We start from the raw sequence: 40,971 nt of genomic DNA, 5'->3' as shown, positions 1-40,971 counted from the left end.
CAACGGGAGGGGACGGGCCGGAGGGGCCGGTGTTTGGGACGTAAAGCGACAGCAGTCCCAAACACCGGCCCCGGAGGCCCGTCACCGCACCCACCACAACCCAGCCCGCCGCAGGCGCAACGGCGAACAACAACCGCGGCGGGACGGCCAAGTACGTGGGAGGCGCCGCAAAGCGCGCAACGGCGAGACGACCCGCGGCGAGACAGACAGCTACGTACGCGGCGCCGCAAAGCGCAACGGCGACCAAGCCCCGCGGCGGGACGGCGAGCTACGTGCGGCGCGCCGCAAAGCGCAACGGCGAGCAACAACCGCGGCGGGACAGCCAGCTACGTACGAGGCACCGCAAAGCGCACCGGCGAGCAACGACCACGGCGCTGCAGCCGAGTACGTGGGGGAAAGAGCTACCGCTACCGCTACCGCGTACCCGTGTACTCGTAGCGCCACCCGCGGGGCAGGCCCAGGCGGCCCACGCGGTCCGGGACCCGTCGGTAGACATGGAGGGTCGGGGGCCGCCCGTCGTCGTTCGGCACCGGGATCTCGTAGGTCTTCGGCGGCTGGCCGGTCATCCCGACCAGCACGGGCAGCACCCGGCCGTCGAGGGGCCCGCCGACGAAGGGCGTGTTCTCGCTTCGCACGTCCCCAGTCTCACATCACGGGGATCGCCGCGCAGGTCACAGCAGGTGCCCGGCGTCACTCACGACCGGCAGGATGCGGCGGGCCAGATCGCCGACCGGGCCTTCGGAGGCCTCCATCCGCAGTGCTCCCCGGGTCACCCGCGCGGTCTGCGGATCGCGCGCCGCGGTGGCGGTGAGCAGGGCGACGAAGTGGTCGACCAGCCAGTCGCGCAGCTCGTCGAGCGGTGGCCGCTTGCCCTCGTCGAGCCAGATCAGCGAGGCGCCCTCGACGGCGGTGATCCACATCCGGACCGTCATCCGCAGCCGCAGACCCGGTTCCGGCTCGCCCAGGTGGCGCAGGATCTGGTCGGCCGCGGCGCGCCGCACCTCGTCCACGATCGCGCTCGTACGGGACGTCTCCACGACGCTGCCGCCCTGGAGCAGCGCGCTGAAACCGGCGTCGTGCTCGTCGACGAACGCCAGGTAGCGGTCCAGCGCACGGGACAGCCGCTGGGTGAGCGGCCCGGTCTCCGGCTCGGCGAAGCAGCGCTCCAGGATGTCCGCGGCACTGCGCAGCGCGGCCTCGTACAACTGCTGCTTGCCGCCGGGGAAGTAGCGGTAGACGAGCGGCCGTGAGACCTGGGCGGCGGTGGCCACGTCGTCCAGCGAGACGTCCTCCGGCGCGTGCTGGGCGAACAGCCCGAGGGCCGCCGCGAGCAGTTGGCTGCGGCGCTGCTCGACGCTCAGCCTGCGGTAGGCGGGTCGGGGTACTGCTGGGGCGGTGCCGCTGCCGTTCATGGGCAGCAGCGTATCCGTCCCGGATTTCGGCTCGTACAGGTGCTCGCCCCCAACGGTCGCCGCGGGCGGCCGCTTCAGGCCAGCAGGCCCGAGGCGCGCCACAGCCGGCGGCCCACGCCGCGCAGTACGCCGATCTCGTCGAGGAAGTCGGTCAGCCGTTGGGCGCCGGACTGCATCACCTCGCGGCGGTGGCCGCTGGCCTTCACCTGGGCCACCGCCTCCCGCTTGTCCAGCCCGACATTGCGGTACACGTCCGGATTGACGAAGGCCACGGAGAACACCCGGGCCGCCTCGCCGCAGCTGAGGCGGGTCAACTCGCGCTCCCAGCGCGGCGCGGTGACCATCTGGCGGCGCAGCTCCTCGCGGGCGTAGCGGACGTGCCGGGCCTCCTCGACGACGTGGATCCGGGTCACCCCGCGCACCAGGCTCTGCACCCGCTCGTCCGGGAAGGTCAGCCGCTGCATCCAGTCCAGGATCTCCTCGCCGAGCAGGGTGCAGGCGAAGGAACCCGGGGTGGTGGAGACCGTCTTGAGGATCCGGGCGAGGTTGTGGTTGAGCCGCGAGACCGGGTACGTGGGCGCCCCGCCGTGCTGGATCATCCGCGCGAACATCTTGGAGTGCCGGCACTCGTCGGCGATCTCGGTGAGGGCGTACCGGACGTGGGCGCTGGTCACCGGCTTGTCGTAGATGTGCCGGACCAGCAGCTGCATCAGGATGATCTCGAACCAGATGCCCAGCGAGGCGAGCGAGGCGGCCTCGTGGCGGGCGAGGTCCTGCTGCTGCTCCAGCGACATCTTCTTCCACAGCGGGGTGTCGTAGAGCGAGACCAGCTCCGGCGGCCAGAACCACTTGCCCTCTTCGAGGGGCGCGTCCCAGTCGAGTTCGGTGTCGGGGTCGAAGGAGTGCTTGGCGGAGGAGTCGAGCAGTCGCTCGGCGACCTGTTCCCGGTCCTTGAGCAGACCGAGGGCGTCCCGGAGGACTTCGGTGTCCGTCACGGTCAGTGCGGTGGGCGCGCTCGTCATGGCTGTGGCTACCTCGCTAGTGGCGTGTTACCCGCGGTCAGCTCTTATGAGACTGCTTGTCAGTAAGCTCGTCAATCCCTCCCGCACGAGTTATTGACCCGCCGGTAAGAAACGTGTGAGCCTGCCAACCACCGCCCATGACTTGGCGGTTGGCGAGCGGAGGAGGCGTCCGTGTCCACCCGAGACCTGTACGTGCGCAACCCGGGCGACGACCTGTGGGCGGTGCCGGCCACCGGCGCGGCCCGGTTCAACTGGGAGTACGACGACGGGCGCGACCGGCTGCTCGCGCTCTACCAGAAGGGCAAGGACAAGCAGTGGGACGCCACCCTGCGGATCGACTGGGACCTGGAGGTCGACCCCAAGGACCCGCTCGGCACCCCTGACGAGTCGATGTCCCTGTACGGCACGAAGTACTGGGACAAGATGACCGAGAAGGACCGCGGCGATCTGCGCCAGCACTACACCGCCTGGCAGTTCAGCCAGTTCCTGCACGGCGAACAGGGCGCCATGGTCTGCGCGGCCCGGATCGTGGAATCCGTTCCGGACCTCGACGCGAAGTTCTATTCGGCGACCCAGACCATGGACGAGGCCCGGCACGCCGAGATATACAGCCGTTTCCTCCAGGAGAAGATCGGGATGCTCTACCCGATCAACGACAATCTCCAGGCGCTGCTCGCCGACACCCTCAGGGATTCCCGCTGGGACATGCCCTACCTCGGCATGCAAGTGCTGATCGAGGGCCTGGCGCTGGCCGCCTTCGGCATGATCCGGGACACCACCAACAAGCCGCTGCCCAAGCAGATCCTGGCCTACGTCATGCAGGACGAGGCCCGGCACGTGGCCTTCGGCCGGATGGCGCTGCGCGACTACTACAAGCAGCTCACCGACGCCGAACTGCGCGAACGCGAGGACTTCGTCATCGAGGGCTGTTATTTGATGCGCGACCGGCTGCGCGGCCTCGAAGTCCTGGAGAACTTCGGCATTCCGCCCAAGGAGGCCGCCGAATTCACCGAACGCTCCGAATTCCTGCACCTCTTCCGGAAACTGCTGTTCAGCCGCATCGTCCCGTGCGTCAAGGACATCGGGCTGTGGGGCGAACGGCTCCAGCGCGCCTATGTGGACCTGGGCGTCTTCGAGCTGGGTGACGCCAACCTCGATCTGCTGATGGCCCAGGACGAGGAACTCGCCGAGAAACTGGACGCCGAGCGGTTCGCCGCCGAGGAGGCGGCCCGTACGGCCGAGGTCGCGGCGGCCATCGCGCAGGGCGAGGCGGCCGGCTGACCGGGGCGGCGCCCACGGCGCCGGGACCGGGTGGGAGGATCCCGGCATGGACACGGACGACCGCCGGCGGGCCGCCCGCACCGCCCTCGAAGGGCTGGCGTACGGCGACGCCTTCGGGGAGCGCTTCTTCGGCCTCTTCCGCCCGCCGGAGGTGGCCCGGCAGCTGATCGCCACCCGGACCCCGCCCCCGGACCTGCACTGGCACTGGACCGACGACACCGCCATGGCACTCGATCTGCTCGCCGTCCTGGAGGAGTACGGCGAGGTCGCGGAGCGCCCGCTGGCCGAGCGGTTCGCCGCCACCTACCGGGCCGACCCCGGGCGCGGCTACGGCTCCGGCATGCACGCTCTGCTGCCCCGCGTCGCCGCCACCCCCGAGCAGTGGGAGGACCTCGCGGGCCTCCTCTTCGGCGGCGAGGGCAGCCTCGGCAACGGCGCCGCCATGCGCGTGGCCCCGCTCGGCGCCTGGTTCCACGACGACCTGGACCGCGCCGCCGACCAGGCCGCGCGCTCCGCCCGGGTCACCCACGCCCACCCCGAGGGCATCGCGGGCGCGGTCGCGGTGGCCGTCGCGGCCGCGCTCTCCGCCCGCGGCGAGGTGCCGTCCCTTACCGCCGTCGCGGCCCGCACCCCCGACGGCCCGGTCCGCCAGGGCCTGCTCCGCGCCGCCGCCCTGCCGCCCGGCACGACCCCCGAAGCGGCCGCCGCCGCACTCGGCAGCGGCCACCGCATCCGCGCCGACGACACCGTCCCGTTCGCCCTGTGGTGCGCGGCCCTTCCCCAGGCTCTGCAGGAGCAGGGAGGCACCCCCGCCCCCGACGACCTGGAATCCGCCCTCTGGGCCACCGCCGCCGGCTTGGGCGACGTGGACACCACCTGCGCCATCACGGGCGGTGTGGTGGCGGCCCGTACGGGTGTGGCGGCGCTGCCCAAGGAGTGGCGGGCGCGCCGGGAACCGCTGCCAGGAAACTGAGCAGCCGCCGGGCGAGTTCACCGTCCGCGTTCTCCGGCAGGGAGTGGTGGGCGGCGCCCGCCACGGTCTCGATCCGCGCGCCCGGCAGCGCCCGTGCGGCCCCGGCCGCCACCCGCCGGAGGTCGTGCGCCCGGCTGCGCCCCGCCAGCAGCACCAGCGCCGGCAGCCCGGCCGCCGTCTGTCCGGACAGGTCGGGCCGCGGACCCGTCACCACCTTCGCGCCCCGGAAGGCGACCGCGCCCACGCCCATCAGCCGCACCAACTCCGGGGCCGGCGGCGCGCCCCCGGTCTCCCACTGAAGGAACCGGCGGGTGCTCCGCTCCCCGGGCCGTACGAACAGCGGCACCGCCCGCGCCAGATAGGACGGCCGGAAGGGGGCGAAACACCCGGTCGGATCGAGCAGCACCAGCCGGTCCACCCGCCGCTGTGCCCGGGCCGCGTAAGTCGCCGCGACCCAGCCGCCGTACGAGTGCCCGAGCAGCGTGGCCGAGGTCAGCCCGAGGCCGTCCCACACCCCGTCGAGCCAGGCCATCAGGTCCGCCGGCCGCCGCACCCGGCGGCCACCGGGCACGCTCAGTCCCGGGGTGCCCATCTGGTCCACCGCGTAGACCCGGTGCGTGCCGGCGAGCGCCGGGGCGAGCGCGTACCAGACGGCCGAGGTGCTCCCGCCGCCGTGCAGCAGCACCACCGGGGGGCCGTCGGCGGGCCCGCAGGCGTGGACGCGGGTGGTGCCGAACTCCGAGGGCAGGTCGAGTGGTTCCACGGCGATCGGCCAGCGCGCCATGGCCTGCGCATAGGCGGCGGGAAAGGTGCTGGGGTCGGTGCCTGCCATACGTCCGTCCTCCCGTTCATCATCTCGTTCACCAAGTATCTCGATGAGCGAGATATTAGAATACGGTGCGGGAACGGAAAGGCGGTCGGACATGGTGCAGCGGCAGGAACCGGCGGGGATGGAGCTGATCCATCTGTTGCGTGAGGTGACCCTCCAACTCGACCTCGCCGGCGCGCAGTTCGCCGGCCGCAACGGCCTGCACCCCACCGACCTGCGGGCCCTGATCGGCCTGCTGGACGCGGCCCGGGCCGGCGTCCCCTCGACCCCCGGCCGGCTCGGCGCGCACCTCGGCCTGAACTCCGCCGGCACCACCGCGCTCGTCGACCGGCTGGAGCGGCTCGGCCTGATCCGCCGGGTCCGGGACACCGAGGACCGGCGCCGGGTGCTGCTGGAGGTGGACGAGCGCGCGGTCGCCCTGGGCCAGTCGTTCTTCGGCCCGCTGATCGACCGCACGCTCACCCTGCTCGACACCTTCGACGCCGGCGAACGGGCCGCGATCAGGCGGTTCCTGGACGGCGTCCGCGAGGCGGCGAAGAGCCCGTAGCGGAGCCTTGGCTAGCGGCGGCCCGAGCGGGCCAGCCAGCGGCCCTCGTGGCGGGACACCTCGATCGGGCGCCCGAAGCAGGCCGTCATCCGCTCCCCGGTCAGCACCTCGTCCACCGGCCCGCGCGCCTGCACCCGGCCCTCCCGCAGCAGCACCGCGTGCCCGACGGCCGGGGACAGCTCCTCCAGGTGATGGGTGACCGTCACCGTCGCCAGCTCCGGCCGCCCGGTGGCGAGTCGGTGCAGGGCGTCGATCAGGTCCTCGCGGGACGGCAGGTCCAGCGCGTTGAACGGCTCGTCGAGCAGCAGCAGCGAAGGATCGGCCATCAGCGCCCGGGCGATCAGGAGCCGGGCCCGCTGCCCGCCCGAACACACGCCGTACGGCCGGTCCGCCAGCTCCTTGCAGTCCAGCTCGGCGAGCAGGGCGTGGGCGCGCTCGCGGGTGGCCTCGTCGTACTTGCGCCACAGCGGCTGCACGGTCCCGGTCGCGCCGGTCAGCACGACCGTGTGTCCGGTGGCGTCCTGCGGAACCTTCTGGGCGCCGGAGACCAGCCCGATCACCGCCCGCAGTTCACGGACGTCCACCGAGCCGAGCCGGTGCCCGAGCACCTCGACGCTGCCGACCGTCGGGAACATCAGCGCACCGATGAGACGCAGCACGGTGGTCTTGCCGGCGCCGTTCGCGCCGAGCAGCGCCCAGTGCTCACCGGACCGCACGGTCCAGTCGATGCCGTCGAGGATGACCTGTCCGGTGGTGTAGCGGCGGACGCCGACGCCCTCCAGGGCGGCGATCACGCGCGCCGCCCGCGGGGCCGTGGGGTCCGAAGGCTGGGTGGGAGTCATCGCCGCAGACTAGCTGTGCCTACCACCTTTCCGTGCGGACGTCCGGGGTGTGGACCGGGTCGGCGCGACCCGGCCGAGGCCGGAGCCCCGCGCTCAGGCCAGGCCCAACAGCCCCCGCACCCGCGCGTACTTCGCGGTCAGCCGCTCCCGGGTCGCTGCGTCCAGCACGGCCAGCCGGGCCGGATCGGCGTTGTGCGCCAGGTCCGCCTCCTTGACCAGCAGCGCACCGGGCGTGGCCAGGATGCGCGCGGTGTACTCCTCGACCGGCTCGCCCGGCCGCTTGGTGACCGCCCGCACCATCGCCTTGGTCGCCCCGGTCAGCGCCGCACCGGCCAGCCACTCCTCGCTCAGCGCGGCGTCCTCGACCGCGTCGTGCAGCCAGGCCGCCGCGATCTGCTCGTCGCTGCCGCCCCGTTCGCGTACGCCCGCGGCCACCGCGGCCAGATGCTCGGCATACGGGCGGCCCGCCTTGTCGGTCTGCCCCTCGTGCGCGCGCCGGGCCAGCGCCTCCACTTCGGCGAGCGACAGGGGCGGACGGGACGGGGCCCGGGACGGCGAAGGGGACGGGGAAGGGGACGGGGTCGGATCAGCCATGCGGCCATTGTGGCCCGGGCCCGGCCGCGGTGGCGGGGGAGCGGATCACCGCGCCCGGGGAGAGCGGTTCACCGCGCGGCCGCCATCACCGCCCGGGCGATCGGCGCGGCATGCCCCCCGCCGCTGATGTCCGCGCGCTCGGCCGCCGCGTCCTCGACGACCACGGCCACCGCGACCGTCGGTTCGTAGGTGTCCTTCGTCCGCGCCCAGGAGATGAACCAGGCATACGGCGTGCCCTCGTTGTGCACCCCGTGCTGGGCGGTGCCCGTCTTGCCGCCGACGATCAGGCCCTTGACGGCGGCGCGCCGGCCGCCGCCGTGCTCGACCACGTCGATCATCATCTCCTGGAGCTGCTCGGCGGTGGCGGGGTTGATCACCTGGCGGGTGGCCGGATGCGGACCGGCCGCGACCATCACCCCGTCCGCGTCGGTCACCTCGTCGACGAGGTACGGCGGCGTCAGCTGCCCCCCGTTGGCGACCGCCGCCGCGACCATCGCCATCTGGAGCGGGGTCGCCGCGGTGTCGTACTGCCCGATGGCCGACAGCGCGACCTGCGCCGGATCCATACGGGTGTCGAAACGGCTGGGCGCGACCGGCGACGGGATGCGCAGCCCGCGGTCGTTGAAGCCGAACCGCCGCGCCATCGCGGCCATCCCGCGCAGCCCGACATCGACACCCAGCCGCGCGAACACGGTGTTGCAAGAGGCCCGGAACGCCTCCTTCAGCGAGGCGTCCGCACAGTCCTTCGCGGCATTGCCGAGCCGGGTGGCGGTCCCCGGCAGGACGTACGGGTCCGGAGAGTCCGTCGGCGCGTCGATGTCGGTGACCCGGCCGCTCTCCAGCGCGGCGGCCGCGGTGACGACCTTGAAGGTCGAACCGGGCGGATAGGTCTCGCCCAGCGCCCGGTTGAGCATCGGCCGGTCCGCCGCGGCGTTCAGCAGGCGCCAGGCCTCGTCGACCGCGGGCCCGTTGCCGGACAGCACCCCCGGTTCGTACGACGGGGAGCTGACCAGCGCCAGGATCCGCCCGGTGCGCGGCTCGATCGCGGCCACCGCGCCCTTCCGGCCGCCCAGTCCGGCGAACGCGGCGCGCTGCATCCGCGGATCGACGGTGGTGTGGACCTGGCCGCCGGGCTGGTGGGTCCGGGTCAGCCGGTCCCACCAGGGGAAGGCGGCGAGCCGCGGGTCGGTGCCGGCGAGCACGGCGTCCTCGGCGCGTTCCAGCAGCGAGGTCCCGTACGTCTGCGAGGAGTAGCCGGTCACCGGTGCGTACAGCGGCCCGTCGGTGTACGCGCGCTCGTAGCGCAGCCGCCCACCACTGTCCCGCGAGCCGGTCACCGGCCGGCCCGCGACGAGTACGGCGCCCCGCGGCTGCGCGTAGCGGGCGATCGCCGCCCGCCGGTTGGCCGGGCTGGCGTCGTAACTCCCGGCCTCGTACACCTGCACCCGGGCGGCGTTGACCAGCAGCGCGACGAGGAGCAGGAAGGAGAACGCGGCGGTGTGCCGGATGCCGCGGATCAACGCCCGGCCTCCGGGGCGGCCGCGCCACCGGCCGCGCCACCGGCCGCGTCCAGGGCCCGCACCGGCGTCATGAACCCCTCCACCCAGCTCCCGCCCCCGGCCGGCTGCCGCCCCGCCGGCCGCGGCGCCCGCGCCCGGTCGCTGACCTTCAGCAGCAGCGCGACGATGATCCAGTTGGTCACCACCGACGACCCGCCCTGGGCGAGGAACGGCATCGCCATCCCGGTCAGCGGGATCAGGCCCATCACCCCGCCCGCGATGACGAACACCTGGATCGCCGGCAGCGCCGCCAGCCCCACGGCCAGCAGACTGCCGAACGGATCGGGCTGCCCCAGCGCGGCCCGGTAACCGCGGCTCACCAGCAGCGCGTACAGCACGAACAGCGCCGACAGCCCGGCCAGCCCCAGCTCCTCACCGCACGTCGCCAGGATGAAGTCGGACTTCATGGCGAACCCGATCAGATACGAGTGGCCCTGCCCGAGACCGGTGCCGAAGACCCCGCCCGCGGCGAACGCGAACAGCGACTGGGCGAGCTGCCCGGCCCCCTTCCCGGCCGCGATCCCGGCGAACGGGTGCTGCCAGTCCTCGACCCGGCTGTGCACATGCGGCTCCAACGTCCCCACCGCGGCCGCCCCGACGGCCGCGAGCAGCAGCCCGACCGCGAGCCAGCCGGTCCGCCCGGTCGCCACGTACAGCAGCACCACGAAAATCCCGAAGAACAGCAGCGAGGTGCCCAGATCGCGTTCGAGGACCAGCACCGCCACGCTGACCAGCCAGACCGCCACCACCGGCCCCAGCACCCGCCCGGCCGGCAGCCGCAGCCGCCCCACCGTGCGGCCGGTGTGCGCCAGCGCGCCACCGTTGGCGGCCAGATACGCCGCGAAGAACACCGTGATCAGCACCTTGGCGAACTCACCGGGCTGAAGGGAAAAACCGGCCAGCCGGATCCAGATCTTCGCCCCGTTCACGGCGGGGAACAGGATCGGCGCGACCATCAGCAGCAGCGCGAGCGCCGCGCACACATACGCGTACCGCTGCAGCACGCGGTGGTCGCGCAGCAGCAGCACCACCGCGATGCACAGCGCCACCCCGACCGTCGACCACATCAGCTGGGCGGGCGCGGCCCGGTCCCCGGGCGTCTCCAGATCGAGCCGGAAGATCAGCACCAGCCCGAGCCCGTTGAGCAGCACGGCCGTGGGCAGCAGCAGGGGATCGGCGTACGGCGCGCGGAAGCGCACCACGAGATGCGCGAGCAGCGCCAGCCCGCCGAGCCCCGCGCCGTACCGGACCGCCCCGCCCGGCACCGCATGCCAACGGGCCAGACCGACGACGACGTACCCGCAGACGCTGATCAGCACGGCGCCTACGAGGAGGGCCAGTTCGACACCGCGCTGCTTGGCCCCCGGCGGCAGCGCGGGGGAAGGGTCCGCCGGACGATGTCCGGCGGCGCCCGCCCTTGCCCTCGCCGTCATGCCTGGCAACGTAGCAAGCAGTGGCCGGTATTTCCGTTATGTCGGATGTGGCGGCCGGGGGGTCCGCACGTCCGGGGGTGGGAGGTCCGGTCGTCCCGTACCTCATCGCCCCGACGGCCCGGTACCGGTTGCTCGATCCCGTCCGCACCACCAGGCCCTCCGTGAATCCCATGAACGCGAATACCGCGAGGGCGAATGCCACGAGTGCGAACGCTGCGGAAACATGCACCTCCCCCCACGGAGAAATCATCCCGAGCAAGACTCCGAGTGGACCGCGAGACCTCTCCCTCACGCCAAAGAGACCCCATAGCGTCCGCAACCGCTTACGCTACGTAGCGCAAATGCCTCCCCCCTTATTGCTCGCCGGCCCCACAAAAACCCACCCCCTCCCCGCGCACATCCCGCCACCGACGAACACACCCGAAATTCACGGCCAACAGTCCGCCCATCCGCTTGGCTTCCCCCATGCCGACCGAAGACAGGGAAACCGCCCCCGACGGGGAAGCCGTCCCAGCCCACCGGGCGAAGCTGCTCCGCCGCATGTACGAGATCTTCAACACTCAGCAGGTCGACGACTTCACCCGCGCCGCATTCCATCCGGAGGTCGACTGGCCGAACGTCGCCGAAGGCACGCGTCTGCACGGCATCGACGCCGTCCTCGCCTACTGGAAGCGTCAGTTCGCCGTGGCCCACCCCCTCGTACGGATGGAGGGCATGGCCGCGGAGCCCGACGGCCGCATCGCCGTCCGCGTACGCACCGGCCTGCGGGACGCCACCGGCGACCACTGGTCCGACACCACCCTCCACCACGTCTACGCCTTCCGTGACGACAAGGTGGCCCACATGGAAGTCCGCCGGGACGCGGAGGCGGGCGGGGGCGATGGCGGGGGTGCCACCTGACTCCTGGAGGCTGTCGCCGACCGAGGCCCCGAAGGACGCCCCCCGCGCACCACCAGGCCCACCCCACCCCCCCAGCCCAGTCACTCCGGCCCTACCCCTAAGGGAAGAATCAGGGAGTCCTCAGGGTCCTCCCAGGGGCTTCCCGGGTTGTTCCGCGAACGCACTCGATGACAGTTTGTAAACTCCTCTCGAACGAACAGACCGAAAAGCAGAAGGCCGAGCTCGTCACGCTGAAGCGGACGACCGAAGACACCGGTCGACGGCATGGACCCGCGCCATGACCGCCGCGAGCGAGGGGCTATGGCGTACGTCACCTCCGAGCACGCCGAGTGGAGGGTCCGCGCTGCTCCGGCCGCCCTGTGCGGCAGGGCGCGCGGGTGACCGTCCCCCTCGACGAAAGGCAGTATTAGCGTCATGACGACTCTCCGTTCCCGGATCATCGCCTGGGCCGGCCGTATGTATCTGTCGAGAACGCGCAGGAAGGGATTCGATCTGTCTCGAATGTCTTTCTTGCCCGAGTCCGTCCTGATGCCGCTGCGGCGCGAAGGGCTCGACCCCGTGGGCGATTTGGCGGCCGTCCGTGAACGCGAGCCCATCAGCAAGCTCCCCGTGCCGATAGCCGCGAACGTATGGCTGGTGACGGGTTACGACGAGGTCAAGGCCGTGCTCGGGAAGGCCAACGCCTTCAGCTCGGACTTCACCAATCTCGTCGGCAAGGCGGGCGCCGGTGCCGAACAGAACCCGGGCGGCCTGGGATTCGCGGACCCGCCGGTCCACACCCGTCTCCGCCGCCTCCTCACGCCCGAATTCACCATGCGCCGCCTGGGCCGGCTCACCCCGCGCATCCATGAAATCGTCGAAGAACGCCTCGACGCGATGGAAGCCGCGGGCAAAAACGGCGACCCGGTCGACATCGTCCACGCCTTCGCCCTGCCCATTCCGTCGCTCGTCATTTGCGAACTCCTCGGCGTCCCTTACGAGGACCGCGAAGACTTCGAACGTCTCAGCGCCGCCCGCTTCGACCTTTTCAGCGGAGCGAACGCGTCCTTCGGTGCCATATCCGAATCCCTTTCCTACTTCCGGGACATCGTCAAGAAGCAGCGGGAAAACCCGGGCGACGGTCTCCTCGGCATGATCGTCAAGGAACACGGCGACACGGTCAGCGACGAAGAACTGGCGGGCCTGGCCGACGGCGTCCTCACCGGCGGCTTCGAAACCACCGCCAGCATGCTGGCGCTCGGCGCGCTGGTCCTCCTCCAGGACCCGAAGCACTTCGCCGCCCTCAACGACGGCGACGAGGCGGTCGACCGCTACGTCGAGGAACTCCTGCGCTATCTCACCGTCGTCCAGGTCGCCTTCCCGCGCTTCGCCCGCGAGGACCTGGAAATCGCCGGCGTCCAGATCGCCGCCGGTGACGTCGTCCTCTGCTCCCTCAGCGGCGCCGACCGCGACGGCAACCTGGGACCGGACATGGAGGTCTTCGACCCCTCCCGCAACGTCCCCTCCCACCTGGCCTTCGGCTACGGAATCCACCGCTGCGTAGGCGCCGAACTCGCCCGCATGGAACTCCGCACCGCCTACCCGGCCCTGGCCCGCCGCTTCCCCCACATGCGCCTCGCCACCACCCCCGACACCCTCGACTTCCGCAAACTCTCCATCGTCTACGGCGTCGAATCCCTCCCGGTCCACCTGAACGGCTGACCCCCAACACCACACAGCCCTCGGGCACTTGACGGCCCACAAGTGCCCGGGCGCCTCAGTCCGTCGTGCCGATGGAGGCGCTGCACACCCCCTCGGCGGCCCCGCCGACGGATAGAGCGCGCTACCGATGGCGACGGGCCCTGACGGCGTCGAAATCATCGAAGCCAAGAGCAGCACCGACCACCCGGACGGCCGACCACGATGACGTACGAGCAGCCCTCGCCCAGCTGCTGGACTACGCGCCGCACAGCCGGTCCGCTTCCGGGCGGCTCCACATGTCTTCACATGTCTTCGAACGGCTGGCGGCACCCGGCGAGGCCCGGGACCGGATGCACAAGGTGTGGACCAACAGCTGAGTCCCCGGCCGCCCCCGTCGTGCGGCCACTCCGGCGCCCACGAAAAGCGGCTCCGTCCGGATCTTCCGGCGGAGCCGCATTCAGCTGATCAGCAACCCACGCCGATCACCGCCCTGCGAACCGGTGGCAGAACAGCAAAAAGCCGGACCCGTGAAAACCAGGTCCGGCTCTTCATTCATCGCACTCAAGCGAATCAGCAGCTTGATCAAGCCGCCTTCCGCAGAGTGCCCCCGGCAGGATTCGAACCTGCGCACACGGCTCCGGAGGCCGTTGCTCTATCCCCTGAGCTACGGGGGCGTTGCCGCTGTGTTTTGCGGCGACGGGTAGAACCCTACCAGCTCCGATGGGGTGTTCATGAACAGGTTTGGGGAGGGGTGGGGGAGAGGTGTTGCCGTGCCCGACTCGGGTCGGTGGAGGGGGGCCTTAGCGCATTGCGACGGTGCCGCGGTGGCGGTCGGGGAAAGGTCCCTCGCATGGGGGCGGAAGTGGGCAAAACCGGGACGGCGCCGCAGGTGGGCCCCTAGTCTCATGGTGTGCCTGGCTTGTCCGGTCGGATCCTTGTTGTGGACGACAACAAGGTGATCCGGCAGTTGATCAGGGTCAACCTTGAGCTGGAGGGCTTCGAGGTCGTGACCGCGGCTGATGGTGCCGAATGTCTGGATGTCGTGCACCACGTGAGACCTGATGTCGTGACCCTTGATGTCGTGATGCCGCGGCTCAACGGTCTGCACACCGCGGCACGCCTGCGGTCCGATCCGCGGACCTGGGACATTCCGATCGCCATCGTCAGCGCCTGCACGGAGGGCGAGGTGGACAACGGCGAGTCGGTGGGGGTGGATGCGTTCCTGGCGAAGCCGTTCGAGCCGACCGAGCTGGTGCGGACGGTGGGGAAGCTGGTGCGCGAGGGGCGGCAGCAACGGGAGCGTGGGCCGGGAGAGCGTTCCGGAGGGAGTCCGGTCGGGCCCGAGGGTGGGGGCGGGGAGCCGGAGTACGGCGGTGGCCGGGAGGCCGGGGGAGCCGGGGCCGGGTCCGAGGGGGAGGGCGCACCGGCCGGTGGGCACGTCGGCGCGGGGGAGGGCGCCCCGTCCTCGTCCCGTGGGCATGTCGGTACGGGCGGCGAGCACGGGGCGGGATAGTTGAACCGCGCGGCTGGCCTCGTGCCCCAGGGTGACTGCCGTGCGGGCCCGCAGGACGCAGCGCCTCGGTGTCCACAGGGCGAAACCGGTCGCGTCGATGACCTCGTTCTCCCATACGCTTGTCCCGTGACCCCGGCTGAGCTCTCCCGTACCGTCCTGCGCTCCGTGCGCGGTGCCGTTGAGGATCGGGAGCTCTCCGTGCCGGTGCCGGCGCGGATCGTGGTGCGGCCGCCCAAGCGGCCCGGGGCCGGGGACTACGCGTCGAACGTCGCGCTGCAGCTCGCCGGGCCCGCGGGACGGCCGGCCCGGGAGGTCGCCGAGATCCTGCGGAAGCGGCTGACGGGGAGCCCGGGGATCGACCGGGTCGAGATCGCCGGGCCGGGTTTTCTGAACTTCACGCTGGGGGACGGGGCGCTGGTCGACCTCGTGCGCCAGATCCTTACGCAGGGCGCCTCCTACGGCGTCTCGTACGGCCTCCCGTACGGCGCCTCTCACGGCGTCTCACACCGTGCCTCTTCCGGCGTCCCTCCGTACGCCATGTCTCCCTCGGGTGCCGTGGGTCGCGGTGCCCGGGACGTCGTCGTCGCGGAGGCGCTGGCGCGGATCGATGCGGCGGTGGGGGACGGCGTCCAGCCCTCCGCCCACCAGCGGCCCGAAGAGCCCCACGAGCCCCACGAGCCCCACGAGGCCCACGAGCCCGACGAGCTGGCCGCGCTGGTCGCTCGGCTCGGGAGTGACGAAGCGCGGTGGGTGTTGTTGCGGCCCGCCGCTCATGATCCGGTGCGGATACCCGAGCGGCCGGTGCAGCGGGAGGGGAACCCGCGGTTCCTGGTGCAGTACGCCTACGCGCGGGTGCGGGCGCTGGTCCGGAATGCCGATGACCTGGGGTTCGCGTCCCGGCCGGGGGAGGTCCTCGGGGACGACCTGGGCGCCGCCCCCGCCGCCCGGCCCGCCCAGCTCGCCGCGCTTGGTGACCGGATCCGGGAGCTGCACGGTCTGCTCGCCACCTACCCCTCCGTCATCGAGGCCGCCGCGCGGCTGCGGGCGCCGGACCGGGTGGTGCGGCATCTGGAGGCCACGGCGGAGGCGTTCTTCCGGTGGCACGACGGGTGTCCGCCGCTGCCCGTCGGGGAGCAGAAACCCTTGGCCGTGCACCGCGCCCGGCTGGCCCTTGCCGAGGCCGCCGGAACGGTGCTCGCCAACGGCCTGCGCCTGCTCGGCATCTCCGCACCCGAACACCTCTGAGCTTGTGAATTCTTGAGGGGAACTTCCTGTTATGAGCCGTTCCGCGCATCCCGCCGGGCCCCGGCACGCCGACGTCCTTCCCGAGGGGCACTACGCCGGGCCGCCCGCCGACCTCAACACCCTTGACGCGCACGTCTGGTCGCGTACGGTCCGGCGCAACGCCGACGGCGCGGTGACCGTCGGCGGGCTGGACGTCCGTGCGCTGGCCGAGGAATTCGGTACGCCGGCCTACTTCCTGGACGAGGACGACTTCCGGGCGCGCTGCCGGGCCTGGCGCGACGCCTTCGGTCCGGGCGCCGACGTGTTCTACGCGGGCAAGGCGTTCCTGTCCCGGGCCGTCGTGCGGTGGCTGCACGAGGAGGGGCTCAACCTCGATGTGTGTTCGGGGGGTGAGCTCGCCACCGCCCTCTCGGCCGGGATGCCCGCCGAGCGGATCGCGCTGCACGGGAACAACAAGAGCACCGAGGAGATCACCCGGGCCGTGGAGGCCGGGGTGGGGCGGATCGTGCTCGACTCGTTCCAGGAGATCGTCCGGGTCGCGCACATCGCCGAGAAGCTCGGCAAGCGGCAGCGGGTGCAGATCCGGGTCACGGTCGGTGTCGAGGCGCATACGCACGAGTTCATCGCCACCGCGCACGAGGACCAGAAGTTCGGCATCGCGCTGGCCGGCGGGCAGGCCGCGGAGGCCGTACGGCGGGCGCTGAAGCTGGACGGGCTCGAACTGATCGGGATCCACAGCCACATCGGGTCGCAGATCTTCGACATGGCGGGCTTCGAGGTGTCGGCGCGGCGGGTCGTACAGCTGCTGACCGAGGTGCGCGACGAGCACGGGATCGAGCTGCCGGAGATCGACCTCGGTGGCGGGCTCGGGATCGCGTACACCTCCGAGGACGACCCGCGCGAGCCGCACGAGATCGCCAAGGCGCTGAACGAGATCGTGACGAAGGAGTGCGAGGCGGCCGGGCTCGGCGTACCGCGGCTTTCGGTCGAGCCGGGCCGGGCGATCGTGGGGCCGACGGCCTTCACGCTCTACGAGGTCGGCACGGTCAAGGAGCTGGAGGGGCTGCGGACGTACGTGTCCGTGGACGGCGGGATGTCGGACAACATCCGCACCGCCCTGTACGACGCGGAGTACAGCGTGGCCCTGGTCTCCCGTACCTCGGACGCCGCGCCGATGCTGTCGCGGGTGGTCGGCAAGCACTGCGAGAGCGGGGACATCGTCGTCCGCGACGCCTTCCTGCCGGCCGACGTCGCGCCGGGGGACCTGCTCGCGGTGCCGGCGACCGGGGCGTACTGCCGGTCCATGGCGAGCAACTACAACCACGCGCTGCGGCCGCCGGTGGTGGCCGTGAAGGACGGTACGGCCCGGGTCATCGTCCGGCGCGAGACGGAGGAAGATCTCCTGCGCCTGGATGTCGGGTAGGGCCGGATCGCCGGGGCCCGGCCCCGGATGAAATAAATGTCTCGGTATCCGGACGACGGACGGAATCCGGCGTCCGGTGCGTGAGACTGGTGCATGAGTCTTGCGCGGAGCAAGACGGAAATCGCTGATCGATGAGAAGCAGGGGTCGAATGATGCGTACGCGTCCGCTGAAGGTGGCGCTGCTGGGCTGTGGTGTTGTCGGCTCAGAGGTGGCGCGCATCATGACGACGCACGCGGACGACCTCGCGGCCCGGATCGGCGCGCCCGTGGAGCTGGCCGGGATCGCGGTACGCCGCCCTGACCGGGTGCGCGAGGGCGTGCCGGCCGAGCTGGTCACCACCGACGCCACCGCGCTGGTCAAACGGGGCGACATCGACGTCGTCATCGAGGTCATCGGCGGCATCGAGCCCGCGCGGACGCTGATCACCACCGCCTTCGAGCACGGCGCGAGCGTGGTGTCCGCCAACAAGGCGCTGGTGGCCGCGGACGGCGCGGCGCTGCACGCCGCGGCCGAGGCCAACGGCGCGGACCTGTACTACGAGGCCGCGGTCGCCGGCGCGATCCCGCTGGTCCGGCCGCTGCGCGAGTCGCTGGCCGGCGACAAGGTCAATCGGGTCCTCGGCATCGTCAACGGCACCACCAACTTCATCCTCGACCGGATGGCGTCGACCGGCGCCGGGTACAGCGAGGCGCTGGACGAGGCGACCGCCCTCGGTTACGCGGAGGCCGACCCGACCGCCGACGTGGAGGGCTTCGACGCCGCCGCCAAGGCCGCGATCCTCGCCGGGATCGCCTTCCACACCCGCGTGACCATCGACGACGTACACCGCGAGGGGCTGACCGAGGTCACCGCCGCGGACATCGCCTCCGCCCAGCGCATGGGCTGCACGGTCAAGCTGCTGGCGATCTGCGAGCGGGCGGCCGACGGGGCGTCGGTGACCGCCCGGGTGCACCCGGCGATGATCCCGCTGACGCATCCGCTGGCCTCCGTCCGGGAGGCGTACAACGCCGTCTTCGTGGAGGCCGACGCGGCCGGCCAGCTGATGTTCTACGGGCCCGGCGCGGGCGGTGCGCCCACCGCCTCCGCGGTGCTCGGCGACCTCGTCGCGGTCTGCCGCAACAAGCTCGCCGGCGCCACCGGCCCCGGGGAGTCCGCCTACACCGCGCTGCCGGTCAGCCCGATGGGCGAGGTCGTCACGCGCTACCACATCAGTCTCGACGTGGCCGACAAGCCCGGCGTTCTCGCGCAGGTGGCAACGGTCTTCGCCGAACACGGCGTATCGATCGATACGGTCCGCCAGCAGGGCAAGGACGGCGAGGCCTCCCTCGTCGTCGTCACCCACCGGGCCGCCGACGCGGCCCTGTCGTCGACCGTCGGGGCGCTGCGCGAGCTGGACACCGTACGCGGCGTCGCCAGCATCATGCGGGTCGAAGGGGAGTAAAGGAACCCATGTCTGCCAATCCCACCGTGACCACCACCAGCCGTCAGTGGCGCGGAATCATCGAGGAATACCGCGACCGGCTGCCGGTCAGCGACACGACCGAGGTCGTCACCCTCCGCGAGGGCGGCACGCCGCTGGTGCCGGCCCAGGTGCTCTCCGAGCGCACCGGCTGTGAGGTGCATCTCAAGGTCGAGGGTGCCAACCCCACCGGTTCCTTCAAGGACCGCGGCATGACGATGGCGATCACCCGCGCCAAGGAGGAGGGTGCCAAGGCGGTCATCTGCGCCTCCACCGGCAACACCTCCGCCTCGGCCGCCGCGTACGCGGTGCGGGCCGGCATGGTCTGCGCGGTGCTCGTCCCGCAGGGCAAGATCGCGCTCGGCAAGATGGGCCAGGCGCTGGTGCACGGCGCGAAGATCCTGCAGATCGACGGGAATTTCGACGACTGTCTGACGCTGGCCCGCGGCCTGTCCGACAACTACCCGGTCGCACTTGTGAACTCCGTCAACCCGGTGCGCATCGAGGGCCAGAAGACCGCCGCCTTCGAAATCGTCGACATGCTCGACGACGCTCCGGACATCCACGTGCTGCCGGTCGGCAACGCCGGCAACATCACCGCGTACTGGAAGGGCTACCAGGAGTACGCGGCCGACGGCATCGCCTCCCGTACCCCGCGGATGTGGGGCTTCCAGGCCTCCGGCTCCGCGCCGATCGTGCGCGGCGAGCCCGTCAAGGACCCGCACACCATCGCCACCGCGATCCGCATCGGCAACCCCGCCTCGTGGGCGTACGCGGAGCGCGCGCGGGACGAGTCGGGCGGCTTCATCGATGAGGTGACCGACCGTCAAATCCTGGCCGCCTACCGCCTGTTGGCCGCGCAGGAGGGCGTGTTCGTGGAGCCCGCCTCGGCCGCTTCGGTGGCCGGTCTGCTCAAGGCCGCCGAGCAGGGCAAGGTCGACCCGGGCCAGCGCATCGTCTGCACGGTCACCGGCAACGGCCTGAAGGACCCGGACTGGGCGGTCGCCGGTGCGCCGCAGCCGGTCACGGTCCCGATCGACGCGGACGCGGCGGCCGAGCGGCTCGGCCTCGCGTAGGACGCGGCCGTACGGGCCCGGCGGCCCGTACGGCGCCCGGTGACCGGACGCCGCCGTCCGGTCACCGACCCGCACAGCAAACTGTGCAAAGACTGCAAAGCCCGAGGGCGCAGCCACCGGGGCACGGGAAGGCGCGCGACACGCATCGTGCGCCTCTTGTGCGCCCTATGTCGCGGCAGAACCTTCCTTCGATAGGCTGGCAGCCAACTCCCCTCCCCACGGCATAACGCAGTGGTGTTCAGGGCAGGTCAGAACAGACCCCACGAGCCGGCCGGGCACCTCGGTGCCGCGGCGCTCAAGGTCAGTACCGCAGCATCAATCAAGGAGAGTCATCGAGCGATGGCCGGTCCCGCGTTCCGCGCCGCCGCCGTCCGGGTGCGCACCCCCGCTACCAGCGCCAATCTCGGTCCCGGCTTCGATGCCCTGGGTCTTTCCCTGGGCCTGTACGACGATGTCGTGGTGCGCGTCGCCGACTCCGGGCTGCACATCGACATCGCAGGTGAGGGCGCCGACACCCTCCCGCGCGACGAGAGCCACCTGCTCGTCCGGTCGATGCGCACCGCCTTCGAGCTGCTCGGCGGACAGCCGCGCGGCCTGGAAATCGTCTGCGCCAACCGCATCCCGCACGGTCGCGGCCTGGGCTCCTCGTCGGCCGCCATCTGCGCCGGCATCGTCGCCGCCCGCGCCGTGACGATAGGCGGCGAGCAGAAGCTCGACGACACCGCGCTGCTGGAGCTGGCCACCGAGATCGAGGGCCACCCCGACAACGTCGCCGCCTGTCTGCTCGGCGGCTTCACGCTCGCCTGGATGGACACCGGCACCGCACGGGCGATCCGGATGGATCCCGCCGATTCCATCGTTCCGGTGGTCTTCGTGCCCGGGAAGCCGGTGCTCACCGAGACCGCCCGCGGACTGCTGCCGCGCACCGTCCCGCACGTGGACGCCGCGGCCAACGCCGGCCGCGCCGCACTGCTCGTCGAGGCCCTGACCAGGCGCCCCGAGCTGCTGCTCGCCGCGACCGAGGACCGACTTCACCAGGAATACCGTGCCCCGGCGATGCCGGAGAGCGTGGCCCTGGTGAACCGACTGCGCGCGGACGGCGTCCCCGCAGTCGTGTCCGGTGCGGGCCCCACGGTGCTCGCGCTGGTCGACGACGCGACGGCCGAGAAGGTCGCGGCCCTGGCGGGCGAGGGGTGGGCGGCGAACCGGCTGACCCTCGACGCGGCAGGGACCGGTGTACTGCCGCTCGCCGGGTGATCACGCAGCTGATCGACGATTGCCGGTCTTTGAGAGGGGGAATGTTTGTTGGATCCGGTAGTGTTAACCTCAAGTGAGTACGAGCCGCCGCTGTGGCGCTGTGCTTCGTGTCCCCCATCGGGACCACCTTTCTTCCGGGAGCCTCCCAAACTGCTTGGAGCAGTTGCCTGAAGCAGTAGCGAGCATGCTCCGGAATCGGCGTGACGACATGAGTCACTCTGCATCTCTTCGCGCCGGAATCATGAACTGATCTCTCCGCCACTTCCGGCGGGACCACCGCCCCGGCCCGGTCCGCGAGACCTGAGGACCCAGCCGGACAGCACAACCGGTCGCCGAGCCAGACAGGCCGACGCCCGCTCCAGGGAAGGACCCTTCGTGAGCGACACCACCGATCTGATGGGCGCGCGCACCGATGGCAGTGCCACCACGCCCGCCACGGACGCTCCCGCCGCGCCTGCCACCACCCGGCGCCGCCGTTCCGGCACCGGCCTTGAGGGCATGGTCCTGGCCGAGCTGCAGCAGGTGGCCTCCGGCCTCGGTATCAAGGGCACCGCGCGGATGCGCAAGAGCCAGCTGATCGAGGTCATCAAGGAGCGCCAGGCCCAAGGCTCGGGCACGGCGGCCAAGGCCGACACCGATGCCGAGGCCAAGCCCAAGCGCCGTACGACCTCCAAGGCCCGCACCGGCGAGGAGGCCGCCGAGCCGGCCGCCAAGGCCGACAAGACCGAGCGCGGCGCCAAGGACAAGGCGGACAAGGCCGGCGCCCAGCAGCAGATCGACATCCCCGGCCAGCCGGTCAGCGACGAGCAGCCGGCCGGTGAGCGGCGCCGCCGCCGGGCCACCGCCGCCGCGGGCAGCCCCGAGGCCGACGGCGGCCTCAAGACCGACACCAAGGTCGAGGCGAAGACCGACACCAAGACCGAGGCGCGCACCGACACCGCCACCGCCCCGCAGGAGACCGGCGAGGGCCGGCCCGCCAAGGGCGGCGAGCGCCAGGAGCGCGGCGACCGCCAGGACCGGGGCCAGAAGGGCGACCGCGGTGACCGCCGCCAGCGCGACCGCGGTGACCGCCGCAAGGGCGACGCCGGCGACGGCGGCCAGGGCGGCCAGCGCCAGGGCCAGGGCCAGGGCCGGGACCGGGACCGGGACCGCGACCGCCGGGACGACGACGACGACTTCGAGGGCGGCCGGCGCGGCCGTCGCGGCCGCTACCGCGACCGCCGTGGCCGCCGCGGTGGCCGCGAGGAGTTCGGCAACGAGCCGCAGATCGCCGAGGACGACGTCCTGATCCCGGTCGCGGGCATCCTGGACATCCTCGACAACTACGCGTTCATCCGGACCTCCGGCTACCTGCCCGGCCCGAACGACGTCTACGTCTCGCTCGCCCAGGTCCGCAAGAACGGCCTGCGCAAGGGCGACCACGTCACCGGCGCGGTCCGGCAGCCCAAGGACGGCGAGCGGCGCGAGAAGTTCAACGCGCTGGTCCGGCTCGACACCGTCAACAGCATGGCGCCCGAACAGGGCCGCGGGCGGCCGGACTTCGGCAAGCTGACGCCCCTTTACCCGCAGGAGCGGCTGCGCCTGGAGGGCGAGTCCGGTGCGCTGACGACCCGGATCATCGACCTGGTCTCGCCGATCGGCAAGGGCCAGCGCGGTCTGATCGTGGCCCCGCCGAAGACCGGCAAGACCATGATCATGCAGGCCATCGCCAACGCGATCACCCGCAACAACCCCGAGTGCCACCTGATGGTCGTCCTCGTCGACGAGCGTCCCGAAGAGGTCACCGACATGCAGCGGTCGGTCAAGGGCGAGGTCATCTCCTCGACCTTCGACCGCCCGGCCGAGGACCACACCACCGTCGCCGAACTCGCCATCGAGCGGGCCAAGCGCCTGGTGGAGCTGGGCCACGACGTCGTCGTCCTGCTGGACTCGATCACCCGTCTGGGCCGGGCGTACAACCTCGCCGCCCCGGCCTCGGGCCGCATCCTGTCCGGTGGTGTCGACTCCACCGCCCTCTACCCGCCGAAGAAGTTCTTCGGTGCGGCGCGCAACATCGAGGACGGCGGCTCGCTGACCATCCTGGCCACCGCGCTGGTCGAGACCGGCTCGCGGATGGACGAGGTGATCTTCGAGGAGTTCAAGGGCACCGGCAACATGGAGCTCAAGCTCGACCGGAAGCTCGCCGACAAGCGCATCTTCCCGGCGGTGGACGTGGACGCGTCCGGCACCCGTAAGGAAGAGATCCTGATGGGCAGCGACGAGCTGGCCATCGTCTGGAAGCTCCGTCGGGTGCTGCACGCCCTGGACCAGCAGCAGGCCATCGAGCTGCTGCTGGACAAGATGAAGCAGACGAAGTCCAACGCGGAGTTCCTGCTGCAGATCCAGAAGACGACGCCGACCGCGGGCAACGGCAACGACTGACGCCCCCGGAGCGCTCCGGCGCCGTCCGCACCGCCCCCCTCGCCCTCACGGGTGAGGGGGGCGTCGTGCTGAGCGGCCCGTACGTCCTGTGGCGGCGGCCCCCGGTACGGCTGCGCGCCCGGTGGCCCTGTGACCTGCGCCGCGCACCGGGAGCCGGCGAAGTGCCCCGATCTGAGACGTTCCGCACAGATCGCCGCCGGACGCAACGTTCCAGCCAGGCCGGAAACCGGGACGAAAGCCCAGGTGAGGACGGCGGAGCCGGCGCACGGCCGGACGCGGCCCGCGGCGATTTCTAAGAATCCGCTCATCACTTGCTGTGCAACCCTTCCCGTCAGCCTCCCGTCTGACAAGGCGCGACGGGCCGTGACAGCAGGCAGCACGGTGACGGCGAGGGGTAGCGACGGCGACAAGGACTGAGGAGCAGATGGCGGACAGCAGTGGGACCGTGCAGACGGCCGAAAGCCGTGCGCGCGGCATACGTGCCACGGGCCGCCGGCGCAAGGGCCCGACCCGGCGCCGCCGGGCACTCACCATCACGCTGTGCGCGCTGGTCAGCGTCGTACTGCTCGGTGGTGCCGGGCTCGGCTACGTCTACTTCAAGCTCAACGGCAATCTGAAGGGCGTCGACATCAACGCCGCCCTCGGCCACGACCGGCCCCAGAACGTCGACGACGGCTCGATGGACATCCTCGTGATGGGCTCCGACTCGCGGGCCGGCAAGAACGGCGAATACGGCAAGGACGAGGGCGGGGCGCGCTCGGACACCGCGATGGTCGTGCACGTCTTCAAGGGCCACAAGAAGGCCAGTGTCGTCAGCATCCCCCGGGACACCCTGATCAAGCGGCCCGACTGCACCACCAAGGACGGCAAGAACGTCCCCGGTGAACGGCGGGCGATGTTCAACACCGCCTTCGAGGTCGGCGGCCCGGCGTGCGCCGTCAAGACCGTCGAGTCGATCAGCGGGATCCGGATGGACCACTTCATCGAGGTCGACTTCACCGGCTTCAAGAAGCTCATCGACGCGCTGGGCGGCGTCGACATCACCACCACCAAGGCGATCGACGACCGCAACAGCCACCTGCACCTGAAGGCCGGCCACCACACGCTCGACGGCGAGCAGTCGCTCGGCCTGGTCCGCACCCGGCACGGCGTGCCCGGCGGCGACGGCAGCGACCTGGGCCGCATCCAGCTTCAGCAGACGTTCCTCAAGGCCCTGATGAACCAGGTCAAGAACGTCGGCGTGCTGACCAACCCCACCAAGCTCTACGACATCGCCGACACGGCCACCAAGGCCATCACCACCGACACCGACCTGAACTCGGTCAGCGAACTGACCGGCCTGGCCAAGAGCCTGGGCTCGATCGGGTCGGAGAACATCGACATGGTGACGCTGCCGGTGACGTACGACACCGCCAACCCGGACCGCGTGGTGCCGCTGACCCGAAAGGGCAAGCAGGTCTGGGACGCGCTGCGCAACGACCGGGACATCCCGAAGTCCGCGACCAAGGGCTCGGCCGGTGACACGGGCGGTACGAGCCGCTACGTGAAGTAGCCGCGGTACGCGGTTCCGGGGCCCGCGCGGCCCCGGAACCGGGCGGGGAATAGTTGCGCAGGTACCCCGGTTTTGGGAGATACGGCTAGTCCTGGCAGACTGGACCGTCGGCCCCGGTTCACGTGACGCAACCCGCGACACGACCCGGTGCACTCCCGAACCTAGGAGAATCCCTTGAAGCGCGACATCCACCCGGAGTACGTCGAGACCCAGGTCAGCTGCACCTGTGGCGCGTCCTTCACCACCCGCAGCACCGTTGCCGGCGGCAGCATCCGCGCCGACATCTGCTCCGAGTGCCACCCGTTCTACACCGGTAAGCAGAAGATCCTGGACACGGGCGGTCGTGTGGCCCGCTTCGAGGCCCGCTTCGGCAAGAGCGCCGGGTCCGCCAAGAAGTAGCGACCCACAAGGCGCCGGTCTCCGGTCGCCCCTGTCCAGGGGTGGCCGGACCGGCGCCTTTTTTGGCGGGGCACGGCCCCCGGGTAGAGACAGTCAGCCAGCCAGCAGAGGAACCCCACGATGTTCGAGGCGGTCGAAGAACTGATCGGTGAGCACGCCGATCTCGAAAAGCGGCTGGCCGACCCCGCGGTCCACGCCGACCAGCGCGAAGCCATGCGGCTCAACAAGCGCTACGCCGAGCTGACCCCGATCATCGCGACGTACCGCGACTGGAAGCGGACCGGCGAGGACATCGAGACCGCGCGCGAATTCGCCGCGGACGACCCGGACTTCGCCGACGAGGTCAAGGAGCTCGACGCCCGCCGCGAGGAGCTGACCGAGAAGCTGCGGCTGCTGCTCGTCCCGCGCGACCCCAGCGACGACAAGGACGTCATCCTGGAGGTCAAGGCCGGCGAGGGCGGCGAGGAGTCCGCGCTGTTCGCCGGCGACCTGCTGCGGATGTATCTGCGCTACGCCGAGCGGGTCGGCTGGAAGACCGAGATCCTCGACGCCAACGAGTCCGACCTCGGCGGCTACAAGGACGTCCAGGTTGCGGTGAAGACCAAGGGCGGCAACGGCGCGGTCGAGCCCGGCCAGGGCGTCTGGGCGCGGCTGAAGTACGAGGGCGGGGTGCACCGCGTCCAGCGCGTGCCCGCCACCGAGTCGCAGGGCCGGATCCACACCTCCGCGGCCGGCGTGCTGGTCACGCCCGAGGCCGAGGAGGTCGAGGTCGAGATCATCGCCAACGACCTGCGGATCGACGTCTACCGTTCGTCCGGGCCCGGCGGCCAGTCCGTCAACACCACCGACTCCGCGGTGCGCATCACCCACCTGCCCACCGGCATCGTCGTCTCCTGCCAGAACGAGAAGAGCCAGCTCCAGAACAAGGAGCAGGCGATGCGCATCCTGCGCTCCCGGCTGCTGGCCGCCGCCCAGGAGGAGGCCGAGCGCGAGGCGTCGGACGCCCGGCGCAGCCAGGTCCGCACGGTCGACCGCTCCGAGCGCATCCGCACGTACAACTTCCCTGAAAACCGCATTTCGGACCACCGCGTCGGCTTCAAGGCGTACAACTTGGACCAGGTGCTCGACGGCGAGCTCGACCCGGTCATCCAGGCGTGCGTCGACGCCGATTCGGCCGCCAAGCTCGCCGCCGCCCAGTAAGCCCGCTCGACCCGTCCGCACGGCTGGAGGACCCCCGTGAACCTGCTGCTCGCCGAGGTGGCCCAGGCCACCCAGCGGCTGGCCGACGCCGGCGTGCCCTCACCCCGCTTCGACGCCGAGGAGCTCGCCGCGCACGTGCACGGCGTCAAGCGGAGCCAGCTGCACGCGGTCCCCGACGCGGACTTCGACGCCCGCTACTGGGAGGCCGTCGCCCGCCGCGAGGCCCGTGAGCCGCTCCAGCACATCACCGGCCGGGCCTTCTTCCGCTACCTCGAACTCAGCGTCGGCCCCGGGGTGTTCGTGCCCCGGCCGGAGACCGAGTCGGTGGTCGGCTGGGCGATAGACGCCGTGCGGGCCATGGACGTCGTCGAGCCGCTCATCGTCGACCTGTGCACCGGCTCCGGGGCGATCGCACTTGCCCTGGCGCAGGAGGTGCCGCGCTCCCGGGTGCACGCCGTGGAGCTGTCCGAGGAGGCCCTGGCGTACGCCCGCAAGAACGTCGAGGGGTCCCGCGTCGTTCTCCATCACGGCGACGCGCTGACCGCGCTTCCCGAGCTGGACGGCCAGGTCGACCTGGTCGTCTCCAACCCGCCGTACATCCCGCTGACCGAGTGGGAGTACGTCGCACCCGAGGCACGCGACCACGACCCCGAGCTCGCGCTGTTCTCGGGCCAGGACGGCCTGGACACCATCCGCGGCATCGAGCGGACCGCACACCGGCTGCTGCGGCCCGGCGGCGTGGTCGTCATCGAGCACGCGGACACCCAGGGCGGGCAGGTGCCGTGGATCTTCACCGAGGAGCGGGGCTGGGCCGACGCGGCCGACCACCCCGACCTCAACAACAGGCCCCGTTTCGCCACCGCGCGCCGGGCGATGCCATGACGCCCACCGCCTTGATGAACCCCCCAACCGTTCGGCACCAGGAGGACCGCTAATGGCACGGCGATACGACTGCAGCGACGCGACCGACCGCGCGACCGGTCTGCGCGAGGCCGCCTCGGCCGTCCGCCGCGGTGAGCTGGTCGTGCTGCCGACCGACACCGTCTACGGCATCGGCGCGGACGCCTTCAGCGCGGAGGCCGTCGGCGACCTGCTGGAGGCCAAGGGCCGCGGCCGCGGCATGCCCTCCCCGGTCCTCGTCGGCTCGCCCAACACGCTGCACGGCCTGGTCACCGACTTCTCCGAGCTGGCCTGGGAGCTCGTCGACGCCTTCTGGCCCGGCGCGCTCACCCTCGTCGCCCGGCACCAGCCGTCGCTGACCTGGGACCTCGGCGAGACCCGCGGCACGGTCGCGGTCCGCATGCCGCTGCACCCGGTCGCGATCGAGCTGCTGACCGACGTCGGCCCGATGGCCGTCTCCAGCGCCAACCTCACCGGCCACCCCTCCCCGCAGGACTGCGACGCCGCACAGGAGATGCTGGGCGACGCGGTGTCCGTCTACCTCGACGGCGGCCCGACACCCGCCGCCGTGCCGTCCTCGATCGTCGACGTCACCGGCAAGATCCCGGTGCTGCTGCGCGAGGGCGCACTCGGCGCCGACGAGCTGCGCAAGGTGGTACCCGAGCTCAAGGTGGCCAATTGATGGCGCCCCTGGGGCGTGGCATAGCGGGACCAGGCGACGACACCGACCCCCCGGTACCCTCCCCGCCCCTTTTCCGGATCCTCCACGTCAGCACCGGCAACGTCTGCCGCTCGCCCATCACCGAGCGGCTGCACCGCCATGCCCTGGAGCGGCGGCTCGGCGGCGCCCACTGCGGCGGGCTGATCGTGGAGAGCGCCGGCACCTGGGGTCACGAGGGCGCCCCGATGGAGGCGCACGCGGCCACCGTGCTCACCGACTACGGCGCGGACCCGGCCGGCTTCATCGGCCGGGAACTCCTCGACGAGCACGTCATCCGCGCCGACCTGGTCCTGACCGCGACCCGCGACCACCGCGCGCAGGTCATCTCGATGGGCCACTCCGCGGGGCTGCGCACCTTCACCCTCAAGGAGTTCAACCGGCTGGTGCGGGCCATAGACCCCGCCACGCTGCCCGAACCGGACCCGGACCTGCCGGACGGCGGGCTGGTCGAGCGGGCCCGCGCGCTGGTCGGCGCGGCCGCCGCGCTGCGCGGCTGGCTGCTCGCGCCCAACCCGGAGTCCGACGAGGTCTACGACCCCTACGGCGCCCCCATCACGTTCTTCCGCTCCATCGGCGACGAGATCAACCAGGCCCTCGACCCGGTCGTCACCGCCCTCACCGGGGTGCCCGCCCGGGCCTGACCCGGTGCCGCTCCGGCGGGCCGTGGCGGGCCGCGGGGCCGGCCGTGCCCCCGGGCGGCCCGCACACCGCGCCCGATCGGGCCGCCGCGCCTACATTGGGACTACGTCCCGACGAGGCCCGGAGCACGCCATGCCCGCCACCACCGCGTCACCCCGCAGCGAGACCCCGGCCGGCCGCGCCCCGGCCGCCGAGACCGGCGGCGAGACCGCCGGCACCGCTGCCGGCACCGCCGACGAGACGCTCCAGGACCGGGCCCGGGCCGCCGCCCGCGAAGGGGTCACGCACCCCGCCGGTGCCCCGGACTTCGGCGCACTGCTGCGACAGGACCCGGAGATCGCCGGCGTCCTGCTCGGCGAGAGCGCCCGGCAGAGCGACGGACTGCAGCTCATCGCCGCCGAGAACTTCACCTCACCGGCCGTCCTGGCGGCCCTCGGCTCCCCGCTGGGCAACAAGTACGCCGAGGGCTACCCCGGCGCGCGGCACCACGGCGGCTGCGAGATCGTCGACCTCGCCGAGCGGATCGCCGTGGAGCGCGCCAAGGCCCTTTTCGGCGCCGAACACGCCAACGTCCAGGCCCACTCCGGGTCTTCGGCCGTTCTGGCCGCCTACGCCGCCCTGCTGCGCCCCGGAGACACCGTCCTGGCCATGTCCCTGCCGCACGGCGGACACCTCACCCACGGATCGCCCGCCAACTTCTCCGGCCGCTGGTTCGACTTCGTCGGTTACGGCGTCGACGAGGAGACCGGGCTGCTGGACTACGACGCGATCCGCGAGCTGGCCCGGGCCCGCCGCCCCAAGGCGATCGTCTGCGGCTCGATCTCCTACCCCCGGCACCTCGACTACGCCGCCTTCCGCGACATCGCCGACGAGACCGGCGCGTATCTGATCGCCGACGTCGCGCACCCGATGGGGCTGATCGCCGGGGGAGTGGCGCCGAGCCCCGTGCCGTACGCGCACGTGGTCTGCGGCACCACCCACAAGGTGCTGCGCGGGCCGCGCGGCGGGATGCTGCTGTGCGGCGCCAAACTGGCCGAGCGGATCGACCGTGCGGTGTTCCCCTTCACCCAGGGGGGCGCACAGATGAACGCGGTCGCCGCCAAGGCCGTCGCCTTCGCGGAGGCCGCCGGTCCGGACTTCGCCGCGTATGCCCGTCAGGTCGTCGCCAATGCCCGGGCGCTGGCCGCGGCGCTCGCGGACCAGGGCCTGACGATCACCACCGGCGGCACCGACACCCATCTGATCACCGCCGACCCCACGCCGCTGGGCCTGGACGCCCGGACCGCCCGGGGCCGGCTGGCGGCCGCCGGGATCGTGCTGGACACCTGCGCGCTGCCGTGCGCGGAGGGCGACGCGGCCCGCCGTACGGGGCTGCGGCTGGGCACCGCCGCGGTCACCACCCAGGGGATGGCCGAAGCGGAGATGACGCAGGTCGCGGCGCTGATCGCGGCGGCGCTGCGGGAGGACGGCACGGCCCGTGGGGAGACCGTCGCATTGGTCCACCGTTTTCCGCCTTATCCCGCACACGGGTGACGGCCGGAACCGCGCGCTGACACCAGGCGTCTTCTCCTGTATTCACGGCCAGGGGGTGGACCCGCATAGGGTGTGGGGCTGTGATGGCCAGCTATACCTCTGGGGCAGCCCGTGCGTGAATACCTGCTGACGCTGTGCGTCACGGCCGCGATCACCTATCTGCTGACCGGGCCGGTGCGGAAATTCGCGATCGCGGCCGGTGCGATGCCGGAGATCCGCGCGCGTGACGTGCATCGCGAGCCGACACCGCGGCTCGGCGGCATCGCCATGTTCGGCGGGCTGTGCGCCGGTCTGCTGGTCGCCTCGCACCTGACCAACCTCAAGAGCGTCTTCGAGAACTCCGACGAGCCGCGGGCGCTGCTGTCAGGCGCCGCGCTGATCTGGATCCTCGGCGTGCTCGACGACAAGTGGGGCGTGGACGCGCTGGTCAAGCTGGGCGGCCAGATGATCGCCGCGGGCGTGATGGTGCTGCAGGGCCTGACGATCCTGTGGATCCCGATCCCGGGCGTCGGCACGGTCTCGCTCACGCCGATGCAGGGCACGCTGCTGACCGTCGCCCTGGTGGTGATCACCATCAACGCGGTGAACTTCGTCGACGGCCTGGACGGGCTGGCCTCCGGCATGGTGTGCATCGCCGCAGCGGCGTTCTTCATGTACGCGTACCGGATGTGGTTCGGCTACGGCATCGAGGCCGCCGCGCCCGCAACGCTGTTCTCGGTCGTCCTGATGGGCATGTGCCTGGGCTTCCTGCCGCACAACATGCACCCGGCGCGGATCTTCATGGGCGACTCCGGGTCGATGCTGATCGGCCTGGTGATGGCGGCCGGCGCGGTGTCGGTGACCGGCCAGGTCGACCCGGACCTGCTCAACCAGAAGGCGGGCGGTCTGCGCGAGGCCACCCACGCGATGGTGCCGGTCTACATCCCGCTGCTGCTGCCGCTGACCGTCATCGCGGTGCCGGTCGCCGACCTGATCCTGGCCATCGTGCGGCGCACCTGGAAGGGACAGTCGCCGTTCGCCGCGGACCGCGGGCACCTGCACCACCGGCTGCTGGAGATCGGCCACTCGCACAGCCGCGCGGTGCTGATCATGTACTTCTGGTCGGCGCTGATCGCGTTCGGCGCGGTGGCCTACTCGGCGAACAACGCCAGCATGTGGATCGTGCTGGGCATCGTGCTGCTCAGCGCGGTGGGCCTGGTGCTGCTCCTGCTGCCGCGCTTCACGCCGCGGGCGCCGCGCTGGGCGGAGCGGATGGTGCCGCCGCGCTACCGCAGGGTGGTCCGTACGGTGCTGGCGCCGGCGGGCGACGGCGTGGGCGAGGGAGCGGCCGACGGAGCGCCGGCGGAGCAGCCGGAGCCGGTCCCGGCGGGGATCAACGGGGCCACCGCGATCGGCGACCGGTCACGCTTCGTGGACCGCCGGAAGGCCGGTAGTCACCGCTGATCCCGAGGCGAGATCGCTCGAACGGGCACCGAAAACCGGGACGGTTGACCCCATACCAGACAAAAAACCGGCTGTCAGTGCACCAACGCGCAGGTTCACGCTCAGGTGTGACAGGGTCCACACGAACCAGGTAAAGACCTCATCAAATAGTTTGTGATACCGTTCACGAAACCCGGCGACAGAGCCGAAGGGCCGTAGTGCGACGGTCCTTTGGCCTCAGGTTCCGCCTCAGGCCGGGTCTACGCTCGTCCCTGACGAACACACCCCCACCCCATGCCGGAGCGCCGCCATGCAGTCGAATGACGCCCGACTACTCCTTCACGCCGTTGTGCCCACGCTCGCCGCCGGCGTCGTCGCCGTTGCCGTGAGCGCGGTGGTCGCAGGCGCGACGGGAGCGATCGGTGCTGTCGTCGGCACCGTGCTGGTGCTGCTCGTCATGGGCGCGGGCCTGGTGGTCCTGCAGAAAACCGCGAAGAACCTGCCGCAGCTGTTCCAGATGATGGGGCTGCTGCTTTACACGACGCAGATCCTGTTCGTGCTCGTCTTCCTGATCGCCTTCAAGGACACAACGCTCTTTGACACAAAGGCGTTTGCGTTCACCCTGCTCGGCACCACCCTCGTATGGATCGCAGCGCAGACCCGCGGTCATATGAAGGCAAAGATTCTGTACGTGGATCCCGACTCCGCCGAGCACAAGAAGGCGGAGACGGCGGGGTCGCCGACGTGACACGTAGGGCCGAGATAAATGGCCTCATGCGGGCCTGCTATCGTCCGGTGCCAACTGCGGCACAGTTGGCGCAGGCGGCTGAGCTCCCGAGTCCTGCGGGACGGAACGGGAAGTTCTCGCGGCCGATGCCTGCGATACGGCCCGGCCCAGCGCCGGCCAGCCGCCCCCTAATCCGTAAGACCAGTCCAGTGCCGCTCCGTGGCTCAACGCCGCGCCGACACAACGAGGTTGCCGTACCCATGCGCCACGCTGAAGGAGCTCGCGGTGAGTGCTGAAACGATGCTCGCCTTCGAGACCGACTGCCACATCTTTTCCGGGTGCGGCTTTGATGCTCCCGGGCTTCATAACTTCGTCTTCAAGCCGCTCTTCACCGTCGGTGGCTTCGAGTTCAACAAGCCGATGCTGCTGGCGCTGCTCAGCACGGGCGTCGTCGTCTGGTTCTTCTGGGCCGCATTCGGCCGGGCCAAGGTTGTTCCCGGAAAGCTGCAGATGATCGGCGAGGCGGGCTACGACTTCGTGCGCCGTGGGCTCGTCTATGACGCGCTGGGGAAGAAGGAGGGCGAGAAATACGTCCCCTTCATGGTCTCGCTGTTCTTCTTCGTGTGGATCATGAACCTCTGGTCGATCATTCCGGTCGCCTCGTTCCCGGTCACCTCGATCATCGCGTTCCCCGCGGGCCTCGCCCTGATGGTCTACGTCCTGTGGGTCTTCCTCACCTTCAAGAAGCACGGCTTCGTCGGTGCCTGGAAGAACATCACCGGCTACGACAAGTCCCTCGGCTGGGTCCTGCCGCTGCTGATGGTCATCGAGTTCTTCTCGAACCTGATCATCCGCCCCTTCACTCACGCGGTCCGGCTCTTCGCCAACATGTTCGCCGGGCACCTGCTGATCCTGATGTTCACCGTCGCCAGCTGGTACCTGCTGAACGGCATTGGCTTCGTCTACGCCGGGGCCTCGTTCGTCATGACCATCGTGATGACGGCCTTCGAGCTCTTCATTCAGGCCGTCCAGGCGTACGTCTTCGTCCTCCTGGCCTGTAACTACGTTCAGGGCGCGCTCGCCGAGCACCACTGAGCACTCCCGCCTCCCAGCCCAACAGCTGTCCGGTGGCCAACCCCCACCGGTACGTGAAATGAGAAGGAAGTAACGGCATGTCCGCTGCTCTCGAACTGGTCAACCTCGCCGCCGCCGGTGACACCGCCAAGTCCGCCCTGGTCGGCAACATCGCGTCGGTCGGTTACGGTCTGGCCGCCATCGGCCCCGGCGTCGGCGTCGGCATCATCTTCGGTAACGGCACCCAGGCCCTGGCCCGCCAGCCCGAGGCCGCCGGCCTGATCCGCACCAACCAGATCATGGGTTTCGCCTTCTGTGAGGCGCTCGCCCTGATCGGCATCGTCATGGGCTTCGTTTACAAGTAAACGAAACCCCCGACACCCATTAGACGGAAGGCACTGATGTGAACGCCCTGGCCAACATGGCGGCGGAGGTTCCCGAGAACCCCCTGATCCCGCCGATTCCAGAGCTGGTCATCGGCCTGATCGCTTTCTTCATCGTCTTCGGCATCCTCGCCAAGAAGCTCCTCCCGAACATCAACAGGGTTCTGGACGAGCGCCGGAAGCAGATCGAAGGCCGGATGGAGGAAGCCGAGGCGCTTCAGGCCGAGGCCCAGCAGGTGCTCGCGGACTACCGGGCACAGCTGGCCGACGCCCGCCACGAGGCCGCGCGTCTGCGCCAGGAGGCGCAGGAGCAGGGCGCGACCCTCATCGCGGAGATGCGCGCCGAAGGCCAGCGGCAGCGTGAGGAGATCATCGCTGCCGGTCACGCCCAGATCGAGGCGGACCGCAACCAGGCCGCGCAGTCGCTGCGTCAGGACGTGGGCAAGCTCGCCACCGACCTGGCCGGCAAGCTCGTCGGCGAGTCCCTCGAGGACCACGCCCGGCAGAGCCGGACCATCGACCGCTTCCTCGACGAGCTCGAGGACAAGGCGGCATCGGACGCGACGAAGGCTGAGGCCGGCCGATGAACGGAGCGAGCCGCGAGGCACTCGCCTCCGCACGCGAGCAGCTCGACGCGCTGACGGACAACACTGCCGTCGACGCCGCGAAGCTCGCCGAGGAGCTGGCTGCCGTCACCGCTCTGCTCGACCGCGAGGTGTCGCTGCGTCGGGTCCTCACCGACCCGGCGCAGGCCGGCGAGGCCCGGGCCGACCTGGCCGGACGGCTGCTCGGCAGCCGGATCGGCGGCCCGGCCGCCGACCTGGTGACCGGCATGGTCCGCGCCCGCTGGTCGCGCTCGCGTGACCTGGCGCACGCGCTCGAGGAGCTGGCCTACAGCGCCGACCTCGCCGCCGCCCAGCGGGCCGGTGCCCTCGACGACGTCGAGGACGAGCTGTTCCGGTTCGGCCGGATCGTCAGCGCCAACCCTGAGCTGCGCCGTGCGCTGACCGACCGGAACGCGGCGGTGTCGGCCAAGACGGAGCTGCTGCGTTCGCTGCTGGGCGGCCGGGCCAACCCGGTCACCGAGCGGATCGTGATCCGTCTTGTCGTACAGCCGCGGGGCCGTAGCCTGGAAGCGGGGCTCGACGCCCTCTCCAAGCTGGCGGCGCACCGCCGGGACCGGGTGGTCGCGGTGGTCACCTCCGCGGTGCCCCTCAGCGACGGACAGCGGGAGCGGCTGAGCGCCTCCCTGACCGCGCTGTACGGACGGCAGATCCACCTGAACCTCGACGTGGACCCCGAGGTCCTCGGCGGCGTCCAGGTACGGATCGGCGACGAGGTCATCAACGGGACCATCGCGGAGCGCCTCGACGAGGCGACCCGGCGGATGGCCGGCTGACCCAGCCACCAACTCAAGAGCTGCACAACCGGCGGCCAGGCGCCGGACCAGCCGGCCGGACCGAGAGGTCCGGCTGCGGTCCGGAAGAAGCCCCGGGGACCAGCACAAGCATGACGGCGGCCCGAGTTGGGCCGTAAGCGGAAAGCCCCTGGGGGCCACCCCAGACCCCGCAAGTAACTTCGGGCCCAACAAGGAGAGCAGGGAACCCAGATGGCGGAGCTCACGATCCGGCCGGAGGAGATCCGGGACGCGCTGGAGAACTTCGTCCAGGCGTACAAGCCGGACGCGGCCTCGCGCGAGGAGGTCGGCACGGTAAGCGAGGCCGGTGACGGCATCGCGAAGGTCGAGGGCCTTCCCTCGGCGATGGCGAACGAGCTGCTGAAGTTCGAGGACGGCACGCTCGGTCTTGCGCTGAACCTGGAAGAGCGCGAGATCGGTGCGGTCATCCTCGGTGAGTTCAGCGGCATCGAGCAGGGCCAGCCGGTGCAGCGCACCGGTGAGGTGCTCTCGGTCGCCGTGGGCGAGGGCTACCTCGGCCGCGTCGTCGACCCGCTGGGCAACCCGATCGACGGCCTCGGCGAGATCGCGTCCGAGGGTCGCCGTGCCCTGGAGCTGCAGGCTCCGGGCGTCATGGTGCGTAAGTCGGTGCACGAGCCGATGGAGACCGGCTACAAGGCCGTCGACTCGATGGTGCCGATCGGCCGCGGCCAGCGTCAGCTGATCATCGGTGACCGCCAGACCGGCAAGACCGCCCTGGCCGTCGACACGATCATCAACCAGCGCGACAACTGGCGCACCGGCGACCCGAAGAAGCAGGTCCGCTGCATCTACGTCGCCATCGGCCAGAAGGGCTCCACCATCGCGTCCGTGCGCGGTGCGCTGGAGGAGGCCGGCGCCCTGGAGTACACCACCATCGTCGCCGCCCCGGCGTCCGACCCGGCGGGCTTCAAGTACCTGGCGCCCTACACCGGCTCGGCCATCGGCCAGCACTGGATGTACCAGGGCAAGCACGTCCTGATCATCTTCGACGACCTCTCGAAGCAGGCCGACGCCTACCGCGCCGTGTCCCTGCTGCTGCGCCGTCCGCCGGGCCGTGAGGCCTACCCGGGCGACGTCTTCTACCTGCACTCGCGTCTGCTGGAGCGCTGCGCCAAGCTCTCCGACGACATGGGCGCCGGCTCGATGACCGGTCTCCCGATCGTCGAGACCAAGGCGAACGACGTGTCGGCGTTCATCCCGACCAACGTCATCTCCATCACCGACGGCCAGTGCTTCCTGGAGTCGGACCTGTTCAACGCGGGCCAGCGCCCGGCGCTGAACGTCGGTATCTCCGTCTCCCGTGTCGGTGGCTCGGCCCAGCACAAGGCCATGCGCCAGGTCTCCGGCCGGCTGCGTGTGGACCTCGCCCAGTACCGCGAGCTGGAGGCGTTCGCCGCCTTCGGTTCCGACCTGGACGCGGCCTCCAAGGCGCAGCTGGAGCGTGGTAAGCGGATGACCGAGCTGCTCAAGCAGCCGCAGTACTCCCCGTACGCCACCGAGGACCAGGTCGTCTCCATCTGGGCCGGCACCAACGGCAAGATGGACGACGTCCCGGTCGAGGACATCCGCCGCTTCGAGCGGGAGCTCCTCGACCACCTCCACCGGGAGAAGAAGGACCTGCTGACCAGCATCCGCGAGGGCGCCAAGATGTCCGACGACACCATCGGAGCGATCTCCGACGCCGTCGACGGCTTCAAGCGGCAGTTCGAGACCTCGGACGGCAAGCTGCTCGGCGAGGACGCCCCGGCCGGCACCGCCAAGTGACGACGGAAGGGACCTGATCCATGGGAGCCAAGCTCCGGGTCTACAAGCGTCGCATCCGCTCCGTCACCGCGACCAAGAAGATCACCAAGGCGATGGAGATGATCGCCGCCTCGCGCGTCGTCAAGGCGCAGCGCCAGGTGGCGGCATCGACGCCGTACGCGAGTGAACTGACCCGCGCGGTGACGGCGGTTGCCACGGGCTCGAACACCCAGCACCCGCTGACGACGGAGGTGGAGAAGCCCTCACGGGCCGCGCTGCTGCTCATCACGAGCGACCGCGGTCTGGCCGGCGGCTACTCCTCCAACGTCATCAAGGCCGCGGAGCAGCTCACCGAGCGGCTCAAGGCCGAGGGCAAGGAGGTCGACGCCTACATCGTCGGCCGCAAGGGTGTGTCGTACTACAGCTTCCGCGAGCGCAAGGTCGTGGAGTCGTGGACCGGCTTCACCGACAACCCGACGTACGCGGACGCCAAGGCGATCGCCGCCCCGCTGATCGACGCTGTCCAGCAGGACACCGCCGAAGGCGGCGTGGACGAACTCCACATCGTCACCACCGAGTTCATCTCGATGATGACGCAGACGGCGATCGACGACCGGCTGCTGCCGCTGTCCCTGGACAAGGCCGCCGAGGAGTCGGCGGAGGCGTCCAAGGGCGAGATCCTTCCGCTCTTCGACTTCGAGCCGTCGGCCGAGGACGTCCTCGACGCCCTGCTTCCGCGGTACGTCGAGTCGCGGATCTACAACGCGCTCCTGCAGGCCGCCGCCTCCAAGCACGCCGCCACGCGTCGTGCGATGAAGTCGGCGACCGACAACGCAGAAGACCTCATCAAGTCGCTCTCGCGGCTTGCCAACGCGGCCCGACAGGCCGAAATCACCCAGGAAATCAGCGAGATCGTCGGTGGCGCGAGCGCACTGGCCGACGCGACCGCGGGGAGTGACTGACAACTATGACCACCACTGTTGAGCCGACCGCCGCGGCTGGCGTGGCCGCTGGCCGCGTCGCGCGGGTCATCGGCCCGGTCGTCGACGTGGAGTTCCCCGTCGACGCGATGCCGGAAATCTACAACGCGCTGACCGTCGAGGTCGCCGACCCGGCCGAGGCCGGTGTCCTGAAGACCCTGACCCTTGAGGTCGCCCAGCACCTGGGCGAGGGCCTGGTCCGTGCCATCTCCATGCAGCCCACCGACGGTCTGGTCCGCCAGGCCCCGGTGACCGACACCGGCGCGGGCATCACCGTGCCCGTCGGTGACATCACCAAGGGCAAGGTCTTCAACACCCTCGGTGAGATCCTGAACGTGGACCCGTCCACGGTCGAGGTCACCGAGCGCTGGCCGATCCACCGCAAGGCCCCGTCCTTCGACCAGCTCGAGTCCAAGACCGAGATGTTCGAGACCGGCGTCAAGGTCATCGACCTGCTGACCCCGTACGTCAAGGGCGGCAAGATCGGTCTGTTCGGTGGTGCCGGTGTCGGCAAGACCGTTCTGATCCAGGAAATGATCTACCGCGTGGCCAACAACCACGACGGTGTGTCGGTGTTCGCCGGTGTCGGCGAGCGCACCCGTGAGGGCAACGACCTGATCGAGGAGATGACGGACTCCGGCGTCATCGACAAGACCGCGCTGGTCTTCGGCCAGATGGACGAGCCGCCGGGCACCCGTCTGCGGGTCGCCCTGGCCGGTCTGACCATGGCGGAGTACTTCCGCGATGTGCAGAAGCAGGACGTGCTCTTCTTCATCGACAACATCTTCCGCTACACCCAGGCGGGTTCCGAGGTCTCCACGCTGCTCGGCCGTATGCCGTCCGCGGTGGGTTACCAGCCGAACCTGGCGGACGAGATGGGTCTGCTGCAGGAGCGCATCACCTCGACCCGTGGTCACTCGATCACCTCGATGCAGGCGATCTACGTCCCCGCGGACGACCTGACCGACCCGGCGCCGGCCACCACCTTCGCTCACCTGGACGCGACCACCGTTCTGTCGCGCCCGATCTCGGAGAAGGGCATCTACCCGGCGGTCGACCCGCTGGACTCGACGTCCCGGATCCTGGACCCCCGCTACATCACGCAGGAGCACTACGACTGCGCGTCGCGCGTCAAGACGATCCTGCAGAAGTACAAGGACCTCCAGGACATCATCGCGATTCTGGGTATCGACGAGCTCGGCGAGGAGGACAAGCTCACCGTCCACCGCGCCCGTCGTATCGAGCGGTTCCTGTCGCAGAACACCCACGTGGCGAAGCAGTTCACCGGCGTGGACGGTTCGGACGTGCCGCTGGACGAGTCGATCGCCGCGTTCAACCAGATCGCGGACGGCGACTACGACCACTTCCCCGAGCAGGCCTTCTTCATGTGCGGCGGTCTCGAGGACCTGAAGAAGAACGCCAAGGAGCTGGGCGTCTCCTGACCCCCGTACCGGTTCCGGGGGCGGCCCTGGCCGCCCCCGGTCCGTACGACCACTAGTATTTGACCCAACATCTGCCACACCAGGCAGGTGGAGACCCGAGGAGCCATCGTGGCTGAGCTGCACGTCGAGTTGGTCGCCGCCGACCGTCAGGTCTGGTCCGGCAAGGCCAGCCTGGTCGTCGCGCGCACCTCGTCGGGCGACATCGGCGTCATGCCCGGACACCAGCCGCTGCTCGGCGTGCTGCAGTCGGGCCCGGTGACGATTCGTACGACCGGCGAGAGCGGGGACGGCACCGTCGTCGCCGCCGTGCACGGCGGCTTCATCTCGTTCGCCGACAACAAGCTGTCCCTGCTCGCAGAGGTGGCCGAGCTGTCGGACGAGATCGATGTCCAGCGCGCGGAGCGGGCCCTGGAGCGAGCGAAGTCGGAGGCCGACGCGGCCGCCGAGCGTCGCGCCGATGTCCGGCTGCGTGCGGTGACGGGCGTTCACTGAGCCCCGTCACCGACGAGATCGATCCTCAGCCGCGGGCTGCCCGGAATTCTCCGGAGCGGCCCGCGGCTGAGGCAATGCAGGTGCGTTTCCTCCCCCGCAAGCGGGAGGTACCCCCACCCCCGGGTTACGTCCGGGGGGACCCAACGAGGCGAGGAGGTCGGTCGAGATGGTCCTCGCTCTGCTTGTGAGCGGCGCGGTCGTGGTGCTGGTGCTGCTGGGGCTGTTCGTCTTCGGACTGAGGCGGCGGCTCATCCAGCGGTCCGGCGGCACCTTCGACTGCAGTCTGCGCTGGAACGTGCCGGAGAACGAGCCCAGTGGCAAGGGCTGGATCTACGGCGTGGCGCGCTACAACGGCGACCGGATCGAGTGGTTCCGGGTCTTCTCGTACGCGCCCCGGCCCCGCCGCCTGCTGGAGCGCTCCGCCATCGAGGTGCTGGAGCGCCGCACCCCGCAGGGTGAGGAGGAACTCGCCCTGCTCTCCGACTCCATCGTGCTGGCCTGCCGGCACCGTGGCACCCGCCTGGAACTGGCCATGAGCGAGGACGCGCTCACGGGTTTCCTGGCCTGGCTGGAGGCGGCCCCGCCGGGGCAACGGGTCAATGTGGCCTGAGCAGGGCGTTCTCGTCGGGTGGGGGTGCCCCCGGACGGAGTCTGGGGGAGCGTCAATGTGGCCTGTGGCCTGTGGGCTGTGGGCTGATGCGGGTGCCCGTGGCTTGACGGCTCATGCGCGCGCCGGCGCCCGTGCGGGGCCGGCACCCCGTCCCCTAGTACTGCAACCGCATGTGGGGGTTGTGGCCTCGGCGTTGGTAGTGGCAGTGGCGGGCTCGGGCTTGGCTGCGTCTGCGGAAGTGTGACCAGT

39 protein-coding genes and 1 tRNA gene are annotated in these 40,971 nt (G+C 70.8%); 30 read left to right on the top strand and 10 right to left on the bottom strand.

The features are described from left to right. Positions 1-413: 413 nt before the first annotated feature. The 3 genes from IG62_RS0131500 to IG62_RS0131490 all read right to left on the bottom strand — a co-directional run bounded on the left by IG62_RS0131500 (position 414) and on the right by IG62_RS0131490 (position 2,434). Complete coding sequence (locus IG62_RS0131500; RefSeq protein WP_051798858.1) at positions 414-635, bottom strand: hypothetical protein; 222 nt, start codon at positions 633-635, stop codon at positions 414-416. Between the two features lie 36 nt (positions 636-671). Next, a complete protein-coding gene (locus tag IG62_RS0131495) occupies positions 672-1,412 on the bottom strand; it encodes a TetR/AcrR family transcriptional regulator (RefSeq protein WP_051798857.1) in 741 nt (246 codons plus the stop codon). A gap of 74 nt (positions 1,413-1,486) precedes the next feature. Beyond that, positions 1,487-2,434, bottom strand: a complete 948-nt coding sequence (locus IG62_RS0131490; protein ID WP_030811083.1) for an AurF N-oxygenase family protein — start codon at positions 2,432-2,434, stop codon at positions 1,487-1,489. 171 nt (positions 2,435-2,605) lie between these two features. Between IG62_RS0131490 and IG62_RS0131485 the strand changes: the two genes are divergently transcribed. Both IG62_RS0131485 and IG62_RS0131480 read left to right on the top strand, forming a co-directional pair. Then, positions 2,606-3,715 (top strand): ferritin-like domain-containing protein, encoded by a 1,110-nt coding sequence (locus IG62_RS0131485; RefSeq protein ID WP_030811080.1) that lies wholly within the window; start codon positions 2,606-2,608, stop codon positions 3,713-3,715. A 46-nt stretch (positions 3,716-3,761) separates the two neighbouring features. Then, on the top strand, positions 3,762-4,688 hold the full coding sequence (locus IG62_RS0131480; protein WP_030811077.1) for an ADP-ribosylglycohydrolase family protein: 927 nt from the start codon (positions 3,762-3,764) through the stop codon (positions 4,686-4,688). Here the strand turns inward: IG62_RS0131480 and IG62_RS0131475 are convergent. Further along, the gene (locus tag IG62_RS0131475) at positions 4,600-5,520 is read right to left on the bottom strand and encodes an alpha/beta fold hydrolase (protein ID WP_051798854.1); all 921 of its coding nucleotides are present in this window, start codon (positions 5,518-5,520) and stop codon (positions 4,600-4,602) included. The two genes, IG62_RS0131480 and IG62_RS0131475, sit on opposite strands and share 89 nt — an antisense overlap. Positions 5,521-5,611: 91 nt before the next feature. On the opposite strand from IG62_RS0131475, the gene IG62_RS0131470 reads away from it, so the two are divergent. Further along, entirely contained in the window at positions 5,612-6,064 is a 453-nt protein-coding gene (locus IG62_RS0131470; protein WP_234326818.1) for a MarR family winged helix-turn-helix transcriptional regulator, read from the top strand. Between the two features lie 11 nt (positions 6,065-6,075). On the opposite strand, the gene IG62_RS0131465 is transcribed toward IG62_RS0131470, so the two are convergent. The 4 genes from IG62_RS0131465 to IG62_RS0131450 all read right to left on the bottom strand — a co-directional run bounded on the left by IG62_RS0131465 (position 6,076) and on the right by IG62_RS0131450 (position 10,492). Then, entirely contained in the window at positions 6,076-6,906 is an 831-nt protein-coding gene (locus IG62_RS0131465; protein ID WP_051798853.1) for an ABC transporter ATP-binding protein, read from the bottom strand. 93 nt (positions 6,907-6,999) lie between these two features. Next, positions 7,000-7,500, bottom strand: coding sequence for an HD domain-containing protein (locus tag IG62_RS0131460; protein WP_051798852.1), 501 nt, complete (start codon positions 7,498-7,500; stop codon positions 7,000-7,002). 68 nt (positions 7,501-7,568) lie between these two features. Beyond that, complete coding sequence (locus IG62_RS0131455) at positions 7,569-9,020, bottom strand: penicillin-binding transpeptidase domain-containing protein (RefSeq protein ID WP_030811063.1); 1,452 nt, start codon at positions 9,018-9,020, stop codon at positions 7,569-7,571. Continuing rightward, a complete protein-coding gene (locus tag IG62_RS0131450; RefSeq protein ID WP_078872356.1) occupies positions 9,017-10,492 on the bottom strand; it encodes an FtsW/RodA/SpoVE family cell cycle protein in 1,476 nt (491 codons plus the stop codon). The genes IG62_RS0131455 and IG62_RS0131450 overlap by 4 nt, the downstream gene beginning before the upstream one ends. 465 nt (positions 10,493-10,957) lie before the next feature. On the opposite strand from IG62_RS0131450, the gene IG62_RS0131445 reads away from it, so the two are divergent. Both IG62_RS0131445 and IG62_RS0131435 read left to right on the top strand, forming a co-directional pair. Next, entirely contained in the window at positions 10,958-11,392 is a 435-nt protein-coding gene (locus tag IG62_RS0131445) for a nuclear transport factor 2 family protein (RefSeq protein WP_051798850.1), read from the top strand. Between the two features lie 414 nt (positions 11,393-11,806). After that, on the top strand, positions 11,807-13,093 hold the full coding sequence (locus IG62_RS0131435) for a cytochrome P450 (RefSeq protein WP_030811054.1): 1,287 nt from the start codon (positions 11,807-11,809) through the stop codon (positions 13,091-13,093). Between the two features lie 436 nt (positions 13,094-13,529). Here the strand turns inward: IG62_RS0131435 and IG62_RS49695 are convergent, their stop codons facing one another. Beyond that, the gene (locus IG62_RS49695; protein WP_267887929.1) at positions 13,530-13,658 is read right to left on the bottom strand and encodes a hypothetical protein; all 129 of its coding nucleotides are present in this window, start codon (positions 13,656-13,658) and stop codon (positions 13,530-13,532) included. Positions 13,659-13,674: 16 nt separating this feature from the next. After that, positions 13,675-13,746: transfer RNA gene (locus tag IG62_RS0131430), tRNA-Arg, on the bottom strand. 266 nt (positions 13,747-14,012) lie between these two features. Here IG62_RS0131430 and IG62_RS50315 point away from each other — a divergent pair. The 25 genes from IG62_RS50315 to IG62_RS0131305 all read left to right on the top strand — a co-directional run bounded on the left by IG62_RS50315 (position 14,013) and on the right by IG62_RS0131305 (position 40,722). Continuing rightward, complete coding sequence (locus IG62_RS50315; RefSeq protein WP_420711138.1) at positions 14,013-14,585, top strand: response regulator; 573 nt, start codon at positions 14,013-14,015, stop codon at positions 14,583-14,585. A gap of 126 nt (positions 14,586-14,711) precedes the next feature. Continuing rightward, positions 14,712-15,830 carry an ArgS-related anticodon-binding protein NrtL gene (gene nrtL / locus IG62_RS0131420; RefSeq protein WP_030811049.1) on the top strand — a complete coding sequence of 373 codons (1,119 nt, stop codon included), beginning with the start codon at positions 14,712-14,714 and terminating at the stop codon, positions 15,828-15,830. Positions 15,831-15,861: 31 nt separating this feature from the next. Beyond that, positions 15,862-17,253, top strand: coding sequence for a diaminopimelate decarboxylase (gene lysA, locus IG62_RS0131415; protein WP_030811047.1), 1,392 nt, complete (start codon positions 15,862-15,864; stop codon positions 17,251-17,253). Positions 17,254-17,402: 149 nt separating this feature from the next. Then, the gene (locus IG62_RS0131410) at positions 17,403-18,695 is read left to right on the top strand and encodes a homoserine dehydrogenase (RefSeq protein ID WP_030811045.1); all 1,293 of its coding nucleotides are present in this window, start codon (positions 17,403-17,405) and stop codon (positions 18,693-18,695) included. Between the two features lie 8 nt (positions 18,696-18,703). Continuing rightward, complete coding sequence (thrC, locus tag IG62_RS0131405; RefSeq protein ID WP_030811043.1) at positions 18,704-19,789, top strand: threonine synthase; 1,086 nt, start codon at positions 18,704-18,706, stop codon at positions 19,787-19,789. A gap of 339 nt (positions 19,790-20,128) precedes the next feature. Further along, positions 20,129-21,046 (top strand): homoserine kinase, encoded by a 918-nt coding sequence (thrB, locus tag IG62_RS0131400; RefSeq protein WP_030811036.1) that lies wholly within the window; start codon positions 20,129-20,131, stop codon positions 21,044-21,046. Positions 21,047-21,421: 375 nt separating this feature from the next. After that, positions 21,422-23,467 carry a transcription termination factor Rho gene (rho, locus tag IG62_RS0131395; RefSeq protein WP_030811034.1) on the top strand — a complete coding sequence of 682 codons (2,046 nt, stop codon included), beginning with the start codon at positions 21,422-21,424 and terminating at the stop codon, positions 23,465-23,467. A 424-nt stretch (positions 23,468-23,891) separates the two neighbouring features. Then, positions 23,892-25,019: an LCP family protein gene (locus IG62_RS0131390; RefSeq protein ID WP_030811033.1), complete on the top strand. Its 1,128-nt coding sequence runs from the start codon at positions 23,892-23,894 to the stop codon at positions 25,017-25,019. 174 nt (positions 25,020-25,193) lie between these two features. Further along, positions 25,194-25,418 (top strand): 50S ribosomal protein L31, encoded by a 225-nt coding sequence (gene rpmE, locus IG62_RS0131385; RefSeq protein ID WP_030811030.1) that lies wholly within the window; start codon positions 25,194-25,196, stop codon positions 25,416-25,418. A gap of 120 nt (positions 25,419-25,538) precedes the next feature. After that, on the top strand, positions 25,539-26,618 hold the full coding sequence (gene prfA / locus IG62_RS0131380; RefSeq protein ID WP_030811027.1) for a peptide chain release factor 1: 1,080 nt from the start codon (positions 25,539-25,541) through the stop codon (positions 26,616-26,618). A gap of 36 nt (positions 26,619-26,654) precedes the next feature. After that, positions 26,655-27,500: a peptide chain release factor N(5)-glutamine methyltransferase gene (gene prmC, locus IG62_RS0131375; protein WP_030414147.1), complete on the top strand. Its 846-nt coding sequence runs from the start codon at positions 26,655-26,657 to the stop codon at positions 27,498-27,500. Between the two features lie 52 nt (positions 27,501-27,552). Beyond that, complete coding sequence (locus IG62_RS0131370; RefSeq protein ID WP_030811023.1) at positions 27,553-28,200, top strand: L-threonylcarbamoyladenylate synthase; 648 nt, start codon at positions 27,553-27,555, stop codon at positions 28,198-28,200. Beyond that, positions 28,197-28,880: a protein-tyrosine-phosphatase gene (locus tag IG62_RS0131365; protein ID WP_399123429.1), complete on the top strand. Its 684-nt coding sequence runs from the start codon at positions 28,197-28,199 to the stop codon at positions 28,878-28,880. Before IG62_RS0131370 ends, IG62_RS0131365 begins: the two co-directional genes overlap by 4 nt. 130 nt (positions 28,881-29,010) lie before the next feature. After that, on the top strand, positions 29,011-30,411 hold the full coding sequence (glyA, locus tag IG62_RS0131360) for a serine hydroxymethyltransferase (RefSeq protein WP_030811019.1): 1,401 nt from the start codon (positions 29,011-29,013) through the stop codon (positions 30,409-30,411). 99 nt (positions 30,412-30,510) lie between these two features. Beyond that, positions 30,511-31,854: an MraY family glycosyltransferase gene (locus tag IG62_RS0131355; protein WP_030811011.1), complete on the top strand. Its 1,344-nt coding sequence runs from the start codon at positions 30,511-30,513 to the stop codon at positions 31,852-31,854. A gap of 289 nt (positions 31,855-32,143) precedes the next feature. Next, the gene (locus IG62_RS0131350) at positions 32,144-32,581 is read left to right on the top strand and encodes a hypothetical protein (protein ID WP_030811005.1); all 438 of its coding nucleotides are present in this window, start codon (positions 32,144-32,146) and stop codon (positions 32,579-32,581) included. 279 nt (positions 32,582-32,860) lie between these two features. Then, positions 32,861-33,655, top strand: coding sequence for a F0F1 ATP synthase subunit A (gene atpB / locus IG62_RS0131345; protein WP_030811002.1), 795 nt, complete (start codon positions 32,861-32,863; stop codon positions 33,653-33,655). 77 nt (positions 33,656-33,732) lie between these two features. Further along, complete coding sequence (gene atpE, locus IG62_RS0131340) at positions 33,733-33,999, top strand: ATP synthase F0 subunit C (RefSeq protein ID WP_030811000.1); 267 nt, start codon at positions 33,733-33,735, stop codon at positions 33,997-33,999. Between the two features lie 38 nt (positions 34,000-34,037). After that, the gene (locus IG62_RS0131335; RefSeq protein WP_030810985.1) at positions 34,038-34,604 is read left to right on the top strand and encodes a F0F1 ATP synthase subunit B; all 567 of its coding nucleotides are present in this window, start codon (positions 34,038-34,040) and stop codon (positions 34,602-34,604) included. Then, positions 34,601-35,416 (top strand): F0F1 ATP synthase subunit delta, encoded by an 816-nt coding sequence (locus IG62_RS0131330; protein WP_030810981.1) that lies wholly within the window; start codon positions 34,601-34,603, stop codon positions 35,414-35,416. Before IG62_RS0131335 ends, IG62_RS0131330 begins: the two co-directional genes overlap by 4 nt. A 210-nt stretch (positions 35,417-35,626) precedes the next feature. Next, positions 35,627-37,219, top strand: a complete 1,593-nt coding sequence (gene atpA / locus IG62_RS0131325) for a F0F1 ATP synthase subunit alpha (RefSeq protein ID WP_030810978.1) — start codon at positions 35,627-35,629, stop codon at positions 37,217-37,219. Between the two features lie 20 nt (positions 37,220-37,239). Further along, complete coding sequence (locus IG62_RS0131320; RefSeq protein WP_030810975.1) at positions 37,240-38,160, top strand: F0F1 ATP synthase subunit gamma; 921 nt, start codon at positions 37,240-37,242, stop codon at positions 38,158-38,160. Between the two features lie 5 nt (positions 38,161-38,165). Then, positions 38,166-39,620: a F0F1 ATP synthase subunit beta gene (atpD, locus tag IG62_RS0131315; protein WP_030810972.1), complete on the top strand. Its 1,455-nt coding sequence runs from the start codon at positions 38,166-38,168 to the stop codon at positions 39,618-39,620. A gap of 108 nt (positions 39,621-39,728) precedes the next feature. After that, the gene (locus IG62_RS0131310) at positions 39,729-40,112 is read left to right on the top strand and encodes a F0F1 ATP synthase subunit epsilon (protein WP_030414134.1); all 384 of its coding nucleotides are present in this window, start codon (positions 39,729-39,731) and stop codon (positions 40,110-40,112) included. 166 nt (positions 40,113-40,278) lie between these two features. Next, entirely contained in the window at positions 40,279-40,722 is a 444-nt protein-coding gene (locus IG62_RS0131305) for a DUF2550 domain-containing protein (protein WP_030414133.1), read from the top strand. Positions 40,723-40,971 lie beyond the last annotated feature (249 nt).

It is taken from the genome of Streptomyces sp. NRRL S-337 (assembly GCF_000720175.1).
In the GTDB taxonomy this organism is placed as follows: Bacteria; Actinomycetota; Actinomycetes; order Streptomycetales; family Streptomycetaceae; genus Streptomyces; species Streptomyces siderophoricus.
This window is presented reverse-complemented; position numbering and strand designations above follow the sequence as displayed.

What these genes read in the sequence shown, in the direction of transcription:
- IG62_RS0131495 (WP_051798857.1), bottom strand. Translation starts at nt 1,412, where the DNA reads ATGAACGGCAGCGGCACCGCCCCAGCAGTACCCCGACCCGCCTACCGC.
- IG62_RS0131490 (WP_030811083.1), bottom strand. Translation starts at nt 2,434, where the DNA reads ATGACGAGCGCGCCCACCGCACTGACCGTGACGGACACCGAAGTCCTC.
- IG62_RS0131480 (WP_030811077.1), top strand. Translation starts at nt 3,762, where the DNA reads ATGGACACGGACGACCGCCGGCGGGCCGCCCGCACCGCCCTCGAAGGG.
- IG62_RS0131475 (WP_051798854.1), bottom strand. Translation starts at nt 5,520, where the DNA reads ATGGCAGGCACCGACCCCAGCACCTTTCCCGCCGCCTATGCGCAGGCC.
- IG62_RS0131470 (WP_234326818.1), top strand. Translation starts at nt 5,612, where the DNA reads ATGGTGCAGCGGCAGGAACCGGCGGGGATGGAGCTGATCCATCTGTTG.
- IG62_RS0131465 (WP_051798853.1), bottom strand. Translation starts at nt 6,906, where the DNA reads ATGACTCCCACCCAGCCTTCGGACCCCACGGCCCCGCGGGCGGCGCGC.
- IG62_RS0131460 (WP_051798852.1), bottom strand. Translation starts at nt 7,500, where the DNA reads ATGGCTGATCCGACCCCGTCCCCTTCCCCGTCCCCTTCGCCGTCCCGG.
- IG62_RS0131450 (WP_078872356.1), bottom strand. Translation starts at nt 10,492, where the DNA reads ATGACGGCGAGGGCAAGGGCGGGCGCCGCCGGACATCGTCCGGCGGAC.
- IG62_RS0131445 (WP_051798850.1), top strand. Translation starts at nt 10,958, where the DNA reads ATGCCGACCGAAGACAGGGAAACCGCCCCCGACGGGGAAGCCGTCCCA.
- IG62_RS0131435 (WP_030811054.1), top strand. Translation starts at nt 11,807, where the DNA reads ATGACGACTCTCCGTTCCCGGATCATCGCCTGGGCCGGCCGTATGTAT.
- lysA (WP_030811047.1), top strand. Translation starts at nt 15,862, where the DNA reads ATGAGCCGTTCCGCGCATCCCGCCGGGCCCCGGCACGCCGACGTCCTT.
- IG62_RS0131410 (WP_030811045.1), top strand. Translation starts at nt 17,403, where the DNA reads ATGATGCGTACGCGTCCGCTGAAGGTGGCGCTGCTGGGCTGTGGTGTT.
- thrC (WP_030811043.1), top strand. Translation starts at nt 18,704, where the DNA reads ATGTCTGCCAATCCCACCGTGACCACCACCAGCCGTCAGTGGCGCGGA.
- thrB (WP_030811036.1), top strand. Translation starts at nt 20,129, where the DNA reads ATGGCCGGTCCCGCGTTCCGCGCCGCCGCCGTCCGGGTGCGCACCCCC.
- IG62_RS0131390 (WP_030811033.1), top strand. Translation starts at nt 23,892, where the DNA reads ATGGCGGACAGCAGTGGGACCGTGCAGACGGCCGAAAGCCGTGCGCGC.
- prfA (WP_030811027.1), top strand. Translation starts at nt 25,539, where the DNA reads ATGTTCGAGGCGGTCGAAGAACTGATCGGTGAGCACGCCGATCTCGAA.
- IG62_RS0131370 (WP_030811023.1), top strand. Translation starts at nt 27,553, where the DNA reads ATGGCACGGCGATACGACTGCAGCGACGCGACCGACCGCGCGACCGGT.
- glyA (WP_030811019.1), top strand. Translation starts at nt 29,011, where the DNA reads ATGCCCGCCACCACCGCGTCACCCCGCAGCGAGACCCCGGCCGGCCGC.
- IG62_RS0131350 (WP_030811005.1), top strand. Translation starts at nt 32,144, where the DNA reads ATGCAGTCGAATGACGCCCGACTACTCCTTCACGCCGTTGTGCCCACG.
- atpB (WP_030811002.1), top strand. Translation starts at nt 32,861, where the DNA reads ATGCTCGCCTTCGAGACCGACTGCCACATCTTTTCCGGGTGCGGCTTT.
- atpE (WP_030811000.1), top strand. Translation starts at nt 33,733, where the DNA reads ATGTCCGCTGCTCTCGAACTGGTCAACCTCGCCGCCGCCGGTGACACC.
- IG62_RS0131330 (WP_030810981.1), top strand. Translation starts at nt 34,601, where the DNA reads ATGAACGGAGCGAGCCGCGAGGCACTCGCCTCCGCACGCGAGCAGCTC.
- atpA (WP_030810978.1), top strand. Translation starts at nt 35,627, where the DNA reads ATGGCGGAGCTCACGATCCGGCCGGAGGAGATCCGGGACGCGCTGGAG.
- IG62_RS0131320 (WP_030810975.1), top strand. Translation starts at nt 37,240, where the DNA reads ATGGGAGCCAAGCTCCGGGTCTACAAGCGTCGCATCCGCTCCGTCACC.
- atpD (WP_030810972.1), top strand. Translation starts at nt 38,166, where the DNA reads ATGACCACCACTGTTGAGCCGACCGCCGCGGCTGGCGTGGCCGCTGGC.
- IG62_RS0131305 (WP_030414133.1), top strand. Translation starts at nt 40,279, where the DNA reads ATGGTCCTCGCTCTGCTTGTGAGCGGCGCGGTCGTGGTGCTGGTGCTG.